The sequence below is a fragment of the Stenotrophomonas lactitubi genome (assembly GCF_002803515.1).
Classification (GTDB): Bacteria; Pseudomonadota; Gammaproteobacteria; order Xanthomonadales; family Xanthomonadaceae; genus Stenotrophomonas; species Stenotrophomonas lactitubi.
In genome coordinates, this window is the sequence record NZ_PHQX01000001.1 from 452,844 (window position 1) to 506,729 (window position 53,886).

Annotated in this window: 62 protein-coding genes (2 of these 62 running past the window's edge); 14 read left to right on the forward strand and 48 right to left on the reverse strand. The window is 66.8% G+C overall.

Annotation, left to right across the window (positions count from 1 at the left end; translation table 11 throughout):
• The 15 genes from CR156_RS02100 to CR156_RS02170 all read right to left on the reverse strand — a co-directional run.
• On the reverse strand, positions 1-150 hold the 5' portion of the coding sequence (locus CR156_RS02100; RefSeq protein ID WP_100551730.1) for a hypothetical protein. It extends 117 nt beyond the left edge of the window; the window shows 150 of its 267 coding nt (coding positions 1-150); its start codon is at positions 148-150; the stop codon falls past the left edge of the window.
• Between the two features lie 11 nt (positions 151-161).
• Positions 162-1,523 (reverse strand): magnesium transporter, encoded by a 1,362-nt coding sequence (gene mgtE / locus CR156_RS02105; protein ID WP_025874026.1) that lies wholly within the window; start codon positions 1,521-1,523, stop codon positions 162-164.
• Positions 1,524-1,694: 171 nt separating this feature from the next.
• Entirely contained in the window at positions 1,695-3,464 is a 1,770-nt protein-coding gene (gene ptsP / locus CR156_RS02110; protein WP_100551731.1) for a phosphoenolpyruvate--protein phosphotransferase, read from the reverse strand.
• A gap of 2 nt (positions 3,465-3,466) precedes the next feature.
• Positions 3,467-3,736: an HPr family phosphocarrier protein gene (locus CR156_RS02115; protein WP_025874024.1), complete on the reverse strand. Its 270-nt coding sequence runs from the start codon at positions 3,734-3,736 to the stop codon at positions 3,467-3,469.
• Positions 3,729-4,121, reverse strand: a complete 393-nt coding sequence (locus CR156_RS02120; protein WP_099819261.1) for a PTS sugar transporter subunit IIA — start codon at positions 4,119-4,121, stop codon at positions 3,729-3,731. Before CR156_RS02120 ends, CR156_RS02115 begins: the two co-directional genes overlap by 8 nt.
• A gap of 403 nt (positions 4,122-4,524) precedes the next feature.
• Positions 4,525-5,409, reverse strand: a complete 885-nt coding sequence (rapZ, locus tag CR156_RS02125) for an RNase adapter RapZ (RefSeq protein ID WP_165780963.1) — start codon at positions 5,407-5,409, stop codon at positions 4,525-4,527.
• A gap of 27 nt (positions 5,410-5,436) precedes the next feature.
• A complete protein-coding gene (hprK, locus tag CR156_RS02130; protein ID WP_004147299.1) occupies positions 5,437-6,387 on the reverse strand; it encodes an HPr(Ser) kinase/phosphatase in 951 nt (316 codons plus the stop codon).
• Positions 6,384-6,836, reverse strand: a complete 453-nt coding sequence (locus tag CR156_RS02135) for a PTS sugar transporter subunit IIA (RefSeq protein WP_032977285.1) — start codon at positions 6,834-6,836, stop codon at positions 6,384-6,386. The genes hprK and CR156_RS02135 overlap by 4 nt, the downstream gene beginning before the upstream one ends.
• Positions 6,837-6,857: 21 nt before the next feature.
• Positions 6,858-7,175, reverse strand: a complete 318-nt coding sequence (gene hpf, locus CR156_RS02140) for a ribosome hibernation-promoting factor, HPF/YfiA family (protein WP_004147311.1) — start codon at positions 7,173-7,175, stop codon at positions 6,858-6,860.
• A gap of 58 nt (positions 7,176-7,233) precedes the next feature.
• Complete coding sequence (locus tag CR156_RS02145; RefSeq protein WP_100551732.1) at positions 7,234-8,673, reverse strand: RNA polymerase factor sigma-54; 1,440 nt, start codon at positions 8,671-8,673, stop codon at positions 7,234-7,236.
• A 40-nt stretch (positions 8,674-8,713) separates the two neighbouring features.
• The gene (gene lptB / locus CR156_RS02150) at positions 8,714-9,433 is read right to left on the reverse strand and encodes an LPS export ABC transporter ATP-binding protein (RefSeq protein ID WP_025874019.1); all 720 of its coding nucleotides are present in this window, start codon (positions 9,431-9,433) and stop codon (positions 8,714-8,716) included.
• On the reverse strand, positions 9,433-9,963 hold the full coding sequence (gene lptA, locus CR156_RS02155; RefSeq protein ID WP_099819263.1) for a lipopolysaccharide transport periplasmic protein LptA: 531 nt from the start codon (positions 9,961-9,963) through the stop codon (positions 9,433-9,435). Before lptA ends, lptB begins: the two co-directional genes overlap by 1 nt.
• A gap of 105 nt (positions 9,964-10,068) precedes the next feature.
• Positions 10,069-10,644: an LPS export ABC transporter periplasmic protein LptC gene (gene lptC, locus CR156_RS02160; RefSeq protein ID WP_089239303.1), complete on the reverse strand. Its 576-nt coding sequence runs from the start codon at positions 10,642-10,644 to the stop codon at positions 10,069-10,071.
• A complete protein-coding gene (locus CR156_RS02165) occupies positions 10,641-11,189 on the reverse strand; it encodes a KdsC family phosphatase (protein ID WP_089239305.1) in 549 nt (182 codons plus the stop codon). Before CR156_RS02165 ends, lptC begins: the two co-directional genes overlap by 4 nt.
• A 66-nt stretch (positions 11,190-11,255) precedes the next feature.
• Positions 11,256-12,257, reverse strand: coding sequence for a KpsF/GutQ family sugar-phosphate isomerase (locus tag CR156_RS02170; RefSeq protein ID WP_100551733.1), 1,002 nt, complete (start codon positions 12,255-12,257; stop codon positions 11,256-11,258).
• Positions 12,258-12,311: 54 nt separating this feature from the next.
• On the opposite strand from CR156_RS02170, the gene CR156_RS02175 reads away from it, so the two are divergent.
• Genes CR156_RS02175 through CR156_RS02185 form a run of 3 tightly spaced genes read left to right on the forward strand, consistent with a single transcriptional unit; the run spans position 12,312 to position 14,149 of the window.
• On the forward strand, positions 12,312-12,542 hold the full coding sequence (locus tag CR156_RS02175; protein ID WP_089239309.1) for a BolA family protein: 231 nt from the start codon (positions 12,312-12,314) through the stop codon (positions 12,540-12,542).
• A gap of 21 nt (positions 12,543-12,563) precedes the next feature.
• Complete coding sequence (murA, locus tag CR156_RS02180; protein WP_100551734.1) at positions 12,564-13,838, forward strand: UDP-N-acetylglucosamine 1-carboxyvinyltransferase; 1,275 nt, start codon at positions 12,564-12,566, stop codon at positions 13,836-13,838.
• Positions 13,835-14,149 carry a hypothetical protein gene (locus tag CR156_RS02185; protein ID WP_100551735.1) on the forward strand — a complete coding sequence of 105 codons (315 nt, stop codon included), beginning with the start codon at positions 13,835-13,837 and terminating at the stop codon, positions 14,147-14,149. The genes murA and CR156_RS02185 overlap by 4 nt, the downstream gene beginning before the upstream one ends.
• A gap of 108 nt (positions 14,150-14,257) precedes the next feature.
• Here the strand turns inward: CR156_RS02185 and CR156_RS02190 are convergent, their stop codons facing one another.
• The 7 genes from CR156_RS02190 to purM form a co-directional block, all read right to left on the reverse strand.
• The gene (locus CR156_RS02190; protein WP_100551736.1) at positions 14,258-14,941 is read right to left on the reverse strand and encodes a DUF3108 domain-containing protein; all 684 of its coding nucleotides are present in this window, start codon (positions 14,939-14,941) and stop codon (positions 14,258-14,260) included.
• A 2-nt stretch (positions 14,942-14,943) separates the two neighbouring features.
• Positions 14,944-15,741, reverse strand: a complete 798-nt coding sequence (locus tag CR156_RS02195) for a DUF3108 domain-containing protein (protein WP_100551737.1) — start codon at positions 15,739-15,741, stop codon at positions 14,944-14,946.
• A 68-nt stretch (positions 15,742-15,809) separates the two neighbouring features.
• Positions 15,810-16,466: a phosphoribosylglycinamide formyltransferase gene (purN, locus tag CR156_RS02200; RefSeq protein WP_100551738.1), complete on the reverse strand. Its 657-nt coding sequence runs from the start codon at positions 16,464-16,466 to the stop codon at positions 15,810-15,812.
• Positions 16,463-17,074 carry a DUF2238 domain-containing protein gene (locus CR156_RS02205; protein WP_409349563.1) on the reverse strand — a complete coding sequence of 204 codons (612 nt, stop codon included), beginning with the start codon at positions 17,072-17,074 and terminating at the stop codon, positions 16,463-16,465. The genes purN and CR156_RS02205 overlap by 4 nt, the downstream gene beginning before the upstream one ends.
• A 94-nt stretch (positions 17,075-17,168) precedes the next feature.
• Positions 17,169-17,591, reverse strand: coding sequence for a hypothetical protein (locus CR156_RS02210; protein ID WP_100551740.1), 423 nt, complete (start codon positions 17,589-17,591; stop codon positions 17,169-17,171).
• Positions 17,588-18,085, reverse strand: coding sequence for a hypothetical protein (locus CR156_RS02215; protein WP_100551741.1), 498 nt, complete (start codon positions 18,083-18,085; stop codon positions 17,588-17,590). Before CR156_RS02215 ends, CR156_RS02210 begins: the two co-directional genes overlap by 4 nt.
• Positions 18,086-18,107: 22 nt before the next feature.
• Entirely contained in the window at positions 18,108-19,166 is a 1,059-nt protein-coding gene (purM, locus tag CR156_RS02220) for a phosphoribosylformylglycinamidine cyclo-ligase (protein ID WP_100551742.1), read from the reverse strand.
• Between the two features lie 112 nt (positions 19,167-19,278).
• Between purM and CR156_RS02225 the strand changes: the two genes are divergently transcribed.
• Genes CR156_RS02225 through hda form a run of 3 tightly spaced genes read left to right on the forward strand, consistent with a single transcriptional unit; the run spans position 19,279 to position 22,282 of the window.
• Positions 19,279-20,406, forward strand: a complete 1,128-nt coding sequence (locus tag CR156_RS02225; RefSeq protein ID WP_223482051.1) for a DUF2066 domain-containing protein — start codon at positions 19,279-19,281, stop codon at positions 20,404-20,406.
• Positions 20,403-21,575: an AI-2E family transporter gene (locus CR156_RS02230; protein WP_100551743.1), complete on the forward strand. Its 1,173-nt coding sequence runs from the start codon at positions 20,403-20,405 to the stop codon at positions 21,573-21,575. Before CR156_RS02225 ends, CR156_RS02230 begins: the two co-directional genes overlap by 4 nt.
• Positions 21,575-22,282: a DnaA regulatory inactivator Hda gene (hda, locus tag CR156_RS02235; RefSeq protein ID WP_089241202.1), complete on the forward strand. Its 708-nt coding sequence runs from the start codon at positions 21,575-21,577 to the stop codon at positions 22,280-22,282. Before CR156_RS02230 ends, hda begins: the two co-directional genes overlap by 1 nt.
• A 527-nt stretch (positions 22,283-22,809) precedes the next feature.
• On the opposite strand, the gene murU is transcribed toward hda, so the two are convergent.
• The 4 genes from murU to CR156_RS02260 all read right to left on the reverse strand — a co-directional run bounded on the left by murU (position 22,810) and on the right by CR156_RS02260 (position 26,454).
• Entirely contained in the window at positions 22,810-23,520 is a 711-nt protein-coding gene (gene murU, locus CR156_RS02245; RefSeq protein WP_100551744.1) for an N-acetylmuramate alpha-1-phosphate uridylyltransferase MurU, read from the reverse strand.
• Between the two features lie 11 nt (positions 23,521-23,531).
• The gene (locus CR156_RS02250; protein ID WP_100551745.1) at positions 23,532-24,557 is read right to left on the reverse strand and encodes an aminoglycoside phosphotransferase family protein; all 1,026 of its coding nucleotides are present in this window, start codon (positions 24,555-24,557) and stop codon (positions 23,532-23,534) included.
• Positions 24,558-24,621: 64 nt separating this feature from the next.
• Entirely contained in the window at positions 24,622-24,891 is a 270-nt protein-coding gene (locus tag CR156_RS02255) for a GlsB/YeaQ/YmgE family stress response membrane protein (RefSeq protein ID WP_089239335.1), read from the reverse strand.
• A gap of 69 nt (positions 24,892-24,960) precedes the next feature.
• Complete coding sequence (locus tag CR156_RS02260) at positions 24,961-26,454, reverse strand: M20 family metallopeptidase (protein WP_100463586.1); 1,494 nt, start codon at positions 26,452-26,454, stop codon at positions 24,961-24,963.
• Between the two features lie 102 nt (positions 26,455-26,556).
• Between CR156_RS02260 and CR156_RS02265 the strand changes: the two genes are divergently transcribed.
• From CR156_RS02265 to CR156_RS02280, 4 genes are all read left to right on the forward strand, one after another.
• Positions 26,557-26,979 carry a ComEA family DNA-binding protein gene (locus CR156_RS02265; protein ID WP_243381677.1) on the forward strand — a complete coding sequence of 141 codons (423 nt, stop codon included), beginning with the start codon at positions 26,557-26,559 and terminating at the stop codon, positions 26,977-26,979.
• 337 nt (positions 26,980-27,316) lie between these two features.
• Positions 27,317-28,384 carry a L,D-transpeptidase gene (locus tag CR156_RS02270; RefSeq protein WP_100554059.1) on the forward strand — a complete coding sequence of 356 codons (1,068 nt, stop codon included), beginning with the start codon at positions 27,317-27,319 and terminating at the stop codon, positions 28,382-28,384.
• Positions 28,385-28,401: 17 nt separating this feature from the next.
• Positions 28,402-29,127: a murein L,D-transpeptidase catalytic domain family protein gene (locus tag CR156_RS02275; protein ID WP_100551747.1), complete on the forward strand. Its 726-nt coding sequence runs from the start codon at positions 28,402-28,404 to the stop codon at positions 29,125-29,127.
• 34 nt (positions 29,128-29,161) lie between these two features.
• A complete protein-coding gene (locus CR156_RS02280; protein WP_100551748.1) occupies positions 29,162-29,770 on the forward strand; it encodes a HutD/Ves family protein in 609 nt (202 codons plus the stop codon).
• A gap of 283 nt (positions 29,771-30,053) precedes the next feature.
• Here the strand turns inward: CR156_RS02280 and CR156_RS02285 are convergent, their stop codons facing one another.
• The 13 genes from CR156_RS02285 to CR156_RS02345 all read right to left on the reverse strand — a co-directional run bounded on the left by CR156_RS02285 (position 30,054) and on the right by CR156_RS02345 (position 43,573).
• Positions 30,054-31,658: a sulfite reductase subunit alpha gene (locus CR156_RS02285; RefSeq protein WP_100551749.1), complete on the reverse strand. Its 1,605-nt coding sequence runs from the start codon at positions 31,656-31,658 to the stop codon at positions 30,054-30,056.
• Positions 31,655-32,626 (reverse strand): FAD:protein FMN transferase, encoded by a 972-nt coding sequence (locus CR156_RS02290; RefSeq protein WP_100551750.1) that lies wholly within the window; start codon positions 32,624-32,626, stop codon positions 31,655-31,657. The genes CR156_RS02285 and CR156_RS02290 overlap by 4 nt, the downstream gene beginning before the upstream one ends.
• Before the next feature lie 55 nt (positions 32,627-32,681).
• Entirely contained in the window at positions 32,682-33,485 is an 804-nt protein-coding gene (locus CR156_RS02295) for a DUF4198 domain-containing protein (protein WP_089239348.1), read from the reverse strand.
• A gap of 116 nt (positions 33,486-33,601) precedes the next feature.
• Entirely contained in the window at positions 33,602-34,120 is a 519-nt protein-coding gene (locus CR156_RS02300; RefSeq protein ID WP_032975835.1) for a DUF2271 domain-containing protein, read from the reverse strand.
• Positions 34,121-34,161: 41 nt separating this feature from the next.
• On the reverse strand, positions 34,162-34,800 hold the full coding sequence (locus tag CR156_RS02305) for a PepSY-associated TM helix domain-containing protein (protein ID WP_100551751.1): 639 nt from the start codon (positions 34,798-34,800) through the stop codon (positions 34,162-34,164).
• A 286-nt stretch (positions 34,801-35,086) separates the two neighbouring features.
• Positions 35,087-37,507, reverse strand: coding sequence for a TonB-dependent receptor domain-containing protein (locus tag CR156_RS02310; RefSeq protein WP_100551752.1), 2,421 nt, complete (start codon positions 37,505-37,507; stop codon positions 35,087-35,089).
• Positions 37,508-37,655: 148 nt separating this feature from the next.
• Positions 37,656-38,051 (reverse strand): hypothetical protein, encoded by a 396-nt coding sequence (locus CR156_RS02315; RefSeq protein ID WP_100551753.1) that lies wholly within the window; start codon positions 38,049-38,051, stop codon positions 37,656-37,658.
• 172 nt (positions 38,052-38,223) lie between these two features.
• The gene (locus tag CR156_RS02320; RefSeq protein WP_100551754.1) at positions 38,224-38,901 is read right to left on the reverse strand and encodes a Fe2+-dependent dioxygenase; all 678 of its coding nucleotides are present in this window, start codon (positions 38,899-38,901) and stop codon (positions 38,224-38,226) included.
• A 10-nt stretch (positions 38,902-38,911) separates the two neighbouring features.
• Positions 38,912-39,631 carry a tetratricopeptide repeat protein gene (locus tag CR156_RS02325; RefSeq protein ID WP_089239358.1) on the reverse strand — a complete coding sequence of 240 codons (720 nt, stop codon included), beginning with the start codon at positions 39,629-39,631 and terminating at the stop codon, positions 38,912-38,914.
• Positions 39,632-39,701: 70 nt separating this feature from the next.
• Complete coding sequence (locus CR156_RS02330) at positions 39,702-41,984, reverse strand: TonB-dependent receptor (RefSeq protein ID WP_100551755.1); 2,283 nt, start codon at positions 41,982-41,984, stop codon at positions 39,702-39,704.
• Positions 41,985-42,138: 154 nt separating this feature from the next.
• Positions 42,139-42,543, reverse strand: a complete 405-nt coding sequence (locus CR156_RS02335) for a hypothetical protein (protein ID WP_100551756.1) — start codon at positions 42,541-42,543, stop codon at positions 42,139-42,141.
• A gap of 161 nt (positions 42,544-42,704) precedes the next feature.
• Positions 42,705-43,037 carry a non-heme iron oxygenase ferredoxin subunit gene (locus CR156_RS02340; RefSeq protein WP_088101588.1) on the reverse strand — a complete coding sequence of 111 codons (333 nt, stop codon included), beginning with the start codon at positions 43,035-43,037 and terminating at the stop codon, positions 42,705-42,707.
• Complete coding sequence (locus CR156_RS02345; protein WP_100551757.1) at positions 43,034-43,573, reverse strand: GNAT family N-acetyltransferase; 540 nt, start codon at positions 43,571-43,573, stop codon at positions 43,034-43,036. The genes CR156_RS02340 and CR156_RS02345 overlap by 4 nt, the downstream gene beginning before the upstream one ends.
• A gap of 94 nt (positions 43,574-43,667) precedes the next feature.
• On the opposite strand from CR156_RS02345, the gene CR156_RS02350 reads away from it, so the two are divergent.
• Entirely contained in the window at positions 43,668-44,168 is a 501-nt protein-coding gene (locus CR156_RS02350) for a hypothetical protein (protein ID WP_133120037.1), read from the forward strand.
• 171 nt (positions 44,169-44,339) lie between these two features.
• Positions 44,340-44,990, forward strand: coding sequence for a transposase (locus tag CR156_RS02355; protein ID WP_100551759.1), 651 nt, complete (start codon positions 44,340-44,342; stop codon positions 44,988-44,990).
• Between the two features lie 14 nt (positions 44,991-45,004).
• Here the strand turns inward: CR156_RS02355 and CR156_RS02360 are convergent, their stop codons facing one another.
• The 5 genes from CR156_RS02360 to CR156_RS02380 all read right to left on the reverse strand — a co-directional run bounded on the left by CR156_RS02360 (position 45,005) and on the right by CR156_RS02380 (position 50,307).
• Positions 45,005-46,261 carry a cysteine desulfurase gene (locus CR156_RS02360; RefSeq protein ID WP_100551760.1) on the reverse strand — a complete coding sequence of 419 codons (1,257 nt, stop codon included), beginning with the start codon at positions 46,259-46,261 and terminating at the stop codon, positions 45,005-45,007.
• The gene (sufD, locus tag CR156_RS02365; RefSeq protein WP_100551761.1) at positions 46,258-47,520 is read right to left on the reverse strand and encodes a Fe-S cluster assembly protein SufD; all 1,263 of its coding nucleotides are present in this window, start codon (positions 47,518-47,520) and stop codon (positions 46,258-46,260) included. Before sufD ends, CR156_RS02360 begins: the two co-directional genes overlap by 4 nt.
• Positions 47,520-48,284, reverse strand: coding sequence for a Fe-S cluster assembly ATPase SufC (sufC, locus tag CR156_RS02370; protein ID WP_100551762.1), 765 nt, complete (start codon positions 48,282-48,284; stop codon positions 47,520-47,522). The genes sufD and sufC overlap by 1 nt, the downstream gene beginning before the upstream one ends.
• 73 nt (positions 48,285-48,357) lie before the next feature.
• Positions 48,358-49,833, reverse strand: a complete 1,476-nt coding sequence (gene sufB, locus CR156_RS02375; RefSeq protein ID WP_100551763.1) for a Fe-S cluster assembly protein SufB — start codon at positions 49,831-49,833, stop codon at positions 48,358-48,360.
• 18 nt (positions 49,834-49,851) lie between these two features.
• Positions 49,852-50,307 (reverse strand): SUF system Fe-S cluster assembly regulator, encoded by a 456-nt coding sequence (locus CR156_RS02380; RefSeq protein ID WP_025873978.1) that lies wholly within the window; start codon positions 50,305-50,307, stop codon positions 49,852-49,854.
• Positions 50,308-50,517: 210 nt separating this feature from the next.
• Between CR156_RS02380 and CR156_RS02385 the strand changes: the two genes are divergently transcribed.
• Positions 50,518-50,985, forward strand: coding sequence for an SET domain-containing protein (locus CR156_RS02385; RefSeq protein ID WP_100551764.1), 468 nt, complete (start codon positions 50,518-50,520; stop codon positions 50,983-50,985).
• Positions 50,986-51,157: 172 nt separating this feature from the next.
• Entirely contained in the window at positions 51,158-51,700 is a 543-nt protein-coding gene (locus CR156_RS02390; protein WP_100551765.1) for a type 1 glutamine amidotransferase domain-containing protein, read from the forward strand.
• A 101-nt stretch (positions 51,701-51,801) separates the two neighbouring features.
• On the opposite strand, the gene CR156_RS02395 is transcribed toward CR156_RS02390, so the two are convergent.
• From CR156_RS02395 to CR156_RS02410, 4 genes are all read right to left on the reverse strand, one after another.
• Positions 51,802-52,398: a DUF1439 domain-containing protein gene (locus CR156_RS02395; RefSeq protein WP_100551766.1), complete on the reverse strand. Its 597-nt coding sequence runs from the start codon at positions 52,396-52,398 to the stop codon at positions 51,802-51,804.
• Positions 52,399-52,479: 81 nt separating this feature from the next.
• Positions 52,480-53,022, reverse strand: coding sequence for a hypothetical protein (locus tag CR156_RS02400; RefSeq protein ID WP_100551767.1), 543 nt, complete (start codon positions 53,020-53,022; stop codon positions 52,480-52,482).
• A 56-nt stretch (positions 53,023-53,078) separates the two neighbouring features.
• Positions 53,079-53,387: a DUF3861 family protein gene (locus CR156_RS02405; RefSeq protein WP_089239382.1), complete on the reverse strand. Its 309-nt coding sequence runs from the start codon at positions 53,385-53,387 to the stop codon at positions 53,079-53,081.
• Positions 53,388-53,679: 292 nt separating this feature from the next.
• Positions 53,680-53,886, reverse strand: the 3' portion of a protein-coding gene (locus CR156_RS02410; protein ID WP_089239384.1) for an HU family DNA-binding protein. Its footprint extends 195 nt past the window's final position; only the last 207 of its 402 coding nucleotides appear in the window; its start codon lies beyond the right edge, outside the window; it ends in the stop codon at positions 53,680-53,682.

Here is a 53,886-nt window from a genome sequence, read left to right on the forward strand (position 1 = left end):
GTTCTCGCACACCGGGCACACGTACTCGGTGGCGTCCTCGTCCAGCTCCATCACCATTGCCCGTGAACTGCCTTTCCACTCGCAGGCCGCGCAGGTGTGAGGCTGGTCGCGCCAACCCGGCGCAAAGTAGTTTTCGATCGTCGTTGCCATGGCAATTCCAGTCAGTGCAGCAGGACCATGGTGGCCAGGCCGAGGAAGGTGAAGAAGCCCATCGAATCGGTCACTGCGGTCAGGAAGATGCCGCTGGCCAGCGCCGGATCGAAGCCGAAGCGCTTCAGGCCCAAGGGCACCAGCACGCCGGCCAGTGCTGCGAACAACAGGTTGCAGGTCAGCGCGATGGCGATCACCGCCGAGAGTCCGGGCGAGTGGAACCAGGCGAGCACGATCAGGCCCAGCACCGAGCCGAGCACCACACCATTGAGCAGCGCGACCCGTACTTCCTTCCACAGCAGCGTGCGTGCGTTGGAACTGCCGACCTGGCCCAGCGCCAGGCCACGCACCATCAGCGCCAGCACCTGGGTGCCGGCATTTCCGCCGAGCCCGGCGACGATCGGCATCAGCACGGCCAGTGCGACCAGCTTGTCGATGGTGCCTTCGAAGTGGCCGACCACACTGGAGGCCAGGAAGGCGGTGCACAGGTTCACCGACAGCCACATCAGGCGGCGTCGCATTGCGCGCCAGACCGGGCTGAACAGATCCTCGTCCTCATCCAGGCCGGCGGCGCCCAGCGCCTGGTGCTCGGCCTGGCCACGGATGATGTCGACCACGTCATCGATGGTGATGCGGCCGATCAGGATGTTGTTGTCATCCACCACCGGCGCGGAGATCCAGTCATGGTCGGAGAACTGCCGCGCCACTTCCTGGTCGCTCTCGCCGACATCGATGGCAGGCTGTTCATCGTCGATCAGGCGGTTGATCGGCGTGGTGTCTTCGTGGGTCACCAGCGAGGCCAATGACACGCGGCCCAGGTATTGATGGCGGCGGCTGACCACGAACAGGTGATCGGTGTGGTCGGGCAGTTCGCCGCGCAGGCGCAGGTAGCGCAGCACCACATCGACGTTGACGTCGGCGCGCACCGTCACCACGTCCGGGTTCATCAGGCGGCCGGCGCTGTCCTCGGGGTAGGACAGCACCTGCTCCAGGCGCTCGCGGTTCTCCCGGTCCATCGACTTGAGGACTTCGTCGATGACCGTGTCCGGCAGATCTTCGACCAGGTCGGCCAGATCGTCGATGTCCAGGTCTTCGACCGCCGCGATGATCTCGTCCGGGTCCATGTCCGCGAGCAGGCTCTCGCGCACGTCGTCGCCGACGTGGACCAGTACTTCGCCGTCGTCTTCCGGATCGACCAGGCCCCAGACGATCTCGCGCTTGCCCGGAGGCAGCGATTCGAGCAGGTTGCCGATCTCGGCCGGCGCCAGGGTATTGACCAGACGGCGTACCGGGCCCAGCCGACCGCTGTCCAGTGCATCGGACAGCATCCGCAACTGGCGCGCAGTCTTGTCGTGGCGTACAGCCTCAGCCATCGCAGCTCCCGCGGGATAAGAAAAGCCGCGATCCTTGCAAGGATGCGGCAACAGGGGTGTTCAGCGCGTCATTATCGCAAGGGGATGTTTCAGCGCATAGCCGCCGGGCATGGCGGCCTGCGGGTCCACACATTCCGCCGGGCCATGCCCGGCGAGCGCGTAGCGCGGGAATCAGGATGCGTCCGCCACCAACGCCAGCCAGCGCTCGATGCCGCGGCGGTCACGCATGCCCAGCAGCTTCGGTGCGCGGGCGCGCAGGGCACCCAGGTCGGCATCACGGACAGCCCGGCGTACTTCCAGCAGGGTTCCCGGGTGCAGGCTGAACTCGGTCAGGCCCAGCGCAAGCAGCAGCGGGGTCATCCGTGCGTCGCCCGCGATTTCGCCGCAGACCGCTACCGGAATGCGATGGCGCGCGCCGGTTTCGATCACCATCTGCAGCAGGCGCAGCACGGCCGGGTGCAGCGGCGAATACAGTTCGCCCAGTGCTTCGTTGTTGCGGTCGGCGGCCAGCAGGTACTGCACCAGATCGTTGGTGCCGATCGACAGGAAGTCGACCAGGTCGATGAAACTCTCCAGCGCCAGCGCGGCGGCGGGCACTTCGATCATCGCACCCAGCGGTACATGCTCGGCCACCATGTGACCCTCGGCGCGCAGTTGCTCGCCCAGCTTCAGCATGCGCCGGCGTACCGCCAGCAGTTCGTCGCGGGTGCTGACCATGGGCACCAGCACGCGCAGCTTGCCGTAGGCCGAGGCACGCAGGATCGCGCGCATCTGGGTGTCGGCCACCTTGGGCCGGGCCAGCGACAGGCGCACGCCGCGCAGGCCCAACGCCGGGTTTTCCTCGTTGCTCAGGGTCAGGCCGGTGCGGTCGGCCTTGTCTGCACCCAGGTCCAAGGTACGGATGGTCACCGGGCGGCCACTCATGCCCAGCGCCGCATCGCGGTAGGTCTGGAACTGTTCTTCTTCGTCCGGCAGTTCGTTGCGCTGCAGGAACAGGAATTCGGTGCGGTACAGGCCCAGGCCGTGCGCGCCCAGCGCATGCGCCTGGGTCACGTCTTCCAGCGATTCGGCATTGGCCAGCAGGGCGATGTCGACCTGGTCGCGGGTACGGCTGGGCTTGCTGCGCAGGCGGCCGAGCTCGCGCTGCTCGCGTGCGTGCTCCTTCAGGCGTGCACGGTAGTCACGCAGGTTGTCGGCCTGCGGGTTGACGGTGATGCTGCCGTCGGCGCCATCGATGATCAGCACGTCGCCGTCGATCACCTTGCTCAGCAGCTGCGGCACGTTGACGATCAACGGCAGGTGCAGGCTGCGGGCGAGGATCGCACTGTGCGAAAGCGCGCTGCCCGCGCTGGTCACGATGCCGACCACACCGTGCGACTGCAGCTGGGCCAGCTCGGAAGGGGCGATGTTGTCGCAGACCAGGATTTCACCGGCCAGGCCCTTTACCGCTGCCGGCCGCTCGGGCTGCAGGAACGCATGGATGCGCCCGATCACATGGTCGAGGTCGTCCATGCGGCTCTTCAGGTAGGCATCGTCCATGCCATCGAAGACTTTGGCCAAGCGGTCGCGCTGCAGTCGCAACGCATAGCCGGCGCTGTAGGGACCGCTGCGGATCAGTTCGTCCAGGCCGAACAGCAGTTCGGGATCGTCCAGCAACAGTGCATGCAGGTCGAGGAACTCGCCCACTTCCTGGTTCAGCGCACCATGCAGGCGCTGGCGCAGCTCGTGCATTTCCGTGCGCGCCGCGTCCACGGCGCGGTGCAGGCGTGCCAGCTCGGATTCAACCTGGGAAGGGGGGACGCGCTGTTCGGCTACTTCCAGTGCATGCGGCAGGCGCACGCGGGCGCGGCCCATCGCAGTACCGCGGGCGGCGCCGTGTCCGGCCAGCAGCTGTACCGGCCGTTGGCCGGTGGGGGCTTGGCCGGCGCGCGCGCGCGGCACGCTCAGTTGTCCTCGTCGAAGCGACGCTCGAACAGGTCGACCACCGCGTCCATCGCCGCGACTTCGTCTTCGCCGTTGATGCGGATGGTGACCGGCGTGCCTTGCCCTGCCGCCAGCAGCATTACGCCCATGATGCTCTTGGCGTTGATCTCACGGCCCTTGGCGGCCATGGTCACATTGCAGCGGAACGGCGCCAGGGTCTGCACCAGCTTGGCGGTGGCCCGGGCATGCAGGCCCAGGCGGTTGCTCACAGTGAGTTCTCGTTCAAGCATCGTCGACTATCGCTCCATTACGGGTGCCCGCCGCCGCAGTGGCAGGCAGTTGATCCAGTCCCTGTTCCGGATAATTCATCACCCGCAGCAACATCGGCAGACTCAGCGCCGACACCCGGCGAACCGGGGTCCCCAACCGGGCCAGCTGCCCGGCGAGGTTGGCGGGGCTGGCGCCGTACAGGTCGGTCAGGATCAGCACGCCCTCACCCCCATCGACCCGCCGCAGAGCGGCCGAGGCGAGCGGGAGCAGAGCATCCAGGTCTGCGTCGAACGGTACTTCGAAAGCTTCGGTTTTCAACGGCAACTGCCGCAGAAGCCGGGTCGCCACCTCAAGCAGGGCGATCCCGACCCCAGGATGTGTTACGAGGAGAATGCCACAGGTCATTACTGCACGTTAACAGGTCAAGGTGAATTGGCGATAGCAGCAGGAGAGGGGCACTGTGTCCCGTATTCAGCGTTGCTCGGGTCGGAGCCCTTTTTCGTTGAAAAAGCGATCCGACCCCATCCGTTTTTCGATGCCTGACAGAGATTCATCCACGCATGGCGTGGATCTACTGTGTCGACCAAGGTCGACACCCACCAACAGCAGCGGAAATCTGTCAGAGGTGGGGCGGTGTGGGGCTGCAGGACCGTTGGCGCCATGGATGGCGCCATCGAGCCCCCAAGGACGGGTTTACGGCGTGTCCTGCAGCCCCACACCGCCCCCCGCATCCCACGAAATGCAGGCGTTTGACGTTGACGTTGCCGTGGTTTCTGCGGGTGCCGGGCGCAGCCCGGCCGACCACCCCTCAATCCTGTTCTCGGTGATAGGTCGCCACGTCTTCCCAGCCCATCTCACGTGCATGGCGGGCCAGGCGTTCGGCCAGGAACACCGAGCGGTGCTTGCCACCGGTACAACCGAAGGCCACCGTCACATAGCTGCGGGTGCCATCACCCAGCTTGGGCAGCCACATATCCAGGAAATCCATCAGCTGCGCCAGGTAGCGCTGCACATCCGGCTGCGCTTCCAGGTAATCGCGCACGCCGGGTTCGCGACCGCTCAGCGCGCGTAGTTCCGGATCCCAATGCGGATTGGGCAGCACGCGCGCGTCGAACACGAAGTCGGCCTCGGCCGGCACGCCGCGCTTGTAGGCGAACGATTCGAACAGCAGCGACAGGCGGGTGGCATGGCCCATCGCGAATTCGGTGATGATCCGGCGCCGCAGCTGATGCACGTTCAACGCACTGGTATCGATCACCGCATCGGCTTCGCGGCGCAGCGGCGCGATCAGTTCGCGCTCGCGGGCGATCGCTTCCGGCAGCGACAGGCCCAGCTGGCTCAGCGGGTGCCGGCGGCGGGTGTCGGCATAGCGCTTGAGTACCGTTTCATCGTTGGCCTCGAAAAACAGCACCTTGGCATCCACGCCGGCATCGGTGGCCAGCTGCCGCCAGCTGGACAACTGGGTCAGGTCGCTCTGCCCGCGTACATCGATGCCCACCGCCAGCCGGCGCGCTGCTGCACCGTTGTGGTGGCTCAGGACATTGCGCACGAAGTCCGGCAGCAGCTGGATCGGCAGGTTGTCCGAGCAGTAGTAGTCCTGGTCCTCGAAGGTCTTCAGGGCGACGGATTTACCCGAGCCGGACAGGCCGCTGACGATGATCAGGGTCGGGGCGGTGGGACTGACGGTGCTCATGGACGGACTCTTCGAAGGGCAGGGGGGTCAGGGCGTTCGCCGTTCCAGCAGGTTGCTGTGGCGGGCGATGAACATCGCCGCCGGGTCGATACCCTTGGTACGCAGAATGTGCAGGCGGGTGGCCGCCTCGGTCAGCACGGCCAGGTTGCGGCCGGGCATCACCGGCAGGGTGATCAGCGGCACGTCCAGGTCCAGCACGTGGCGCGTGCCTGAGTCGCCGGTCAGGCGCTCGTAACCATGGGGGGTGGGCTCGGTCATCGGCTTGGTCAGGTGGACGATCAGCCGAAGGTACTTGTTCTTCTTTACAGCGGTGTCGCCAAACATCTCGCGCACGTTCAGCACGCCCAGGCCGCGCACTTCCAGCAGGTCCTGCAGCAGTTCCGGGCAGGTGCCATCGAGCACGTCGGGGGCGATCTGGGTGAACTCGGGGGCGTCGTCGGCCACCAGGCGGTGACCGCGGCTGAGCAGTTCCAGGGCCAGCTCGCTCTTGCCGGATCCGGCTTCACCGGTGATCAGCACGCCGATGGAATAGATCTCCATGAACACGCCGTGCAGGATCACCCGCGGCGCCAGCGTACGCGCCAGGTGGTACGACAGGTGGTTGAGCAGTTCGTGGCCGCGCTTGGGCGAGAGCCACAGCGGCGTGCCGGATTCATCGGCGGCCGCGCGCAGGTCTTCCGGGCAGGGCTGGTTGCGGGTCAGCACCAGCGCCAGCGGATGCGACTGCATGATTTTTTCGATGGTCTCCCAGCGCTGGCGTGGTTCCAGAGCGTCCAGCCAGGACAGTTCCTCGGTACCGAGGATCTGCACCTTGTTGGGGTAGATCGCATTGAGATAGCCGGCCAGCGAAGGGCGTCGCGAGACCGTATTGCCGGCCTCCAGCTCGCGCTTCTCGCCGGATTTGCCTGCTGCCCAACGCAGGCCAAGCCGCTCACGCTGCTGTTCGAACAGTTCGCGGGCAGTGATGCTGGTATTCATGCGGCGCTCGCCGGTGGGGTCAGGTCCAGGGCCTGGCGCAGCTCCCGTGCATCACCGGCCTCGCGCAGCGCCTGGCGGATGCAGGGCGCGGAAAACAGCTCGGCCAGCTCGGACAGCAGCATCAGGTGTTGATGGGTGTAGTGGGCGGGAACGGCCATGGCGAACACCAGGTCCACCGGCTCGTCGCCACCGAAATCGACCGGGGTCTGCAGACGCAGCAGCGCGCCACGGGGTCGATCCAGGGTCGGCGCACGACCATGCGGGATGGCGATGCCGTAACCGATCGCGGTACTGCCCAGCGCTTCGCGCTGGCACAGGTTGAGATAGATCTGTTCGGCATTGGCCTGGCGGCAGGCCAGCAATCCGGCCGCGGCCTGCAGGACGCTGTCGCGGTCGGTGGCCGTGCAGAGCTGGGTCTGCACGGCCGCCAGGAGGTCAGTCAGGGGCATGTCTGCGGGGAGCGGTGGCGGTCAGCCACCATTGTCGCCCACCGGCAGCGGTGCGTGCTGCTGTTTTTTCTCCTTGTGCTTGATCACCAGGCGGTCAAGCTTGTCCGCCAGCAGGTCGATCGCGGCATACATGGTCTGCGCATTGGCTTCAGCGTGCAGGGTCTGACCCGGAATATTGAGGCTGGCATCGACGTGGTGTTCAGTCTTCTGCAGCTTGAGCGTCACCCGCGCTTCGCAGTGCTGGTCGAAGTGTTTGCCGATCCGGGCCAGCTTCTCTTCTACATAGGACTGCAGGGCCGGGGTGACTTCGACATCTTTGCCAAACGTTTCGATGCGCATCGGGTTTCTCCTTTGATCGGATGTGCCAATGAACCTCTCCGCCGGGCGCGGCGGCGCGTCAAACGATTCTGACTCTTTCGTGCGAGGCGGAGATGTTCATGGCCTCACGATACTTCGCCACGGTGCGCCGCGCTACTGGGATTCCCGATGTTTTGAGCAGGTCAGCCAGCTTGGCGTCAGAAAGCGGCTTGCGTGGGTTCTCGTCATCGATCAGGCGCCGGATCATGGCCTGGATGGCGGTGCTGGACGCTTCGCCACCGCCGTCGGTGTCGATGCCCGAGGCGAAGAAGGCGCGCAGCGGCAGGGTGCCGCGTGGCGTACGCACATGCTTGCGGGCGATCGCGCGCGACACGGTGGATTCGTGCAGGCCCAGTTCGCCGGCGATCTCGCGCAGGGTCAGCGGGCGCAGTGCCTGTTCGCCGAATTCAAGGAAGCCCGCCTGCTGCTGGATCAGGCTGCGCACCACCCGCAGCAGCGTCTCGCCACGTGCCTGCAGGCCCTTCAGCAGCCAGCGCGCTTCCTGCAGTTGGCCGCGCAGATAACCGGCATCGGCGTCACCGCAGCGACGGATCATCTGCTCGTAACCGCGGTGGATCACCAGCTTGGGGCCGGCATGGGCGGCCAGCGCGGCGCGCCAGATGCCGTTCTGCCGCCACACGACCACGTCCGGCACCACGTAGGTGTCCTGGGCGAGCGGAGCGATCTGGGTACCGGGGCGAGGGTCCAGCGAGCGCAGCAGGGCCACGGCCGTCTCGACCTCGGCCAACGGTTGCTTCAGCTGCTGGGCCAGGCCGGTCACGCCGCTGCGCGGCAGTTGTTCCAGTGGGCCGGCGGCGACCTGCCGGGCCAGGGCCAGGCACGGGGTGTCGACAGGCAGCACGTCCAGCTGCAGTTGCAGGCATTCGCCGAGGCTGCGTGCGGCCACGCCAACGGGGTCGAAGCGTTGGATCTGGTGCAGCACGGTCAGGATTTCGTCTTCACCGGCATGGATCGCCGGCAACAGCGCTTCGGCAATGGCCGAGAGCGGCTCGCGCAGATAGCCATCGTCTTCCAGCGAATCGATCAGCGCGGCGCCGATGCTGCGGTCGCGGTTGGACAGGTGGGTCAGGTGCAGCTGCCACAGCAGGTGGTCGGCAAGGGTTTCGGTTTCGGCGACGCGTTCGGCAGCACTGCCGTTGTCGTCGTCATCATCGAAACTACCGCCGCTGCCGCCACTGCTCCAGTCCAGCTCGGCGGGCGCCCAGTCGTCGCCACTGTTTTCAGCATTGTCGGGCGGGGCGTCATTGTCGCCGCCCGTGTCGTCGCTGCTGGCGTCCTTGTCGACACCGGCGCCTTCGTCGCTGCTGTCGGACCAGTCCAGCAGTGGATTGCTCTCCACCGCCTGGGCGATTTCCAGCTCCAGCTCGGTCGTGGACATCTGCAGCAGCTTGATCGCCTGCTGCAGCTGGGGCGTTAGCACCAGCTGCTGTCCCAACGATGTCTGCAGCCGAGTCTTCATGCCTGTGCCGAACGGAAGGGAGAGGGCCCGGCGGCCGCGGTTACAGCTTGAAGGAATCCCCAAGGTAGACGCGGCGCACGTCGGCGTTGTCCAGGATCGCCTCGGGCGAGCCCTGGGCCAGTACGGTGCCCTCTGCGAGGATATACGCGCGGTCGCAGATTCCCAAGGTCTCGCGCACGTTGTGGTCGGTGATCAGCACACCGATGCCGCGCTGCTTGAGATGGGTGACGATGCGCTGGATTTCGCCGACCGAGATCGGGTCCACACCGGCGAAGGGTTCGTCGAGCAGGATCAGGCGCGGCTTGGCGGCCAGTGCACGCGCGATCTCGCAACGACGGCGTTCACCACCGGACAGGCTGGCACCGAGCTGTTCGGACACGTGCCCCAGCTGCAGTTCGTCGAGCAGGCTGTTCAGTTCGCGCTCGCGGCCAGCCGAATCCAGGTCCTCGCGCAGTTCCAGCACCAGGCGCAGGTTGTCGGCCACGGTCAGCTTCCGGAACACCGACGGTTCCTGCGGCAGGTAACCCACACCCTGCTTGGCGCGGGTGTACATCGGGTCGCCGGTGATGTCCTTGCCGTCCAGCACGATGCTGCCGGCATCGGCACCGACCAGGCCGACGATCATGTAGAAGCAGGTGGTCTTGCCGGCACCGTTGGGACCCAGCAGGCCGACCACTTCGCCGGCGTCCAGGGTCAGCCCGAAGTCCTTGACGACTTCGCGCTGCTTGTAGCGTTTGCGCAGGCCAGTTGCGACGAGCATTACTTCTTGCCTCCCGCCGGCGCCGCAGCCGGGGCGGCCGCGGGCGTCTTGTTCTTCGGCGGAATCACGGTGCGCACGCGGCTGCCATCGCCGCCGGAGTTCATCTCACCGCTGCGGGTGTTGTAGACCATGCGCTGGCCGGCATTGGTGCCGCGCGCGCTGGTGACCTTGTAGTTGCCGGTCAGGGTGATGATCTCGGTGGTGATGTCGTAGTCGATCCGGTCGGCCACCGCATCCATCCAGCTGCCATCGTCGAGCTGCTGCTTCATCTTGGCCTGCTTGCCGGTGAACACCGCACGCACGGCTTCGCCGCCCTTGAGGTAGATCTCGGCCTCGGACGAACGCAGGTCCAGCGTGCCCTGGGTGATGATCACGCCGCCCGACAGCACGGTCTTGCCGTCACCGGTGAGGGTGCCGGACTGCGCGCCGGAATCAATGTTCATCGCTTCATTGCGGTCGGTCGACTTGGCAAAGGCGACAGCGGGGACAAGAAGACTGAGTGCGAGCACGGCTGCAAAGGGAATCTTCATCGGGGTCCGTTCTACCGGTGGTGGGCCTCCGGCGGGACCGGGGGCTGCGGGTGGGGGCTGCCTGCTTCGCGCCTGTCGGGAAGACGTCGCGGGCGGGCGGCGGAATCAGCGCTTGGGCGTGTAACGGCCCTTGGACTGGCTGAGGAAATGATACGTGTTGTTCTTCGAATCCACCTCGAACCCGACGCCGGACTGCTCCATGCCCGGGCGGGTCATGGTCACCAGGGCATCGGTACGGGCTCGGTTGTCCTTCGGGAACACGTCCAGGTGGTCGGTGCGGAAGGTGGTCGGGACCACGCCGGGATCGGCCGGGCTGTCGCCGGCGACGTTGCCCCGCAGCTTCATCTCGTCGCCCTTGGCACTGAGCCAGCCGGTCTCGGCGCGCAGCGTCCAGTGCTTGCCGTCCTTGTCGGGCATTTCGAACAGCGGGGTGGTGATGTTGAGCGTCTGGTCGCCACGCTGGCGTTCCAGCAGGGGCGCGCGCAGGGTGGTCGATTCCTTGCCGTGTTCGTCCAGGGCGACGATCTGGAAGTCGTGCAGGATGTAGTCCACACCGGCGTCCTGGCCTTCGACGACAGGTGCCTTTTCACGGTTGCGCAGCGCGGCCCAGCTGCTCAGCAGGGCCGCCAGCAGCAGGCCCACGCCGAGGATCATCCGCCAGTTCAAGGTGGGGGCATTCATGCGCCGAACCTCGCCAGCACGGCGTCCAGGCGGCCCTGCGCGGCCAGCAGCACGTCGCACAGCTCGCGCGCGGCACCCCGGCCGCCGTCGGCACGGGTGATCCAGTGCACGCGCTCGGCGATCCACGGATGGGCATTGGCCGGGGCCACGGCCAGGCCGACCGCGCCCAGCGGCGCCAGGTCCGGCAGGTCGTCACCCATGAAGGCCACCTGCTCCAGGCCGATGCCGTGCTGCACGCACAGCGCCTGCACGCTGGCCAGCTTGTCGCCGACGGCAATCTGGGTGTCGATGCCCAGGTCGGCGCCGCGCTTGAGCGCGGACTGGCTGTTGCGCGCGGTGATCAGCACGGGGTGGATACCGTGCTGCTGCAGCAGTTTCAGGCCCAGGCCATCCTGCACGAAGTACGCCTTGCTCTCGTTGCCATCCTTGTCGTAGTACAGCCGACCGTCGGTGAGGGTGCCGTCCACGTCGAAGCAGGCCAGGCGGATATTGGCCGCAACGGCATGCAGATGGGCGGGGAAGGCGGGCAGGGGGGACCAGGGCATCAGGGCATCGGACTCGGTGGTTGCGGGCTCGTTGGTACAGACTGAATGGGGTCTACGGACTGTCGGTTAAACCACCCGGGCCCGCAACAGGTCATGAATGTTCAGGGCGCCGACCGCGCGGCCCTCGCTGTCGACCACGATCAGGCCGGTGATCTTGTGGGTTTCCATCAGCCGGGCAGCCTCCACCGCCAGCTTGTCAGCGCTGATGGTGCGAGGTTGCCGGGTCATCACATCGGCGATCCTGGCGGTGCGCACGTCCAGGTCGGTGTCCAGCGCGCGGCGAAGGTCGCCGTCGGTGAACAGGCCGATCAGCACGCCCTGGTCGTCGACCACGGCGGTCATGCCCAGGCGCTTGCGGCTCATCTCCATCAGCGCTTCGCTGAGGCTGGCGCCGACATCGACCTTGGGCAGGTCCTCGCCGGTGTGCATGACGTCGGTGATGTGCAGCAGCAGGCGGCGGCCGAGGCTGCCGGCCGGGTGCGAGCGGGCGAAATCGTCGGCGGTGAAGCCGCGCGCGTCCAGCAGGGCCACCGCCAAGGCGTCGCCCATCGCCAGCGAGGCGGTGGTGCTGGAGGTGGGCGCCAGCGCCAGCGGGCAGGCTTCGGCCGGCACGCTCACATCCAGGTGGAAATCGGCGGCGCTGGCCAGGCTCGACTGCGGGCGGCCGGTCATGGCGATCAGCACATTGCCCTGGCGCTTGAGCACCGGCAGCAACATCAGCAGCTCATCCGATTCACCCGAATAGGACAGGGCCAGCACCACGTCGTCCTCGGTGATCATGCCGAGGTCGCCGTGGCCGGCCTCGCCCGGGTGCACGTAGAACGCCGGGGTGCCGGTGGAGGCCAGGGTGGCGGCGATCTTGCGCGCGACATGGCCGGACTTGCCCATACCGGTGGCGACCACCCGGCCGCGGCTGCCCAGGATCGCCCGGCAGGCCTGCTGGAAGGCGTCGCCGAGGCGGTCGGCCACGGCGTCCAGCGCCTGCCGTTCGATCTCGAACACGCGCCGGCCACTGGCGACCAGGGCGGCTGGGTCGGCGGAACGGGGGGGCAACAGGGATTCGGCCATGCGGACGCCACGCAGCGGAAGTAGAATGGACGCACATTTTATTAGGAAAGCCCGTTGGACGCCGACACCATCCGCAATCTGATCGAAACCGGCCTGCCCGGCGCCCGCGCCGACGTGCAGGGTGACGATGGCGTGCATTTCGAAGCGACCGTGGTCAGCGAGGCCTTTGCCGGCAAGATGCCGCTGGCCCGCCACCGGATGGTGTATGCCACTCTGGGCGACCTGATGGGCGGCGCGATCCACGCGCTCGCATTGAAAACCGTGACCCCGGCCGAAGCCGGCTGAACCGCAGAAGATCCCCAATACATGGCCAAGATCGTTGTGACCGGCGGCGCTGCGCTGCACGGTGAAGTAAGCATCTCCGGCGCCAAGAACGCCGTCCTCCCCATCCTGTGCGCGACCCTGCTGGCCGACGCGCCGGTGGAGATCACCAACGTGCCGCATCTGCATGACGTGGTGACCACGGTGAAGCTGCTGGGCGAACTGGGCGCGAAAGTGACCATCGACCAGGGCACGCTGTCGCGCGGCAGCGCGATCGTGGTCGACCCGCGTCCGGTCAACCAGCATGTGGCGCCGTATGAGCTGGTCAGGACCATGCGCGCCTCGATCCTGGTGCTGGGCCCGCTGCTGGCCCGCTTCGGCGCGGCCGAAGTGTCGCTGCCCGGCGGCTGCGCGATCGGCTCGCGCCCGGTCGACCAGCACATCAAGGGCCTGCAGGCACTGGGTGCCGAGATCGTGGTCGAGAACGGCTTCATCAAGGCCACCGCCAAGCGCCTGAAGGGGGGTCACTTCACCTTCGACATGGTCAGCGTGACCGGTACCGAGAACGTGCTGATGGCTGCCGTACTGGCCGAAGGCACCACCATCCTCGACAACGCGGCGATGGAACCGGAAGTCACCGATCTGGCGCACTGCCTGATCGCACTCGGCGCGAAGATCGAAGGCCTGGGCACCGCGCGCCTGGTCATCGAAGGCGTCGAACGCCTGTCCGGTGGCCGCCATGAAGTGCTGCCCGATCGCATCGAAACCGGCACCTTCCTGGTGGCCGCCGCGATGACCGGTGGCAAGGTCACCGTCAACCGCGCGCGCCCGAACACCATGGACGCGGTGCTGGCCAAGCTGGTGGAAGCCGGCGCGACCATCGAGACCAGCGAAGACAGCATCACCCTGGACATGCACGGCAAGCGGCCGAAGGCGGTCAACCTGACCACCGCGCCGTACCCGGCGTTCCCGACCGACATGCAGGCGCAGTTCATGGCGCTCAACTGCGTGGCCGACGGCGTGGGCGTGATCAACGAAACGATCTTCGAAAACCGTTTCATGCACGTCAACGAACTGCTGCGCCTCGGCGCGGACATCCAGGTGGAAGGCCACACGGCCATCGTGCGCGGTCACGAACGCCTGAGCGGGGCGCCGGTGATGGCGACCGACCTGCGCGCATCGGCATCGCTGATCCTGGCCGGCCTGATGGCCGATGGCGATACCACCATCGATCGCATCTACCACCTTGATCGCGGCTACGAGAACATCGAAGAGAAGCTGTCTTCGCTCGGCGCCACCATCCGGCGCGTGGCCGCATGATCCTGCGCGGCAAATTCAGCCGTCGCCGCAAGGCGCTGTTGGTGCTGGTGTTGATCGTACTGGCGTGGCTGGGCTACGCCTGGTACGCCAACATCGCCATCACCAAGGGCATCGAGCAGAAGGACATGGACTGGAATGGCGATGGCACGGTGACCCGTGACGAGATCATCCAGTCGTTCTACGCGGTGGCGGTGAACGACAGCCAGGACGGCAACCGCCATTGCCGCACCTTTGTGCGTCGATCCACGGGCGAGCAGATCCGGGTGGACTGCCGCACCGAGTTCGCGCCGGCGGAAGCGCCGAAGAAATAAAAAAACGCCCGCGAAAGCGGGCGTTTTTTTGGGACATCCATCCACGCATGGCGTGGATCTACTGGGACGTGAAGTAGATCCACGCCCGTGGATGGCGCGGATCGCCGGTCAGTTCATCGCCTTGATGGTCAGGTCCAGCGCATCGCGACCGCTTTCACGCTGCAGCATGCGCGCCGGCACCGGGAACTCCGGCACGATCCAGGCGATCAGCTCCTTGTTGCCGTCGACGCGCGAGACCTTGGTGGCCTCGTAGCTCTTGCCGCCCACGGTGACCGATTCCTTGCCCACCACGCGGTAGGTCATGTTCTTGACCCGGCCTTCGTCGACCATGCGATAGGTCAGCGGCTTGCCGGCAGCCAGGTCGCGGGCAATGGCCAGGTTGATCAGCAGCGCGTCCATGTCGCCGGCCTTCAGGGCGATCGGTCCGGCGCGATCCGGCTTGATGTCGCCGGTCCAGGTGGCCTGGTTGCTGGTCCAGTTGTAGTTGGCCTGCACATTGCGCTTCTTCACCAGCAACGCCGAGCGATCCTGGCTGCTGAGCGGGCGCAGCTGCCCGCGCACCTCCTCGAACACGGTGGTCTGGCTCAGGTCGGCCAGCTGGTTCTTGACCTGCAGGCTGTAGCGCCACTTGTTGCTGCCTTCGCTGGCCAGGGTCATGCTGCCGTTGGCCTGCATGCCCATGTAGCTGGCCAGGTAGTCGGCCTTGAACGGCTGCAGGGCCATGGCCGGCAGGCTGGCCACCGACAAGGCGGCAGCGGCGATCCAGGTCAGGGGGCGGGTCACGGTGTTCATGCTCAGACTCCTTGGTATTCGATCAGGCGCAGATCGACGCGATCTTCGCCGTCTTCGCGTTGCAGGATGCGCACCGGGGTGGGGACACCGTTGGCGATCCAGAGAATGGTTTCGTTGTTGCCGCCGTTGGTCCGATAGACCCGCAGCGCGTTGTAGGACAGGTCGCCGACCTCGACGTTCTCGGTCTGCGGCGCGGCCTGGTAATCGTGCTGGCGCACCTTGCCCATGTCGACGTAGCGATAGTGCATGGCCGCACCAGGGCGGGCATCGCGCATGATCGCCAGGTTCATCAGCAGGGCGCTCTGGTCGCCGGCCTGCAGCGGAATCGGCTGTGCGCGCTTCTTTTCCACGTCGCCACTCCACTGCGCGGTGCCGGCCTGCCAGTTGTAGGTGCCGACGGCCTTCTTGCCGAGGAACAGGCCCTTGCGCACCGTGCTCTGGCTGAGTGGCGCATAGACACCGTTGCGCTCCTCGAACACGGTGCTCTGTTCGATGTTCAGGCCGAGCACGCTGGCAAAGCCGCGGCGGCCGACTACCTGCATGTCCACCCGCCACTGGTTGCCACCGGTGTGGGTGACCTGCATGGTCGCATCGCCCGCTTCCTTGCTCTTGTAGAAGGCCTGGTAGGTTGCGCTGAACGGCTGCAGCGGCGGCGGCTCCCAGGCCAGTGCAGGCAGCACCGGCGGCGCCACCTCGGCAGGTGCCGGCGCAGCAGGCGCTGTTGCCTGGCCCCAGCCCGCACAGGCGAGGACGGCAAGCGGCAGCAGCAGGGTTGTACGCAGCAGGGACGTGGTCTTCATGGCCGACAGGAACCGCAGGAGGGGAGCAGGATGCCAGCCCCGCAGTCAGCGGGGCGTGTGCACGGGGGTTACCGGTTCAGGTTCCCGGCGGAATCTAGAGCCAAGGGGCTAAACAGGGGGTGACCGTCGAATGTCGGCTGGCCTTCCCGTTCAGCCAGGCGGCCTGCACACAGCAGTTCCAGGGTGGCGATCAGCAGCGGATGCTCCACCGCGAGCACGCGTTCGGCCAGGGTCTGCGCATCATCGCCGGCAAGCACCGGAACCCGCGCCTGCGCCAGCACCGCGCCGGCATCCAGTTCCGGCACCACCAGGTGCACGCTGGCGCCGTGCTCGCTATCGCCGGCCTCAAGCGCCCGTGCATGGGTGTGCAGGCCCTTGTGCAGCGGCAGCAGCGAGGGATGGATGTTGACCAGGCGGCCATTGAACCGCTGTACGAAATCGGCACCGAGGATACGCATGTAGCCGGCGCAGACGATCCAGTCCGGAGCACATGCTGCCAGCGCATCACCCAGCGCCTGCTCGTAGGCGGCGCGGTCGCTGAACTCCTTCGGCGCATGCCCCCAGCGTCGATCCGCTGCCACCCGCTCCAGTGCGGTCGCATCGGGGCGGTCGGAGAACACGCCGACAATCTCGGCCTGCAGTCGCCCTGCCGCGATGGCGTCGACAATGGCCTGCAGGTTGCTGCCGCGACCGGAGGCCAGCACGGCGATTCGGCAGATGCTCATCGCCCCGCGCTCCGGCGCACCAACGGCCACAGCAACAGGCTGCCCAGGGTCGCCAGCAGCATGTCCGCATGCGCGTCCCACATGTCGCCCTGCTGGCCGTTGTAGGCCTCGGCCGCTTCCGGCGACAGGGCAAGGGCGATGCCCCATTCCAGCCACTCATACGCCAGGCTGGAACACATCACTGCCATCACCGCCAAGGTGAAGGCCTGGCCGATGCGCAGTGCAGGCCAGAAGCGTCGCGCCAGCTGCAGCAACGCCGGCGTGAAGCAGACGCCATAGAGGAAGTGGATCAGGCGATCGAAGTGGTTGCGCTGCCAGCCAAAGGCGGCATCCGGCGACCATCCGAGCAGCGACTGCAGCCAGGCATCATAGGGAACGTTGGAATACAGCCAGCGCGCGGCCACGCAGTGGATGGCGATGAAGCCGCAGATGGCGATGAACGCGCCGTTGTCCAGCTGCCAGCGCCGGTCCACCCACCACAGGGCGAGCAGGCCGATCACGGTCAGCGAGCTGTGCAGGGCCTGCTCGAGCGGCCACAGCGGATGGATCCAGGTTGCTGCGAATATGCACAACACCGCAGCCAGCGCGACCTTCTTCGGTCCCGACAGTGAGTGGGTGGCGCGGTTGCTGGCGAGCGTGGAGGCGGCGGGCGTGGACATGTCGGAGCGATCAGCAGAAGGGACGGAACATGCGCCTGCCAGCTCAGACGCTGACGTGGTCGCCGCGGTCGAACAGTGCGGCGATCTCCGGCTTGCGCAGGAAATACACCGCGTAGGCGGTCAGCGCCATGCCCAGCGGGCCGGCCATCACCGCGGCCCAGGCCGCGCCGCGACACCAGGCCAGATTACTGCGCTGGCCAAGCAGCCGCGCGGTGCGCAACTGCAGGAAGCCCAGCCCGATGGCCAGCAGCGACACCGCGCCGTACACCGTCGCCAGCACCGCGCCGTCATCCATGCCGCGTTCGAAGGCGACGATGCCGACAAAACCGAGGAACACCAGCGCTGCCAGCCAATGGAAGCCTGCCAGTGCATAGAACAGGATCTTCAGGTTGTGCAGGTGGCTGGCGGTCTGCAGATCGGCCAGGGTCTGTCGTGGCAGCGGCGGTGGGTTCATTCCATCGCTCATGCCACACCCGCCTGGCCAGCGAAGGCGGCCTTCACCTGCGGGCGCAGCAGCACGACCAGGGTGAACACGCCGAGGATGGTGCCGATGGGGGTGAACAGGCACGACAGCCCGGCCACGATCATGCACAACAGGTAGCGGCGCTGCTGCGACAGGCAGCGGCCGGCATAGGCGACAAAGCCGGCCAGGGTCAGCCCGCCGAGCACGATGCAGAAACCCATCACGGTGAACAGCCAGCCGACGAACTGCTGTTCTTCCGGCGAAGACGGTTCACCGCCGGACTTCATCGGCAGCGAGCCGGACAGCATGGCGATACCCAGCACGATGTGCAGGATGAAGATCAGCGAGAACACCGCCATCAGACCGGCGACCACGTAGTGGCCGATTGCCAGCTGGCGCAGCTGGGTGGCGTCCTGCGGGCCGAACACCGGCACGGCCGGGTTCGGCGGCAGCACCGGCGGAGCCGGCGTCGTCGACAAGGGAGTGGGTGCGTCCATGCGGGTTCCTTTGTCCAGTGGATCAGGCGATGTGGACGCGTTCGCCGCCCTGGGCGGTGACCACCTGGCCGATCGTCCAGTGCTCCAGGCCCTGCGCCTTGACCGCGGCGGACACGGCCTCCAGCTGGTCCGGGGCGACGATCAGCACGAAGCCGATGCCGCAGTTGAAGGTGCGCCACATCTCGCTGTCGGCCACCGCGCCTTCCTTCTGCAGCCACTGGAACACCGGCGGCAGGGTCCACGACGAGGCCTGGATGTCCAGGCCGAGGCCCTCGGGCACCACGCGGATGATGTTCTCGGTCAGGCCGCCACCGGTGATGTGGGCCATGCCGTGGATGGCATCGCCGTGTGACTTCAGCAGCGACAGGATCGGCTTGACGTACAGGCGGGTGGGGGCCATCAGCGCATCGACCAGCTTGACCCCGCCTTCCAGTTCCAGCTCGGCCGGGCGGCCGGCGCGGTCGTAGATGCGACGGACCAGCGAATAGCCATTGGAGTGCGGGCCGGAGGAGGCGATGCCGATCAGCACGTCGCCTTCGGCGACATGGGCGCCGTCCTTCAGCTCGCTCTTTTCGACGGCAGCGACGGTGAAGCCGGCCAGGTCGTACTCGCCCGGCGCGTACATGTCGGGCATCTCGGCGGTTTCGCCGCCGATCAGGGCGCAGCCGGCCTCGGTGCAGCCATTGGCGATGCCGCCCACGACCGCGGCGGCGGTATCGATGTCCAGCTTGCCGGTGGCGAAGTAGTCCAGGAAGAACAGCGGCTCGGCGCCCTGCACCAGCACGTCGTTCACGCACATGGCGACCAGGTCGATGCCGATCGTATCGTGGCGGTTCAGCTGGTGGGCCAGCTTCAGCTTGGTGCCGACGCCGTCGGTACCCGACACCAGCACCGGCTCGCGGTACTTGTTGGACAGGTCGAACAGGGCGCCGAAGCCACCCAGGCCGCCCATCACCTCCGGACGGAAGCTGCGCTTGACCAGGGGCTTGATCCGCTCGACCAGCTCGTTGCCGGCGTCGATGTCGACACCCGCGTCACGGTAGGTGAGGGGGGAAGGGGCGGAAGACGGGCTGTTGGTCACGGGCGTCGGCGCTGGCAGGGGTTGAATCGCCGATTTTAACAGGCCGCATTGGCGCAAAGGCCGTATTCGGGCAACAATTCCCCCCGGATACGTCGAGCCAATGGATGTCCTGATGCGCCGCAGCCTGTTTTTGACCCTGCTCCTTGCGCTGTGCCTGCCGGTGGCCACGATGGCCCAGAGCGGCATGCGAACCGAGGGGGATGTTGCCACTGCCAGTGGTGCGTACGAGGCCGAAGTGCCCGTCAACAGCCAAGCCGAGGCTGACCGCAACGGTGCACTTGCCCGCGCGTTGAGCGTTGTACTGGGCAAATTGTCCGGCGATCGCAGCGTCATGTCGCGCCCCGGCGTGGCGCAGGCGTTGCGCAATGCCAAGGACTATGTGGCCAGCTACGACTACAAGCAGGACCAGAGCGTGGGCGCCAGCGGTGCGCCGAGCTTCCGTACCCTGCTGGTCGCGCGCTTCCGCGAGGATGACGTGGACGGGCTGGTGTCGGCGCTGGGCCTGCCGCTGTGGCCGCAGCCACGACCGAAGCCGGTGCTGTGGCTGGCCGTTGATGACGGCAGCGGTCCGCGTCTGGTCAGCGTGCAGCAGGCCAATGCCGCGCGGCCGTTGCTGAGCCGGGCCATCGAGCGCGGCTACAAGCTCGGCCTGCCCAGTGGTGGCGCCGCCGAGCAGGCCCTGGCCGGTGCCATCTGGCGCCAGGACAGCGCTGCCGTTGCCCGCGCCTCGTCGCGCTATTCGCCGCCGATGCAGTTGATCGGCAAGCTCTACCGCGCCAATGGCGGCTGGCAGGCGGACTGGGTGTTCGTCGACAACGGCCGTGAACTGAACAAGTGGACCAGCAAGGATGCCAACGCGATGCGCGCGATGGCTGCCGGTGCCGATGGCGCTGCCGACGCGCTGGTCAAGCGTTATGCCAAGGCCGGTGCGGCCACCGGCCAGGCGGGCACCTACCGCGTGGTGGTGACCGGCATCAACAGCGCGGACGAATACCTGCGCCTGGCTGCCGGCCTGCGTGAAGTGGCCGTGGTGCGCAACGTTACCCCGCTGCGTGCGACCGCCGATCATCTGGAACTGAATCTGGAAATGACCACCGGCCTGGCCGGCTTCAACCGCATGCTCGGCGACAACGGCGTGCTGGTGCCGTCGGCGACCCTGCCGGCCCTGCCGACGCCGATCGACGATACGACCGGTGCACCGGCACCGGCGCCGGTCAGCAACGAGTACCGCCTGCGATGATCCTGTCCCCGGAAGCGGAAATCGCGCAGTTCCTGCGTCGGCTGAAGTACATCCTGCTGGCGGGCCTGATCGGCTGGATCGTCTGGCTGCTGGCACCGATCCTGACCCCGTTCGTGCTGGCGCTGGCGCTGGCCTGGCTGGGCGATCCGCTGGTGGACCGCATCGAGGCCACCGGCCGCTCGCGCATGACCGGCGTGGTGCTGGTGTTCGTGGCGATGGTGCTGGTGATCGTCGCGCTGCTGCTGGTGCTGGTGCCGATGATCGAGCGCCAGATCACGACCTTGATCGCAGCGGCGCCGCAGGCGCAGGCCTGGTTGATGGAGAAGGGCATTCCCTGGTTCGAGCAGAAGACCGGGCTGGAAGTGATGCAGTGGATGGACCCGGACCGACTGATCGAGTGGGTGCGCAGCCATTGGCAGCAGGCCGGCGGGTTCGCAACGACCTTCATGGGCTACGTATCGCGCTCGGGCTTCACGGTGGTCACCTGGGTGGTCAACCTGTTGCTGCTGCCGATCCTGGCGTTCTACTTTCTGCGCGATTGGGACAAGCTGGTCGAGCGCGTGGCATCGGTGATTCCGCGCAACCAGATCGGCACGATCACCGCGCTGGCGCGTGAATCCAATGAAGTGCTCGGTGCGTTCATCCGCGGGCAGTTCCTGGTGATGCTGGCGCTGGGCGTGATCTACGCCGGTGGCCTGTCGCTGGTCGGGCTCAAGCTGGGCCTGTTGATCGGCCTGATCGCCGGCCTGATCAGCTTCATTCCCTACCTGGGCGCGACTACCGGCATCCTGATGGCGATCGTGGCTGCGCTGGTGCAGGCGCAGGGGTTCGACCTGAAGCTGCTGATCCTGGTCGGCGTGGTGTTCACCGTCGGCCAGCTGCTGGAGAGCTACGTGCTGACCCCGCGCATCGTCGGCGACAAGATCGGCCTGCACCCGGTGGCGGTGATCTTCGCGGTGATGGCCGGTGGCCAGCTGTTCGGCTTCCTCGGCATGCTGCTGGCACTGCCGGTGGCGGCGGTGAGCAACGTTCTGTTGCGCTATGCGCACCAGCGCTACCGGCAGAGTGAGCTGTATGCCGGCGAGAAGCCCGCGATCGTGCTTGATGGCGTGATCGACCAGCCCCATATCATCGTGCCTGGCAATGACAAGGGTCCGGAACTGAAGTGATTGGTGTGCCGCAACTTCCGCTGGCCCTGCATTACCCGCGGGATCAGCGCCTGGAGAGCTTCATCGGTGCGCCGGACGGCGCGCTGGCGCAGCTGCGTGCCATCGCGGTAGGGGCCAGCCACGATTGGATCTACCTGGAAGGCGCGGCCGGCACCGGCAAGACCCATCAGGCGCTGGCGATGTGTTCCAGCGCCGAGCAGGCCGGGCGCCTGCCGACCTACGTGCCGCTGGCCAGTGTGGTTGGCCGGGTGCGGGTGGCGCTGGAAGGACTGGAGCAGCGCGAGCTGGTGGCGCTGGATGGCCTGGATGCGGTGGCGGGCAACCGCGAGGACGAAATCGCGCTGTTCGATTTCCATAACCGCGCGCGCGCTGCCGACGTGACGGTGCTGTACACCGCGCAGAAGTCGCCCGGCGAACTGGGTCTGGTGTTGCCGGACCTGCGTTCGCGCCTGGGCCAATGCGTGCGCGTGCTGCTGCAGCCGCTGGACGAGGAAGGCCGAGCAGCGGTGCTGCGCGAGCGCGCGCTGCGCCGTGGGCTGGCGATCGACGAGGCCGCCATCGAGTGGCTGCTGTCGCACACCGGCCGCGAGCTGGGTGGGCTGATCACGCTGCTGGATTGGCTGGATCGCGAATCGCTGGCGGCGAAGCGGCGGATCACCGTGCCGTTCCTGCGCCAGGTACTGGAAGAAGGCCGTCCTCGTTACTGAGGGATGTTGTTCGGCAGGGCTGCGCCCTGCACCCGCCGAAGCCAGGGCAACGTCAACGTCAACGTCAAAAGCGGGCTATCCGTGGGATGGCGGGGTGGCTCAGGTTGCGGGGGACGGCGCAAGTACGTCCATGTAGCCTCGGTCGCGCCATCCATGGCGCTCACGCCCCCGCAACCTGAGCCACCCCGCCTTCGACAGGTTCCCGCGATCTGTCGGGACCGCGTACTGCACTGCTGTTGGTGGGTGTCGACCTTGGTCGACACGTGTCTTGCTTGTGGTGGGTGACGACCGTTGGTCGTCACCAGAGCAAGCGTAGCGAAGTGACCCGCTTCTGCTTTTCTTTCTTTTTCCGTGGCTGGACGCACACGGAAACTGTCAGAGGCCGGGCGGGGTGGGCTGCGCAGGGGCGTGAGCCGCATGGATGCGGCGACCGAGCTTGCAGGGACGTACTTGCAGCGCCCCCTGCGCAGCCCATCCCGCCCGGCCAAGCAAGGCTTCTGCTCTGAAGACGTCCAACCACGAGGGGCTCAGCCGTTCGCGGCCAACTCAACGTCCAGCGCACGCAGGCGATCAACGGTCCCGACATCCGTCCAGCGACCGCGATGATGCTGACCGCTGATCCGCCCCTGTGCCATGAAATGCTTCTGCAACGGCACCACCGAAAACTTCGGTGGCACGCGCTCGCTGCCAGGTGCCTCGCCGATCACCGCGCGCCAATCGGCCACGATCGACGGACGATAGACGCCGATGCCGGCATAGGTCAGGCACGGACCTTCGCGGTCGTGGTGCAGCACGCCGTGCGCGTCCAGCCGGTAGTCACCGGCGGGGTGCTGTGCCGGGTTGTCGACCAGCACCAGATGCGCTTCGCCGGCCGGTTCACGCGGCAGCGTGGCGAAATCGAAATCGGTCCAGATATCGCCGTTCACCACCAGGAACGGATCGTCCCCCAGCGCCGGTAGCGCATTGAGGATGCCGCCACCGGTTTCCAGCGGGGTATCGCCTTCGTGCATGAAATGCAGCTGCAGGCCCCATTGGCGACCATCGCCCAATGTCGCCGGAAACTGCTCGGCGAGCCAAGCGGTGTTGATCACCACGTCGCGGATGCCGAATGCAGCCAATCGCTCCAGGTGCCACACGATCAGTGGTTTGCCGGCCACTGCCAGCAGCGGCTTGGGCGTGTGCAGGGTCAATGGACGCATGCGCTCGCCCAGGCCGGCGGCGAAAATCAGTGCCTTCATCGACGCGACCTTCAGCGCAGCACGCGCATCGGCGCGGCCAGCTCGGCCAGTGCCGGCTTGATCCGCATTTCCAGCAACTGCTGCAACGGTGCCAGTTCGCGGTAGCGCGGCAGCACTTCATCCAGGTAGGCGATGAAGCGCGGTGCGTCGTCCAGGTAGTGGCCCTTGTTGTCGCGGTAGCGCAGGCGGCAGAACAGGCCGAGGATCTTCACGTGGCGCTGGATGCCCATCCAGTCGGCATCGCGCAGGAAGGTGGCACGGTCGGGTACCGGCAGGCCGGCATCACGCGCGCGCTGGTGATACTGCGACAGCCATTCGTCCACGCGCTGCAGCGGCCAGCTCAGGAAGGCATCCTTGAACAGACTCACCGCGTCGTAGGCGATCGGGCCACGCACCAGATCCTGGAAATCCAGCACGGCCGGGCCGCCGTCCACCGGCATCAGGTTGCGCGGCATGTAGTCGCGGTGGGTCATCAGCTGGGCCTGGCCCAGCGCGTTGTCCATCAGCCGGCGGTGGACCAGCTGCAGGCCTTCGATCTCGCCGCAGTCCAGTTCAAGGCCAAGATGGCGCTGCAGGAACCACTCATCGAACAGGCCGGCATCACGCTGCAGCAGCGCTTCGCCGAACTGGCCGAAATCGGCCGGCACCGGGATGGCCTGCAGGCGCAGCAGCTGCTCGATGGAGCGGCTGAACCACGCGTCGGCATTGCGTTCGTCGAGGATCTTCGCCAGCGTCGGGCCGCCCAGGTCTTCCAGCAGCAGGAAGCCGGCGTCGAGGTCCTGGGCAAGCAGCGCGGGTACGCGCAGGCCGTGATCGTGCAGCAGGCCACGCATGCGCAGCCACGGGGTGGGGTCTTCCAGCCCCGGCGGGGCGTCCATCACGATGTGGCTGCCGCGCTGGCTGGTGGTGCGCCAGTAGCTGCGCATGCCGGCGTCGACCGAGGCGCGTTCGACCACGGCGTTGCCGTCGTCGAGCTGGGTACGGGCCCACTGCAGGCGCTGTGCGCTGCGCTGGGGATCAGAGGCGGGTTCGGTCATGCAGGCATATCCGGGCGCGCCGGGCGCGCCAACGTCGGGGCAGAATGAAAAAGGAGGTGGCGGCTCAGCGGCGCCCGCTGAACAGGCGCAGGATCGCCAGCACGACGACCGCGCCCACGACCGCGCCGAGGAAGCCGGCCGGTTCACCGGGTGCGTACCAGCCCATGTACTGGCCGAACCAGCCGGCCAGCAGCGCGCCGATGATGCCCAGCACGATGGTCAACAGGCAGCCCATGCGGTTGTTGCCGGGCATGAAGAAGCGTCCCAGCAGGCCGACGAAGAAGCCGACCAGGATGATGTAGAGCCAGCTGGTGCTGCCAAACAGACCGTTCATGCCATCAGTGCTCTCGAAGGATGGACGCAGCCTAGCAAGGCCGGGCTGCGTCCGTCACTGCGTGCTGGATCAGCAGCAGCCGTGGTCGCCGTTGCGGGTGCCACTGTCGGCGGCCACCGGCGAACCGCTGGTCTCGCCACGCAGGCTTGCCGCGTAGTGCTCGCTGATCACCTTGGACACGCATGAGGTGACCTTCTTGCCCATCGGAATGTGCAGGAACTCGTTCGGGCCGTGGGCGTTGGAGTGCGGGCCGAGCACGCCGGTGATCATGAACTGGGCGCCCGGGAACTTCTCGCCCAGCATGCCCATGAACGGGATCGAGCCGCCTTCGCCCATGTACATCGCCGGCTTGCCGAAGAAGGTCTGGCTGGCATCGTCGATGGCCTTGGTCAGCCACGGTGCCATCGCCGGCGCGTTCCAGCCGGTGGAGGCCTTTTCCAGGTCCAGGGTGACCTGCGCGCCGTTCGGCGGATCGCGCAGCAGTGCTTCCTTCAGCAGCTCGCCGCAGGTCTTGCCATCGGCAGTCGGCGGCAGGCGCAGCGACAGCTTCACCGCGGTATGCGGGCGCAGCACGTTGCCGGCCGATTCCAGCGGCGGCATGCCGCCGATGCCGGTCACCGACAGGGCAGGGCGCCAGGTACGGTTGAGCACCAGCTCGGTCAGGTCGTCGTTCATCGGCTTGAGGCCGTCGACCAGCGGGAATTTCTCGAAGATCGCGGTATCAACCACGTCGGCGGCACGCTTGGCCTGTTCCAGGCGCTCGGCCGGAATCTCCACGTTCATGCCCTCGATCAGGATGCGGCCGGTGTCCTGGTCCTCGATGCGCGACAGCAGCTGGCGCAGCAGGCGGAAGCTGGACGGCACCACGCCGGAGGCATCACCGGAGTGCACGCCCTCGTTGAGCACCTTCACCGAGAAGTTGCCGCCGGTCAGGCCGCGCAGCGAGGTGGTGCACCACAGCTGGTCGTAGTTGGCGCAACCCGAATCCAGGCAGACCACCAGCGACGGCTTGCCGATGCGGTCAGCCAGGTGGTCGACGTAGGCCGGCAGGTCGTAGCTGCCCGACTCTTCACAGGCTTCGATCAGCACCACGCAGCGGGCGTGCGGCAGGCCCTGGGCCTGCAGCGCCAGCACGGCGGCCAGCGAGCCGAAGATGGCGTAACCGTCATCGGCACCGCCACGGCCATACAGCTTGTCGCCGCGCAGGACCGGGGTCCACGGGCCCAGGTCGTCGTCCCAGCCGGTCATCTCCGGCTGCTTGTCCAGGTGGCCGTAGAGCAAGATGGTGTCGTCGCCGGTTTCGGCGCCGGTAGCCGGAATTTCCAGCAGAATCAGCGGGGTACGGCCTTCCAGACGCACCACCTCGACCTTCAGGCCGGGCAGCTCCTGCGCCTTGGCCCAGGTTTCCATCAGGGTGACCGCCTGCTCCATGTAGCCGTTCTGCACCCAATTGGCGTCGAACATCGGCGACTTGTTGGGGATGCGGATGTAGTCGACCAACTGCGGGACGATTTCGCTGTCCCACTTGTCATTGACGAATTGGCCGAGCTTGGCGCTGTCCATCTGAAACTCCGGTTGCATGGCTGATCCGCCCATTCTACGCCTCGGTCAAGGGTAGGGTTTTCCCTACATCACGTCGGGTATTTGGCTGGCTTTTAGAAATCCGTGAACCCGATACGCTGTGTGCATGTGGTGACGGACACTGTTTCGACCGACGGGATTGCCGGTCGGGACGGTCAGAACCACAAGGAGATACACGTCGTGCCTTGGTTTGTCGTGTTGAGGGCGCTGGTGCTGGGAATGTGGATCACGGGAGCGCAAGCTGCCGAGCCGATCGACATCAACCGGGCCGATGCCCAAGCGCTGCAGCAGGGATTGACGATGGTCGGGGCCACCAAGGCAGCGGCGATCGTCGAGCACCGGCGCAGACACGGCCCGTTTCACCGCGTCGAGGACCTGACGCAGGTGAAGGGGATAGGGACATCGATCGTCGAACGGAATCGACGGCGGATCACCGTTGGCAGCAGGATGTTGCCCGCGGATCCGGTACCCGGATCGGTACCGGTGCGAACCGTACCCAGGCGCTGACAACAGGAAACGTCGGGACCGGCAGGATGCAGGTTCATTGGCTACGGACAGGATGCCCGTAACCACCGACCGTCGCAGGGATGCGACACCAATCACCAGGATGGTGGCATCACAGACCTGTGGAAGGGGCTGAGATACAAACAGGACAGACGCGGCCGCGTGCAGGATGCAACGCCGCCCCCGCTTCGCAGGATGCGAGGGGGTGGCAGCAGGCCGACAGGGACGTGACGATTGCCCGGTACGACACATGGCTGTGTCGCCGGGCAATTTCTTTTGGCGCAGCCACCACGCGCCCATGGTGTACGGTGAGGCCTTCGCATGGAATGGAACCTGCTGGATGCACCTCCACCGTTTGACCCTGATGCTCGCCGTTGCCCTGGCACTGCCCTGCGCTGCACACGCGGCCGCCCCCTCCAAGCCGGTCGCGGCGACGGCTTCCGACGTACGCGGTCCGACCGACCTCAAGCCTGGCGAGTACCTGTGGCACCCGGAGGTTTCGCCGGCCGGGCCGATCGTGCTGGTGGTGAGCCTGGATGAGCAGCGAGCCTATGTGTACCGCAACGGCATCGCCATCGGCCTGACCACGATCAGCTCGGGCAAGAGCGGCCATGAGACGCCGACCGGTGTGTTCACCATCCTGCAGAAGGACAAGGACCACCGTTCCAACCTCTACAACAGCGCACCCATGCCGTACATGCAGCGGCTGACCTGGGACGGCATCGCGCTGCACGGCGGCAGCCTGCCCGGGCACCCGGCCTCGCATGGCTGCGTGCGCCTGCCGCAGGCCTTCGCCCAGAAGCTGTTCAGCGAAACCAAGCGCGGCGATACGGTGGTCGTGGCCGATGCCAAGAGCGCGCCGATGACGCTGGCCTATCCGGCGGTGCTGGCGCCGGTGAATGCACGCGGACAGGCCCTGCCGGAAGGCGAGGCCGGCGCCCCGGACAAGGCGTGGTGGGATGATGCGGCCGCCCCCAGCGGGCAGGTCGGCATCCTGGTCAGCCTGCACGACCAGCGGCTGTACGTGCTGCGCGATGGCGTGATGATCGGTGAGTCGCCGTTGAAGGCCGACGCGCTGCCGGCGTTCCAGGGCACCACTCTGTTCGTGATGGGCCAGGGCTACAGCGATACGCCCAGCCCGCTTGACGCACAGCAGCGCCTGCACCAGTGGACGGCCTATCCGCTGCTGGGCCAGGACCGCGCCCAGGCCACGCCGGACCTGCTGGCCACCCCATCGCTGCCGATGGCGCTGCCGGCCGATTTCGCCCGCCAGCTGTACCAGGTGCTGGTGCCGGGCACGACCCTGCTGGTCACCTCGCTGCCGGCGGTGCGCCCAAGCGCGGCTGAATCGGGTATGCAGCCGGTCTTGGAATCGGAGCCGCCAGCGTCCACCCTCAAAGGATCCTGAGACCTCCCTGCGTGCCCATGTCCACTTCCCGCTCGTGCCGGCTGGCCGCTGTTGGCCTGCTGGCGACTGTCACCAGTGCGTCGGCATGGGCACAGACGCCTGTTGCCGCGATCAGTGCAGACGACCTCGCTGCACAGCTGGCACGCAGCGCGCCCAAGGCGGACCGCCGGGTGCTGCAGTTGGCCGCCCACGCCATGCGCTGCGCGCTGCAGCGGCCGGAACTGGGTGTCAGCGGCGAACGCCTGAGCGTGATCGATTACTCGCGGCCGTCCACCGAGCCGCGGATGTGGGTCTTCGACCTGGCCCGCCAGCGGCTGTTGTTCGAGGAGTGGGTGGCGCACGGCCGCAACAGTGGCGAGAACCGCACCGAGCACTTCTCCAACCGCGATGGCAGCTTCATGTCCAGCCTCGGCGCGTTCACCGCGCAGGAAACCTACATGGGCGGCAACGGCTACTCGCTGCGCTTGGCGGGGTTGGAGCCGGGTTTCAATGACCGCGCACGCGAGCGCGCCATCGTCATCCACGGGGCGCCGTATGTGAATCCCTCCACCGCACAGTTGCAGGGACGGTTGGGGCGCAGTCTCGGCTGTCCTGCGGTGCGGTTGTCGGTGGCCAAGCCGCTGATTGACGCGCTGCGAGGCGGCACGATGGTGTTCGCGTACTACCCCGACCAGGATTGGCTCAAGCACTCGCAGCTGCTGGGTGGCGATTGCGGTACGGCCGCGGGTCTTGCAACGCGTTGATGCGTTGTGGCGCGCGGCGTGATGCAATGCGCGCATGAACATCGACTCCCTGCTGCAGACTCCGAGCCAGGTGATTTCCAGCCTGGATTACCGCCGCGAACGCTGGCGCAACGGCCTCGGCTGGACCCGCGAGATCCTGCGGTTGCCGGCGCAGGGCGATGACTGGGCATTGCGCATGTCAGTAGCCGAAATCGAACAGGACGCCGCGTTTTCCGCGTTCCCGGGCGTCGAGCGCGAACTGGTGCTGCTGCAGGGCAATGGCGTGCGCCTGCGTTTCGAGGACGGCCGTGTAGCCGAAGTGCTGCCACCGCATGGGCGCGTGCGTTTTGCCGGCGAGGCCGCGTTGCATGGTGAACTGGTCGACGGCACCACTCACGATTTCAACCTGATGTGGAAGCGCGAGCTGCTGCAGGCCGAACTGCTGCATCGGCCACTGGTCGGCCCGATGTTCTTCTTCTGCGAGCCGGGTGTGGCGTGGGCCCTGCACCTGCTGGGTGGACAGGCCACGTTCGGCGCGGACAGTGGATTGCCTGCGATGCAGAGCGGCGATACCGCATGGTTGGCCGCCGGTGAGCGTCAGCGGCATGCGCTGCAGGGTGGTGGAGAGCTGCTTGCGATACGGGTAAGCGCCGCGGGCGGCTGAGCCATCGTCGGCGCCCGGAGGCAATCATCCACGCATGGCGTGGATCTACTGAAAATGCGGTCGCTGTGCTCCAGTAGATCCACGCCATGCGTGGATGCGGTAGCCGAAACCGCGGCATGGTGCGAACCAAGGTTCGCACCCACCAGAAGCCGATTCACACCGACCGAAGCTGTTCAGTAGATCCACGCCATGCGTGGATGCAGTGGCCGATACCGCAGCATGGTGCGAACCAAGGTGCGCACCCACCAGAAGTCGGTGCGCACCCACCTGGAGACGGTTCGCCTCAATACACATCGCGCCGGTAGCGACAGGCCAGCAGCAGCGCTTCCTTGCCGTCGGCACCGAGCACCTGCTCGATCACCGCATCCACTGCCGGGGCCATGCCCTGCAGGCTGCCGCAGACCAGGATCGTTGCGCCTTCATCGACCCACTGCCGCAGCGTGGATGCTTCGGCCAGCAGGCGATCCTGCACGTAGCGGTGCGCGCCGCCATCACGGCTGAACACCGTATCCAGGCGGGTCAGCGTGCCGTTGGCGAGCATCGCCTGCAGCTCATCGCCGAAGTGGAAATCATGCGCAGCCGAGCGTTCGCCGAACAACAGCCAGGTACGGCCGCTGCCAACATGTGCGCGTTCGTGCAGGTGTGCGCGCAGGCCAGCGATCCCGGTACCGTTACCGACCAGCAGCAGCGGAACGTCGGCGGCGACGCCGTGGAAATTCTCGTTGCGGCGCAGGCGCATCTGCACCGGCTCGCCAATGGCGGCGTGGTCGCACAGCCAGCCACTGCCGACGCCCGGTGTGCCATCGGCACGCAGCTGACGGCGCAGCAGCAGCTCCACCGCGCCGTCGTCCATCACCGAGGCGATGGAGTACTCGCGATGCGGCAGTGGCTGCAGTGCCGCCAACAAGCCAGGCAGGTCGCCCGCAGCAACCAAGGACGGCAGATGCGAGCGGGCGACGCGGGCGAGCAGCGTGTTGCCGTCGTCCAACACGGTGTTGGCATCGAAGCTCTGCGCCTGCAGCCAGTCACGCGTGCTCTGTTCGGCGTGCTGCGGACCGACCTCGGCGATGTCGCCCGCCTGCCAGTGCGCGCTGCTGTCGGTCGGTGGCTGCAGGCGCAGCCAGTAGACAGGACCACCGACGCTGCCGGGATTGAGGTGCATGCGCTGCAGCAGTGTCCACGGCTGGTACTCGGCCGGTGTCCAATCGGGCAGTTCGCTGGCGCCGCCGCCGAGCTGGCCGAGCAGCTGCTGCCAGTGGCGCAGGGCGGCCGGATCGGCATTGTCGACTTCAATGGCATCGAACAGTGGATGCGCGCCATGCTGGCGCAGCCAGTCGTGCAGCTGGTGGCCGAACGCGCAGAAGTGGCCGTAGCTGCGATCACCCAGCGCGAGCACGCCGTACTGCAGGTGGTCCAGAGGCGGCGGCGTGGTCATCACCCGGCGCAGGAAGGGCAGGGCGTGGTCGGGTGCATCGCCTTCGCCGGTGGTGCTGACGATGAACAGTGCACGCGCGCTGCCCGCAAGCAGGGGCGCATCCACGTCGTGCAGGCCACGCAGGCGCACCGGCACGCCGGCCGAGCGCAGGGCCTGCGCACTGCGCTCGGCCAGTTCGCGGGCGAAGCCGGTCTGGCTGGACCAGACCAGCAGCATCGGTTGGTCGCTGCCTTCGGCCGTGTCATCGCGTGGACGGCTGCGCCACCACACCACGGCGCACGCCAGTGAATACAGCGCGGTGGCGGCCAGTGCGATGCCCCACTGCCGCGACGGCGGCGCACCCTGCCACCAGGCTTCGCCCAGGTGCAGGCGCAGCAGGGCCCCACCGATCACTGCCAGCAGGACCAGCACTACGACGTTGCCAAGGGTTGCGCGCGAGAAACGAGTGCTCATGCGGCCTGCTCATCCAGCAGCCGCTGGAATGCGCTGCTGAGGATTTCGCGTGGGCCATCGGCGGCGCGTTCGAGGTAGCGCGCCGCCAGCCCTTCGCGCTCTGCCAGCGCGATGCCCGCGTCGCGACCGAGCACGGTCAGTGCGGTGGCCCAGGCGTCAGCGTGCATCGCATCGTCGGCGACCACGGTGACGGCGGCTGCGACCTGTCGCACTGGCGTGCCGCTGCGTGGGTCGAGGCTGTGACTGTAGGCAACGCCATCGTCCTGATACTGGTGCCAGCGATCGCCGGAGGTGGCCACGGCTTTTCCCTCCAGCGCGAGTACACGCGCTGGCATATCGGTGTGGGCATCTTCTTCCGGCGCCGACTCCACCAGCACGCGCCACGGCTGGCCGTCGGGCTTGCGGCCGTAGCCCGCCAGCTCGCCACCGACTTCAATCAGTGCGGCATCGATACCCTGGCCGCGCAGCCAGGCGGCGACGTGGTCGACACCGAAGCCCTTGGCGATCGCCGAGAGGTCCAGTTCCAGGCCGCCGGGTTGCAGCAGCGCATCGTCCTGCCAGTGCAGGTGTTGCCAGCCGCAGCGTGCACGGGTTGCCTGCAACGTGGTGGCATCGGGGGCACGCCGTGCGCCGGCATGCGCGCCGAAGCCCCACAGCGCCACCAGTGGGCCGATGGTGGGGTCGAAGGCACCACCGCTGGCGGCGGCGATGGCCTGCGCGCAGGCCAGTACATGGCGGGTTTCGGCCGGCAGCACGCAGTAGCGACCCGCGTCGGCGCGGTTGTAGCGGCTCAGGTCAGAGCCCGCTTCCCACGTGCTCATCTGAGCGACCACTTCATCCAGGCGGGCCTGGATGCCCGCATGCAGCGGATGCAGGTCGCGCTGACGCGGTGCCACCAGCGACACGCTCCAGGTGGTGCCCATGGTGGTGCCGCCCAGCCGGGCGATATCGAGTGCGGTAGAGGTCATGGGCATGCGTGGCAGGCTGCGATACCCGGGCGCGCCGGGTATCGCAGCGATGCGTTTACTGCGGCAGTACTTCCAGCGTGGCGACGTAGCTGAGGCGACGCTTGGCGGCTTGCTTGACCGACGTCTTCTTGTCCTCGGTGCCGGTTTCCAGCCAGTACATGCCGGCTTCCGGCCAGGTCACCTTGATCTCGCCCTTGGCGTCGCTGGTCAGTTTCTGCTCGTCCTGAGCATTGCGGTAGCGGGTGCCACCGCGCACGATCTCGAACTCCAGGCCCGCAGTCGGTTTGCCGTCGACCAGTACGCGGAAGGTGGCTTCTTCGCCGGCAAACAGGTCGTTAGGGTGGCCGACGGCCACCAGTTCGATGCCGCGGTTGGTCGGCTTCAGCGCGGTGTCGTTCGGCGCGCCGTTGGTGACGAAGGTCTCCACGCGGCCGACCGACTGGCTCACTTCCAGCTTCTTCGCATCCTTGGGCAGTTCGCCGAAGGTGGCGGCGGTGCCGCGCCAGCGCTTGCGCTCGCCATTCAGTTCATAGGTGGCCGACAGGCCGTCGTTGACCGAGGCGATGCGGTAGGTGCCCTGCTGTTTCAGTTCGACGTCGAACACGCTGCGGTACTTGCCGGTGGACGCGTTCTGCGCCTGCACGGTGCTGCCGTCCGGGGCGGTGATCACCACCGATTCCAGGCGCAGCGGCACGTGGTTGAAATAGAACAGGTCATTGGAGACCGCACCATCGACGGTGATCCACGGTGCGTTGCCGGCGATCACGGTCTGCGAGGGCAGCAGCCAGGCCTTGTGGGCCAGGGCAGAGAAGGGAAGGGCAGCGGCCAGAGCGGCGGCGAGGACGAGCGTGCGCTTCATGCGGAAGACTCCAGTTGGAAGGGGTCGGATCCCTTTCCAAAGGAAAGGGCTCTGACCCCGAGGATATGGCGATGGGGTCAGAGCCCTTCCTGCGGAAGGGATCCGACCCCGCTTGATCAAGGCTTGACGGCGAGGGTGACCTGGCCCAGTTCGGTGGCGCCCTGCGCGCGGCCGTTCTGTGCGGCGGTGGCCGGCCAGGTGAAGGGAATCTTCAGCAGTTCACGGCCGCCGACTTCGCGCACCGCTTCCACCACCAGGGTGTAGTTGCCCGGGGCCAGCTGCTTCAGCGCCGGCTGCTTGTCGTTGAACGACAGTGCGTGCTTGCCGGCGGGACGGGTCGGGCCGGTCACGCCGTCCACCGGCACCTGCAGGGTGCGGCCGCTCTTGCGCCACCACTGGCGCAGGTCGGGCAGCCACTTGGTGCCATGGCCTTCGCTGTTGCTGGTCTGCTGGTACCAGACCGACAGGTTGGCGGCGACCTTCTGGTCGGCGCCTTCCAGCCACACTGCCACATACGGGCGGTGGTACTCGGCCACGTTGAGCTTGGGTACTTCGACGTTGATGTCGAGGGTGGTGGCGTAGGCCGGGGAGGTGGCCAGCAGGCCGCTGAGGGCGATGGTCAGGGTGACGCGCATGGGGCGGCTCCGGAGAAACGGATGGAAATCACGGTGGAAGTTCAATGGATCAGCAGCAGGGCGATCAGCAGCGGAATCATCAGGCCCAGGCCGACCAGCGGCCAGGTCATGCGTCGCTGCCGCGCATGCAGGTGCAGCAGGAACAGACCGGTGATGCAGAACACCAGGCAGGCCACGGCGAACACGTCCAGGAACCAGCCCCACGCGGGGCCGGCATTGCGGCCCTTGTGCAGGTCGTTGAGGTAGGACACCGCGCCGCGCGAGGTCGATTCGTACTCGACTGCGCCGGTTTCGCGGTCGATGCTCAGCCAGGCGTCGCCGCCGGGGCGTGGCAGCGACAGGTAGATTTCCTCGGCCGACCATTCGGCGGGTCGGCCGCCGATGGAAATGCCCAGCTGCTCGTCCAGCCATTGCCGGGCCGGGCGCGGGATCGGCGCGTTGCCGTCCTCGCGTGTGCCGAGCTGGCCGCGCACGTCGGCCGGCAGTTCCAGATGCTGGTTCTGCACCTGTGGCTTGGCTTCGATCTTCGCCGCGTGATTCAGCGTGAGCCCGGTCACCGCGAACAGCAGCATGCCGATCAGGCAGACCGCCGAGCTGATCCAGTGCCACTGGTGCAGGGTACGCAGCCAGAAGCCGCGGCTCTGTTGCTGCTGCACGGTGGAAGATGCGGGACGGCTCACGGCACGGTTCGGGACGGATGAATACTGGGCATTACATCATTGATGAGAATTGCTCGCAATTAGATGTCGTTGTGTATCTCTGACGGGGAGTGCCGGCCGCTGGCCGGCAATCCCATGACACCTGAAAACATCGTGCGGTTGCCGGCCAGCGGCCGGCACTACCACTGGGCAGTAGATCCACGCCATGCGTGGATGGAGCGCCGTCCAGGTTCGGTATGGGCAGTAGATCCACGCCATGCGTGGATGAAGTGGTGCCGACCAAGGTCGGCACCCACCAGAGCGACGATCAGAACTTCGCGTTGAGCGAGATCCAGTAGCTGCGGCGCTGGTCCTTGGTGGCGTAGTCGTCCACGCAGTTGTATTCGCTGGGGCTGGTCAGCAGGCACGACTGCGAGACGAAGTTCTTGTCGAACAGGTTGTTGACCCGCGCGTTGACCGTCAGCCACTGCGTGGCCTTCCAGCTGCCACCGAGGTGGAAGATCGTGTAGTCCTCGTAGTAGCGGGTGTGGCTGGCACCGGCGGCATCGAGGATCGTGTCGCGGTAGCGGTCGTAGCGGCCTTCGCCGATCAACGACAGGCTGATCGCATCGTTGAGCTGCCAGTTGAGGCTGGCGTTGGCCATGTGCTTGGCCGGCATGGTACCGGTGATCGGCAGGCCCTTGCCGGAACCGGCGGTCTGCTCGCTTTTGGTCCAGGTGTAGTTGCCGCGCAGCTGCAGGTTGTCCAGCAGGTCGACGTGGCCGGCCAGTTCCGCGCCACGTGTTTCGGCCTTGTCGATGTTCACGCTCTGGGTGAAGGTGCTGTAGCCCAGCGACGCCCAGCCCGGGCCGATATCCACGCAGTAACCACTGCCGGCTGGTGCGACCTCACAGTTGGGGAACGTGCCGCCGCTGGCGATCTTGTCTTCGAACTTGTTGATGAAACCGGTGACGTTGAAGCCCCAGCGCTGGCCCTCGTAGTACGCAGCCAGCTCGTAGTTGGTGCTGGTTTCCGGCTTCAGGTTGGGCGAACCCACCAGCGGCAGCACGCCCTGGCCACCGAAGCCGGTGATGCCGGGGAACAGCTGGTCCGGCCGCGGGGTCTTGTAGCCGGTGCTGACGCCGCCCTTGAAGGTCCATGCATCGGTGGCATTCCAGACCAGGTAGCCGCGCGGGCTGAGGTGGCTGCCGAAGATGTTGTGGTCGTCGTAGCGCAGGCCGAAGGTGGCGGTCAGGGTGTCAGTCAGCGACCAGTTGTCCTCGGCGAACAGCGCCCACATGCGGTGCTTCTGCTTGGTGTTGCTGCGGTAGCCGGCACCGTCCATGCCGAACACGCCGTCCACCATGTCGGTGTCGTTGTACTGGCCGCCCACGGTCAGCTTGTGCGCGCCGAAGTCCAGGTCGAGCATCGTGTCCAGCACGTAGCCTTCCAGCTCCATGGTGCGCAGCGGACGCGGCAGGAACGCCTGCAGGCGTGCCTGTTCGCTGGCGTTGAGTGCGCCCAGCGCGTTGTTGCGGCCGGCGGCACAGTTGTTGGCGGCACCGGTGCGGCGGCAGACGTCGTTCCACAGGGTCTGCAGGCCGGCGCGCTCGTCCAGGGTCAACGGCAGCGAGCGGCCGAGGTTGCTGCTCTTGCTGTGGGTCAGTGAGGTCTGCCAGGTGCCGAAGCTGTAGCGACCCTGATGGGTCAGCGAGAGCTGGTCGCGCTCATAGCGCTGGTAGGCGGTGTAGCCCACGCGCGGCTGCACCACGCGGCGGGTGACGGTGCCGTTGCCATTCGGGTTCGGGACCACCGCGTTGCCCACGCGCCACAGGCTGGCCAGGCTGTCGAGCGTGCCGGTCTGGCCCTCGCTGTTGTCGTACTTCTGGCGAGAGACGTCATAGTCCAGCCACAGCTCGTGGTCGTCGTTGACGTGGAAGTTCAGGCGCACGCCGGTGTTCCAGTTGGTGTTGGCCACCGACTTGCCGCCGCCACCAAAACCGATGCTGCGCTCCCACAGCGTGCCGTCGGGCAGGGGCAGTGCATCCCATTCGGGATTGGATGCCTTGGCGTCGTAGTAGCTGCCGCGCACGGCCAGGCCGAGGCGATCCTTGACCAGTGGCCCGCTCAGGTACAGGTCAGTGCTGCGCGCATCGCCGAACTGATCGTCCTGCTGCACGGTGAAGCCCTGGGTGACCGCGCCGTGCCAGCTGTCCTGGTTGCGGCGGGTGATGATGTTGATGACGCCGCCCATCGCATCCGAGCCGTACAGCGTGGACATCGGGCCACGCACCACTTCAATGCGCTCGATCGCATCCAGCGGCGGCAGGTAGGCGAACTGGCCACCACCGAAGTTGTTCGGATACAGCTGGCCGGCGTTGCTCTGGCGACGGCCGTCGATCAGCACCAGGGTGTACTCGGACGGCAGGCCGCGCATGGAGATGGTGGCGCGGCCGTTCTTGTCGGTGGCTTCCAAGCCGACGTCGATACCCTCGACGTCGCGCAGGGCGTCGACCAGGCTGGTGTAGGGGCGCTTGCTCAGCTCTTCGCGGCTGACCACGCTGATGCTGGCCGGTGCATCGACCACCTTCTGCTCGAAGCCAGCGGCGGTGACCACCACCTTGTCTAGGGTCTGGGGTGCGCCGGAAGCGTCGCCATGGGCGTAGGCGGGAGCCGCGACGGCGGCCAGCACGGCGCTGGTCAACAGATGGCGGGACAGGGACGAACGGACACGATGGCGCTGGGCCATGGCAGATACCTCGAAGGATGTAAGGCAGTGCGATGCCGGGCGCGGAGCGCGCGCGGCAGGGCAGGGACGGCCCGATCAGGGGCGGCTGAGGTGAAGCAGGCAGCGGCGAGCCGATGCAACCGCTCAGGCGGTCACAGCGTGCCGTGGATCAGGCGAGCGGCGGCGCCTGGCCGCGTTGCTGGCGACGCCCGGGCGCATCGGTCCAGGGCATGTCTGGTGCGGCCAACGGCCAGTGCGAACGCGCGCCGGACGGAGCCGACGCGGAGGGAACCAGATCAAGTTCGGTACGCAGCCAGTGGCTGGCCAGCAGCAGTGGCGGCGCCGGCTTGTCGGTGGACTTGGCCGGTGCCGAGGCGCAGCGCCGCAGCTTGGCCGGCGCTTCTTCCTGCAGGGGGGCTTCGCCGCCGCGCTCTTCCAGCGGCTGCTGCAGCGCCTGGGTTGCAGCAGCATGAGCCACGGGTAGCAGCGGCAGGGTGCCCAGCAACAGCGTCAGCATCGCCACCCACGCCAGCAGGCTGGCCAGCGCAGGCCGACGGCCGCGCATGGCGGTGCCGAGCTGTACAAGCCGAAGCGGGCGAGGGCGGAACGGGCGACGCAAGCGGAAATCCCTGGCTGGCCGGAACATCCGGCGTCAACGGGGCGTGATTGTAATGAGACCCGTTAGCCGTTGCAAATGAGAATGATTGCCAAGTTGTCGCAGGGGTGGCCTGATCGGCTCAGACCTCGCTCCAGCGTCGCAGCAGGTTGTGGTACACGCCGGTCAGCTGCAGCACCGCGTCGGCATCGCCATCGGTCTGTCGCAGGCGCTCGATGGAAGTATCCATCTCCCACAGCAGGCGCCGCTGCACGTCGTCGCGGATCATGCTCTGCACCCAGAAGAACGAGGCCACGCGCGCACCGCGGGTGACCGGGTTGACCTTGTGCAGGCTGCTGGAGGGATACACGATCAGATCACCGGCAGGCAGTTTCACTTCATGTTCGCCGTAGGTGTCGCTGATGATCAGTTCACCGCCGTCGTACTCGTCCGGGTCGGACAGGAACAGCGTGCAGGAGATGTCCGAGCGCAGCTGCTCGCCGTTGGCCAGGTTCATCACCGCGCCATCGACGTGGAAGCCGTAGGTGCCGCCGCCGCTGTAGCGGTTGAAGCGCGGTGGCAGGTACTTCAACGGCAGCGCGGCGCTGAAGAACAGCGGATGTCGTGCCAGCGCGACCAGAATGGTCTCGCCCAGTTCGCGGCGCAGCGGCGAAGCTTCCGGCAGCTGCTGGTTGTGCTTGGCCTGAGCGCCGAGGTGGCCGACAGTCTCGCGGCCATCGGTCCAGTCTGCCGCATCGAGCCTGCGGCGGATATCAGCCACCTGTCCGGCGCTGAGGATGTCGGGGATGTGCAGCAGCATGCGGAAGTCCTCAGCAAGCGGACGGTGCGACCAGGGCGCGCACCTGCGGATGGGGGGAGGCGGCGAGCTCGGGCACGATATGCGCCATGAAAGCGGGACTGCCGTGCTGCAGTGCCAACCGCAGCCAGTGCACCGCCTGTTCGATTTCACCGGCCTGCAGCAGGATCGAGGCGTAGTTGGCCTGGCCGCGGAAATCGCCGGCCTCGGCTGCGCGTCGATACCAGGCCAGCGCGGCCTGCGGATCGCGTCCGGTGTCCAGTCCATCTTCCAGGTGTCGGGCCAGCAGGTTCATCGACTTGGCGTGGCCCAGATGCGCCGCGCGGGTATACAGCGCCAGCGCCTGTGCACGGTCCTGCGGCACGCCACGGCCGGTGGCCAGCAGGTTGGCCAGGTTGTACAGGCCCCAGTCCAGACCGGTGTCGGCCGCGCGCCTGTACCAGACCGCGGCAAGCGAAGGATTGGCGGTGGTGCCCTGGCCCAGTTCATGGCAGCGGCCGAGCATGTTCATCGCCATCGGCGCGCCGTTGTTGGCTGCGGTCTCGTACCAGAGCAGGGCCGCAGCAGCGTCTTCCGGCGTGCCTTTGCCTTCCATGTGCATCTGCGCGAGCAGCAGCTGCGCCTCGACCTGCCCGGCCTGTGCCGCATCGCGCACGCGCGCGAAGGCGGCCTGCGGGTCGTGCAGCAGCAGGTCTGCCAGGGCGTCGGAATCAAACGGGGTGTTGGAAGCCATGCGCGGAGTATCGCCGGAAACAAAAACGGCGGCAGGAGATCCTGCCGCCGTGTGGGTGCTGCGGGTTACATCAGAACTTCACGTTCAGTGCCAGGGTGGCCGAACGACCCGGGGCGATGCTCGCGTAGTGCGACGCATAGGCCTTGGTGAAGTAGGTCTTGTCGGTCAGGTTCTGCACGTTCAACTGCAGGCTGATGTTGTCCTGGATCGCGTAGCTGGCCATCGCATCGAAGCGGGTGTAGCTGGGGATCCACTTGGTGTTGGCCACATCACCGTACTGCTTGTCGGAGTAGTTGGCGCCGGCGCCGACGGTCAGGCCGAACGGGAAGCGGTAGGTGGTCCACAGGGTGGCGCTGTGCTTGGCGGTGTTCGGGAACACGTTGCCGTTGTACGGCGAGGGCACGTAGACGTTGGACGGGCACGTGCGGCCGGACACGGCGCAGACGAAGCCGTTGTCCTTCAGTTCCGAATCCAGGTAGGTGTAGCCGCCGTACAGGCTCCAGGCGTCGGTCAGCTGGCCGGTGAAGCCCAGTTCCACGCCGTTGATTTCCTTCTTGCCGGCGTTCTGGCTGGTGCCGTTGTCCACGGTCACGCGCGCGTTGTCCATCACGGTGTGGAAGATCGCCGCGGTCAGGTTCAGGCGGTTGTCGAACAGGTCCCACTTGGTGCCCAGTTCGAGGTTCTTGGTGTCCTGCGGCTTGAGGTCGGCTACGGTGGCGCTGAGGCCATCGGAACCATCGCCACCGTCCATGCCCGGCGGGGTGGAAGAGGTGCCGTAGGACAGGTAGATGCTGCCGTTGGCAGCCGGCTTGAAGACGATGCCGGCCTGGTAGTTCAGGAAGTCATTGTCGTTGCGCACGCGGGTCGGCGCCTTGCCGGCCACCGGGGTGGTCAGGGTGGTGGAGAAGTCGTCGTAACGCAGGCCGACGTTGATCATCCACTGCGCGTTCAGTTCGATGGTGTCGAACAGGTAGGCCGACTTGGTCTTGGTGCGCTGCTCGACGTCCAGCGCCTTGTCGCTGCGGTACACCGCATGGGTGGCCGCCCACGGATCGTTCGGGTTCGGGTTGTCGAAGCTGGTGCAGTTGTAGCCGGTGGCGGCACCGGTGGTCGGGCACTTGCTGCTGTTGGTCAGCGGGTTGTTGGTGCCCGGGGTCATCAGGTAGCTGCCGCGGGTCATCTTTTCATCGCTGTATTCCAGGCCGGCGCTGTAGCTGTGCTTCAGCGCACCGGTCTGGAACGCACCGGTCAGGCTCAGCTGGTCGGCAAAGCTCTTGACGTCGACGGCGCGGCTGTTGGTACGGCGCCACAAAGTGCCGTAGTTGTTCGGGTTGCCCTGGCTGTCGTCCGGCTGGGTCCACAGGTAATCGTTGCTGGTGTTGCCCAGGCGCGCGATGTTGCGCAGCTTGTGGCCACCGAAGTCGTAGCTGCCGTCCAGAGTGCTGATGTCGGCGCGGGTGCGCTGGAAATCGCGATCCACCAGGCCGTAGTAGTTGTTGCGGTCGGGCACCATCGGGCGGCCGTCGACCCACTTCGACACCGGTGCGCCGTTCGGGTTGCCGTACGGGAAGCCGCCTGCGTCGGGCAGGTCGTCGCTCTGCATGTGGTAGTGGCTGGCGATCAGCTGCGCCGGACCGTTCAGGCCGAACGCGATCGACGGCGCGATGCCCCAGCGGCTGACGTTGGCCGCGTCACGACCTGCGATGTCCGACTCGTGCTTCATCAGGTTCAGGCGCGCAGCGATGCCATCGCCCAGCACGTAGTTGGCATCCACGGTGCCACGTGCGTAGCTGTCGGTACCGATGCCCATGCTGGCAGTGGTCTCGTTCTTCAGCTTCGGGGTCTTGCTGACCAGGTTGAGGCTGCCACCACCGGAATCACGGCCGCCGTAGGCCGAGCTCGGGCCCTTGACCACTTCCACCTGCTCCAGGTCGAACACTTCGCGGGTCTGCGAACCGACGTCGCGCAGGCCATCGACGAACATGTTGCTCTGCGAGTCGAAGCCGCGGATGAAGGGGCGGTCGCCGGTCGGGTTGCCGCCTTCGCCGGCACCGAAGGTGATGCCCGGCACCATGCGCAGCGCATCCTGCAGGTTGGTCGCACCGGTTTCGGCGATCAGCTTCTCCGAGACGATCGAGACCGACTTCGGGGTGTCCAGCAGGGCGGCGGTGAACTTCGGCGAGGACGGGTTGAACCAGCTGCCACGCACGTGGACCTTGTCCAGTTCGGTGGCCTTGCTGGCGCCGGCGTCGTCGGCCGCCTGTGCCGCCAGCGGCGCGAAGCCGGCGGCGAGCGTGGCGGTGGCCAGTACCGAAACGCGGGGTGCGTACTTGCGGGTCTTGATGTGGGTCATGGGTAGGTTGGCGGTGGCTTGGAGAGGGAATGAGCGAGGGCCGGCCAGCACGGTTGGCCGCGCGGCGACAGGCAGGAGGTGGGTTCTGTAGAGCCGAGCCATGCTCGGCTGGCCGGAAACGCAATCAGGCGCACGGCAACGGCCGCAGGGCGCCTCAGATGGCGCGCGGTGCCGGAGGTGCGTGGCCGGGATTCAGGCGCAGCGAGGGGTCGTGCAGCTGCCAGCGCAGGGCATCGGAGTGCCACAGCGGGATATGCGCCACCAGCGCGGCACGCGGCAGGGCAGTGCCGGCGCAGGGCGTGCCACCTTCACCATCCACCGGAGGTTCCGGGGCGGGGGCGGCGTGGTGCGGGCATTCATCGCCGGAAGGCGCCGGTAGCGGAGCGACCTGCTCGATATCGTGCAGAAGCGCTTGCCAGCCTGCGTTGGCGGCGCGGCCACCGCGTCCTTCATGCAACGCCGACCAGCCCAACAGCAGCGTCAGCAGCGCGGCCACGAGCAGCGGCCACCCCTGACGGGCGAGCTGGCACAGCGTGGCAATGGGCGCGGACGAAGCCATGGCGCGGGCAGGGGCGTTACGAAGATGTTACGTAGGATAACATCAACGATAATGATTCGCATGTGCGGGCCCGGCATCCGGTTCCGGGTGGCCCGCAGGGCCCCTGAAAGGCCCTCCAGGTGCCCGCCAGTAGATCCACCCCATGGTGGATGCCCTGGACTTCAATCGCGGTCGTCGCGGGTCCACACCGCGTCGTGCTCGCGCTTCACCGGAAACTTCGGCACCGCCGTATAGGCCGGCGCACACAGGGCGCGGCCGTCTCGCACGTCGAAGCGCGCGCCGTGCAGCACGCACTCCACGCTGCCTTCGGTGGTGTTGAACTCGCCCGAGGACAGCTCGAACTCTTCATGCGTGCACTGGTCTTCCAGGGCATACAGTTCGCCGTCGAGGTTGAACACCACGATCGGCGTGCCGGTGACCTCGTCGAAAACGCTCTTCATTTCGCCGGGCAGCAGTTCGGCGCCGGCGCAGACAAAGGTCCAGGCCTCGCTCACGCGGTGGCTCCGGCCAACGGCTTTTCCAGGATCTCGAAGCGCAGGTCGTCGCGCTTGGGAATGCCGAAGCGTTCGTCGCCGTACGGGAACGGCTTCTTGATGCCGGTGCGCTGGTAACCGCGGCGTTCGTAAAAGGCGATCAGTTCGTCGCGCACGTCGATCACCGTCATCTGCATCACCGGCACGTTCCATTCCTGCGCGGCATGGGCTTCGGCGGCGTCCATCAACTGCTTGCCGACGCCACCGCCCTGCTGGCTGGGATCGACCGAGAACATGCCGAAGTAGCCCTTGCCGTCGACATCGGCGACGTGGGCACAGGCCACCAGCTGGCCGTCGCGTTCGGCCAGCAGGATGGTCGAGCGCGGGCGGTCCAGGTCGCCCTGGATGCCTTCGGCGTCGATGCGGGCGCCGTCCAGCAGGTCGGCTTCGGTGGTCCAGCCAACGCGGCTGGCGTCGCCGCGGTAGGCCGAGGTGACCAGGGTGATCAGGGCGGGGATGTCGGCCGACGTGGCGGCGCGGAAGGTCAGGGTGCTCATGCGGCTATTCTAGGTGGGGCTTGGGCGCTCGCAAATGGGTCAGGGTCAGATCCCTTCTGTCGCGCAGAAGGGCTCTGACCCCCGGGCACCGGCTATGCTGCAGCTCACCGCTTTCCCGCAGGAGGCACGAGTGGACAGGCAAGGTGGCGTGGCTGTGAGGGTCGTAACGCTCGGTGTGGTCGTGGTGATGTCCATCCTGCTTGTGCGCCAGGATGTCTCCGTCGCGGGCCGGGACGTTTCCTTCAACAGTTTTGCTTGCCCCAGGTTCAATCCGGCACGTGCACTGCCGGTCGCGCTGGAGGAACTGCGTGCGCACCCGGTCCGCTACCAGGGCCGCGCGGTGAAGGTGCGTGGCGCCTACGTCGATGGCTGGGAAATGTCGGCGCTGCATCCGGGGCCTCCGGTACGTGACCCGTGGGCGGCGGACGGCATCTGGGTGGAGGGCATCGCGCCGATGACGCTGCCGACGGAGCAGGCCGTTGAAATGACCGGGATCGTGTCGGCGGCACGACCGGATGCGCAGAGCGGCAAGGGGCATCTAGGCAAGTGGCCGGCCGAGCTGTGCGTGTCGTCGGTGCGGCGGTTGCAGGAGTGATTGGGTGGTAGGGGTCAGAGCCCTTTGGCGATGCGAAAGGGATCTGACCCCAATCCCCGACGCCGGAAAGGGCGACAGCCCGACTGTCAGGCGCGCCGCGTTGGCAGATGCTCGGGGTCAGATCCTCTTGCGCAGCAAAGGGCTCTGACCCCTTGGCTTCCGGAGACGCTCATGCCCAGGCCGCGTCGCATCGATGCACCGGGCTACCCACAACATGTCGTCCAGCGCGGTAACAATCGCCAAGGGGTGTTCCTCGCTGATGGCGACCGCGTCGCCTATCTGCGCCTGCTGTGTCATCACGCAGACCTGCAGCAATGCCGGGTCCACGCCTACGTGCTGATGGGCAACCACGTGCACCTGCTGGTGACGCCCGAGGCAGCCGGCGGGCTGTCGCGGATGATGCAGGCGGTAAATCGTGCCTACGTGCGCCGTGTGAATGATCGGCACGGCCGCACGGGAACTCTGTGGGAGGGGCGTTTTCACTCGACCCTGGTGGACACGGATCGCTACCTGCTTGCCTGCCAGCGGTACATCGAGCTCAATCCGGTGCGTGCGGGGATGGTGGCGCATCCCGGGGACTATCGCTGGTCGAGCTATCGGGCAAACGCGGAGGGCAGGGCGAATGCACTTCTCGTGCCGCATTCGGCGTTCGAGTTGATTGCGGCTGATGTGGATGAGCGGCGCAGGCGCTACGCCGAGTTCATCGAGCAGGGTGTTCCTGCGGGTGATCTGGCGGAGATACGTGGAGCGCTGCAGTCGCAGCGGCGATTGGTTGGGGTGCTGATGGGGTCAGAGCCCATTCGCGGTGCGAAAGGGATCTGACCCCGGCTGAGGTCTCAGCCCAGCAACTTCCGCACCTTCGTCAACGCCACCATGAACCGCTCGATCTCTTCATGCGTGTTGTAGAACGCCAACGACGCACGGCAGGTCGCGGCCACGCCGTAGTACTGCAGCAGCGGATGCGCGCAGTGCTGGCCCGAACGCACGGCCACGCCTTCCAGATCCAGCAGCGTGGCCAGGTCGTGCGCGTGCGCACCGTCGATCAGGAACGACACCACTGCTGCCTTTTCCGGTGCCTCGCCGATGATGCGCAGGCCATCGACCCGGCGCAGCTCTTCGGTGAAGTGCGCCAGCAGCTCGGCTTCGCGCGCTTCCACGTGGTCCAGACCGACGTTCTGCAGATAGTCCGCCGCCACGCCCAGGCCGATGAAGCCGGCGATGTTGGGGGTGCCGGCTTCGAACTTGTGCGGGGCATCGTTGAACACGGTGCCGTCGAAGCTGACTTCCTTGATCATCTCGCCGCCACCCAGGAACGGTGGCATCGCGTCCAGGTGCTCGCGACGCGCCCACAGCGCGCCGGTACCGGTCGGGCCGCACATCTTGTGGCCGGTGATGGCGTAGAAGTCGCAGCCGATCGCGGTGACATCGACCTTGCGGTGCGGTGCGGCCTGCGAGCCGTCGACCACGGTGACGATGCCGCGCTTGCGCGCTTCGCGACAGATCTCGCGCACCGGGTTGATGGTGCCGAGCACGTTGGAGACATGGGCCACGGCCAGCAGCTTGACCTCGGGGGTCATCGCCGCGCGCAGCGCGTCCAGGTCCAGCGCGCCGTCGGGAGTGATCTCGGCCACGCGGATGGTCGCGCCGGTGCGCTGGGCGACCAGCTGCCACGGCACGATGTTGGCGTGGTGTTCCATGCGCGAAACCAGGATCACGTCACCGGCCTTCAGTCGCGGCAGGGCCCAGGAGTAGGCAACGAGATTGATGGCAAAGGTGGTGCCGCTGCACAGCACCAGATCATTGCTGCGCACGTTGAGGAAACGGGCCAGCTTGTTGCGTGCGCCTTCGTAGGCGTCGGTGGCCTCGGTACCCAGCGCGTGCACCGCACGGCTGACGTTGGCGTTGTAGCGACGGTAGAACTCGTCCACTGCGCCGATCACCTGCACCGGCTTCTGGCCGGTGTTGGCGTTGTCGAAATAGACCAGCGGCTTGCCGTGCACTTCGCGCATCAGCAGCGGGAAGTCCAGGCGCACGCGCGCCCAGTCGGGGGCGTCGGCGGGTGCTTCGATCGGTCGCGGGGTGGACAGGTTCATGCCACGCCCGCCTCGGCCAGTGCCTTGTCCAGCCGACGTGCCAGCTGCTCGCGCAGCGCTTCCGGCAGCACCTTCAGCGGCTCGTGGCAGAACGCGGCGCTCAGCAGCGCCTGCGCCTGGGCCTGCGGCAGGCCGCGCGAGCGCAGGTAGAACAGCGCGTTGGCGTCGAGCTGGCCGACGGTGGCACCGTGTGCGGCCTTCACTTCGTCGGCGTCGATCACCAGCGTCGGCTGGGTATCGATTTCGGCGTCGGCCGACAGCAGCAGATTCTTGTTGGACAGGTTGGCGTCGGTGCCATCGGCGCCGGCACGGATCTGGATGCCGCCATGGAACACCACGCGGCTGCGATTGGCCGCCACGCCACGCCACTGCAGCTCGGCGCTGGTGTCGCGGGCAATGTGGTCGATGCCCAGGCGGGTATCGACGTGGCGACGGCCGTTGCCGAGCAGCACGCCATTGGCGGTCAACTGGGCGTTGTCGCCTTCCAGACGCACGTTCAGTTCGTGGCGGCTGAGTGCGGCGCCCAGCTCCAGGTCCACGCGGTGGTACTGCGCGTCCTTGGCCAGTACCGCGTCGGTGCGCAGGAAGCTGGTCTGGCGCGCGCTGCCAGCCTGCACGCGGGCGTGCTTGAGCACGGCGTCGTGGGCGACGTGGGCGTGCAGCACGGTGTTGTCCAGATGCGCCGAGTCACCCACGCTGAAGCGATGCTCGACCACGCCCAGGCTGGCGCCCGCACGCAGTTCGATCAGGTGCCGGTGATGCCAGGCCAGGTCGGTGTCGCCGGCGACGCTGGCGAACACCAGCTGCAGCGGCACCTCGACCTGCACGCCGTCGTCCACGCGCAGCACCACGCCTTCATCGGCGAGGGCAGCGTTGAGGCGGGCGAATACTTCGTCACTGCGCTCATAGCGGCGGCCGAGGAAGCGTACGGCATCCTCGCCAGCGGCCAGTGCGGAAGACAGCGTTTCCAGCTGCACGCCGGCCGGCAGGCCCTGCACGTCGCTCAGCGCGTCGTTGAGGCGGCCATTGACGAACACCAGGCGCGGCGCCGGGATGTCCTCCAGCACGGCGGCATCCAGCAGCGCCGGGGTCAACGGTGCGGCCGCAAAGCTGCGGCGCTCCAGCTGGCGCAGCGAGGTGTACTTCCAGCTTTCGCTGCGTGCGCCGGGCAGGCCGTCGCGCAGCACGCTGTCGAGCACTTCGCGGCGCGCATCGCTGCCGCAGAAGGCCTGGGCCATGGAGTCGAGCAGGGCGCTCATCAGACCGCCGCCTCGGGCACGACCCGGTCCTTCAGGAAGTCATAGCCGTGCGCTTCCAGTTCCAGCGCCAGTTCCGGGCCACCGCTCTTGACGATGCGGCCATCGGCCAGCACGTGCACCACGTCCGGCTTGATGTAGTCCAGCAGACGCTGGTAGTGGGTGATGACCAGGAACGAGCGGTCCGCGCTGCGCAGCGCGTTGACGCCGTCGGCCACGCTCTTCAGCGCATCGATGTCCAGGCCCGAATCGGTTTCGTCCAGGATCGCCAGCTTCGGCTCAAGCACGGCCAGCTGGAAGATCTCGTTGCGCTTCTTCTCGCCACCGGAGAAGCCTTCGTTGACGCCACGGTGCAGCAGTTCGTCCTTCAGGTGCAGCACGGCCAGCTTCTGCCGAACCAGCTTGAGGAACTGCATGGAATCGAGCTCTTCCTCGCCGCGTGCCTTGCGCTGGGCGTTGAGCGCGGCGCGCAGGAAGTAGGTGTTGTTCACGCCGGGGATTTCCACCGGGTACTGGAACGCCAGGAACAGGCCGGCAGCGGCGCGCGCTTCCGGGTCCTGGTCGAGCAGGTCGACGCCTTCGAACTGCACGCTGCCTTCGGTGACCTCATAGCCGTCACGGCCGGCCAGGACATTGCCCAGGGTGGACTTGCCGGCGCCGTTGGGGCCCATGATGGCGTGCACCTGGCCGGGCTTCACGTCCAGGGACAGGCCCTTGAGGATTTCCTTGTCGCCGATGCGGGCGTGGAGGTTTTCGATCTTCAGCATGGTGGGGGTTTCCGTGGTGCGGGCCGGGGCCCGCCGGTAAAAAGAATGCGTTGTGCGAGGGCAGGGCGGGCGATCAGCCCACCGAACCTTCCAGCGAGACTTCCAGCAGCTTCTTGGCTTCCACTGCAAATTCCATCGGCAGTTCGCGGAACACCTGCTTGCAGAAGCCGTCGACGATCATCGACACCGCGTCTTCCTGGCTGATGCCACGGGCGCGGCAGTAGAACAGCTGGTCGTCGGATATCTTCGAGGTGGTGGCCTCGTGCTCGACGGTGGCACCCGGGTTCTTCACCTCGATGTAGGGGAAGGTGTGGGCGCCGCACTGCTTGCCGATCAGCAGCGAATCGCACTGGGTGTAGTTGCGCGCGCCGTCGGCATTGCGGTCGACCTTCACCAGGCCGCGGTAGGTGTTCTGGCCGCGGCCGGCGCTGATGCCCTTGCTGATGATCTTGCTCTTGGTGCGCTTGCCGACGTGGATCATCTTGGTGCCGGTGTCGGCCTGCTGGCGATGGTGGGTCAGTGCCACCGAGTGGAACTCGCCCACCGAGTCGTCGCCCAGCAGCACGCAGGACGGGTATTTCCAGGTGATCGCCGAGCCGGTCTCGACCTGGGTCCAGGTGACCTTGCTGCGCGCGCCACGGCATTCGGCACGCTTGGTGACGAAGTTGTAGATGCCGCCGACGCCGTTCTCGTCGCCGGGGTACCAGTTCTGCACGGTGGAGTACTTGATCTCGGCATCGTCCAGCGCCACCAGCTCGACCACCGCGGCGTGCAGCTGGTTCTCATCGCGCATCGGCGCGGTGCAGCCTTCCAGGTAGGACACGTACGCCTTGTCCTCGCAGATGATCAGCGTGCGCTCGAACTGGCCGGTGTGGCCGGCGTTGATGCGGAAGTAAGTGCTCAGTTCCATCGGGCAACGCACGCCCTTGGGGATGAACACGAAGCTGCCATCGGAGAACACCGCCGAATTGAGCGCGGCGAAATAGTTGTCGCCCACCGGCACCACGGTGCCCAGGTACTGGCGCACCAGTTCCGGGTGTTCCTTGATGGCTTCGGACATCGAGCAGAAGATCACGCCCTTCTCGGCCAGCTCCTTGCGGAAGGTGGTACCGACGGAGACCGAATCGAACACCGCATCCACGGCCACGCCGGCCAGCTTGGCGCGTTCGTGCAGCGGCACGCCCAGCTTGTCGTAGGTGTCCAGCAGTTCCTTCGGCACGTCATCCAGCGAGGCGTACTTCGGGCCCTTCGGCGCGGAGTAGTAGCTGAGCGCCTGCAGGTCGATCGGGGCGATCTGCAGCTTGGCCCAGTTCGGCATCGGCATGGTCAGGAAGTGGCGGTAGGCGTCCAGGCGCCACTGCGTCATCCATTCCGGCTCTTCCTTCTTCGCCGACAGGGCGCGGATGGTGTCCTCGTCCAGGCCGGCGGGAAGGGAGTCCGACTCGATGTCCGTGATGAAGCCGGCCGAATACTTGCGGCCGAGCTGCTCATGGATCTCGCGGTTGGGGGTGTCGTCGCTGGCGACGGTTTCGATGGTTTCGGTGGCCATGGGGGGGCTGCCTACGGATCAGGAGACGACGTCGACAGCGATGGTGCGGCGCTGTTCTTCGTCGACAAGGGGAAGAGGGGGCAGGATCTGCGCCAGGCTGACATCGCGCAGGGCCTCGGAGACCACGTCGTTGATCAGCCGCCAGCTGCTGCGTGCGCCGCACTTGGGCGCCATGCCGCACTGGTGGTGGTCGTGGCTGCACTCGGTCAGGGCCAACGGCCCTTCCATGGCTTCAACCACTTCAAACAGCGAGATCTCGATCGATGGGCGGGTCAGCCGGTAGCCGCCGCGGACGCCGCGCAGGCCTTCGACCAGGCCGGCCTGGGCCAGTGGCTTGAGCACCTTGCTGACGGTGGGCGGCTCCAGACCGGTGAATTCGGCCAGCTCGGTGGCACTGAGCACCTCGCCCGGACGGGCGGCGAGCACGGTCAGTACGACGGTGGCGTAATCGGTGAGCTTGGTGACGCGCAACATGGGATGCGAGTGGTTCTTAAAGCGGACTGAAATTGTACGCTTTTATTCGCCGGCATCCAACCCGGCCATTCAGCGGGCGCTTGGGGCCGGCTGCAGGTCGGCGGCCGAGGGCGGCCGACGGGGCGACATGCTGGGGCATGGGGGTGATTTTCGCAATCACCCGGAATGGGCGAGAATCAACGTTCCTTTCGCTGCAAACGTCTCTTGCCGATGCCCAAGAAGATCCAAGCCCGCAAGTCCGCCATCCACGGCAACGGTGTGTTTTCCGTGGCCCCGATCAAGCAGGGCGAGCGCGTGATCCAGTACAAGGGCCTGCTGCGCAGCCACGGCGATGTCGATGCCGATGACAGTGGCGATGTGGAAAGCGGCCATACCTTCCTGTTCACCCTCAACGACGACTGGGTGATCGATGCCAACTACAAGGGCAACGACGCGCGCTGGATCAACCACAGCTGCGACCCGAACTGCGAGGCGGTGATCGAGGAAAACGAGGACGGTGACACCCGCGGCGACAAGGTGTTCATCGAGGCGCTGCGCGATATCAAGGCGGGCGAAGAACTGACCTACAACTACGGCATCACCCTGGCCGAGCGGCATACGGCCAAGCTGAAGAAGATCTGGGAGTGCCGCTGCGGTTCGCCCAAGTGCACCGGCACGATGCTGCAGCCCAAGCGCTGATCCGGTAGCGCCGGGCCATGTCCGGCGAGCGTGAAGCGCGGGCGGAATGAGAAGCCGCCGGGCATGGCCCGGCGCTACCCGGGCGTTTCTGCACCTGCCGTGCACGGCCGGGTCACCGTGGTTCAATGCGCTTTCGCCCACCCTGTCCGCTCCCCCCTATCTGGAGCACGACATGGCACAGCGTCTTCGCGGCAAGCAGATCGCCATTCTCGCCACGCATGGTTTCGAGCAGTCTGAACTGATCGAGCCCAAGCACCTGCTGGAAGCGGAGGGCGCGCGCGTCAGCGTGGTGTCGCCGGCCAAAGAGGCCAGCATCAAGGGCTGGAAGGACAAGGACTGGGGTGATTCGGTCGCCGTGGATCAGCCGCTGGATGGCGCTGATGCCGGCCGCTTCGATGCGCTGGTACTGCCCGGTGGCGTGATCAATCCGGATACCCTGCGCACCAACGAAGCAGTACTGGATTTCATCCGCAGCATGGCCGAGGCCGGCAAGCCGGTGGCGGCGATCTGCCACGGCCCCTGGCTGCTGATCAACAGCGGGCTGGCGAAGGGGCACGAGGTAACCTCGTGGCCGTCGCTGCAGCAGGATCTGGCCAATGCCGGCGCGCGCTGGCGCGACGCGGAAGTGGTGGTGGACGGCAACCTGATCACCAGCCGCAAGCCCGCAGACATTCCGGCCTTCAGCGAGGCGGTGGTGAAGGCGCTGGCGGCGTGATGTTTTGATGCGGTAGCGCCGGGCCATGCCCGGCGAGCGCGAAGCGCGGAAATGGCAGAAGCCGCCGGGCATGGCCCGGCGCTACCGTATCTGGCGGGGGCCTATTGGCCGAGCACGCCGGCCGGCACCAGGTTGCCCAGGTTCTGGTTGAAGGTCACCACCAGCTTGCCGTTCTTCACCTGCGCCGACTGCACCTGCAGAGCGCCGAGCAGGCCGGCCACGGCCGGGTCCAGCTTGTAGATCGGTTCGCGCTGGGCATAGTCGCTCAGCCATGCGTTCAGCAGGCCGCGGGTACGCGAGTCGAGACGGCCGCCCTGGTTGGCCGGGGTGAAATCATCTACGGTCGGCTGCTGCAGGTGGAAGCCCTGGGTCTGCGCGTCATAGCGCAGGCCGCTGCTGAGCTTCACCGTGCCCAGCTTGGCCGGGTTGCCGCCCGCGGTGGCCAGCGCCACGTCCATGCCAAGGTTCAATCGCTCGCCTGCCGGCAGGCTCAGCTGCGGGTGGCTCATGGTCAGCGCGATCAGGCCGCCCAGTGCGTCCTGGGTGCGCGGGAAGCTGCCGTCCAGATACTGCTGCACGTCGCTGGCGCCAACCGCCAGTTCACGACCGGAGATCGAAGGGGCGGCCTGCGCGCCGATCGCGGCAGCAATCAGCACGGTCGAGGCGGCAAGGCGGGTCATCAGGGAACGCAGGCGCATGGCGGTGACCGGAAGAAGGATCGAAGAGGCCTACAGAGTAGCTTTGCCCGCTGAATCGCGGGTACACACCGCTGCAACGGTTCAGTCCAGCGTTGGCTGCAGGCTGGCCGACTGGATCTGCCAGGCGCGGCCGTCGGCACTGGGCTGCACGCGGTACCAGCCGTGATAGCGGAAGGTGCCGTTGGCGGTCACCGCGCGGATCTTCACCGGCACTTCCAGCAGGCGCGGTGGCTGCGCATCGTCGCGTGGCAGCGCCACATCACTGTCCAGGCGCAGGTTGCGCACGTCGGGCAGCAGGCGCAGTACGGCGTCGTCAGCGTGACGCGGGTCGGCCGGGGCATAGGCCCAGGCCGCATCGCTGCGCGCCTTGTTCTGGTTGAGCAGGTCGAGCATGTAGCGGTTGAGCATCGCTGCGGGCGATTCGCTGCCGATGGCAACGGCGCCATACAGCGGGTCGATGGCGATCGCGTCGACGGCAGCTGCCTCCGATGCCGCCTTCGTCGTTGGCACGGCAGGGGGGGGTGCAGCGGGGGCCGAGTCCGACGTGGTGGAGTCGGCTGGAGGGGTCGGGTTGGAACACCCCACCGCAAGCAACGGGATCAGCAGGTAAAGAGAACCGCGCATGTCTGCCTCCTCCCCGAGGCGACCTGGAAGGCGGCAGTGTAGCGGCCGGGGCCGACTCAGCGCGAAGAGGGAAGCTGCTCCAGCGCATCCAATGCCGGCAGCACCTGTGCGGAAATCGCTGCCAGTGCATGGCCGTCGGTGTCTGCATGGCGCTGCACGATGTCACGCAGCAGCTGGGTGGCCACCACCAGCGTGGCACGTTCGTCGCCGCTCAGGCCTGCCGTGCGCGGGGCTGATTCCAGCAGGCGCATCAGGTCGCGGCTGGCACGGTGTTCCAGTTCGATGGTGCAGCGCCCGGTGCACTGGTGCCCGTCCTTTTCGATCGGGGTCACCGAGATCCGGTAGCGGGTGGAGGGGCTGGCCATGGGGGTGCTCGCGCTGGTGGGGAGGAATGTGTCCACCATAGGCAAGGCATTGGCCGTCGGCGATGGCCGGGGCTGCACGCAGTGTTCCACCCGGTTCGTTCCTGCACTGGAAAAACAGCGGCGCGGCCATGGGCGGCGGGCCTGTGCGGGTGATTGCGTGGGCGCGGGAAACGCTGTGTTGCGGGGTCGCAGAGTAGAGCATCCACGCGTGGCGTGGATCTACTGGAGAGCAGAGCAAAAAAAACGGGACGGCCAAGGCCGTCCCGTCAGGTATCCGCTGCAGGGCGCGCGCTTAGAGCGCAGCGTCCTTGAGCTTCTTCAGCGGGCGAACCTTGAGCTTGGTGGTGGCCGGCTTGGCGGCGAACCACTGCTCTTCCTTGGTGAACGGGTTGATGCCCTTGCGCTTCGGCTTGGCTGCCACATTGACGGTGCTGATCTTCAGCAGGCCCGGCAGGGTGAACGAGCCTGCGCCCTTCTTGTGCACCGAAGCGGCGACAGC

Coding starts and splice junctions, on each gene's coding strand:
- mgtE (WP_025874026.1), bottom strand. CDS start 1,523: ATGGCTGAGGCTGTACGCCACGACAAGACTGCGCGCCAGTTGCGGATG.
- CR156_RS02115 (WP_025874024.1), bottom strand. CDS start 3,736: ATGCTTGAACGAGAACTCACTGTGAGCAACCGCCTGGGCCTGCATGCC.
- CR156_RS02120 (WP_099819261.1), bottom strand. CDS start 4,121: ATGACCTGTGGCATTCTCCTCGTAACACATCCTGGGGTCGGGATCGCC.
- rapZ (WP_165780963.1), bottom strand. CDS start 5,409: ATGAGCACCGTCAGTCCCACCGCCCCGACCCTGATCATCGTCAGCGGC.
- hprK (WP_004147299.1), bottom strand. CDS start 6,387: ATGAATACCAGCATCACTGCCCGCGAACTGTTCGAACAGCAGCGTGAG.
- CR156_RS02135 (WP_032977285.1), bottom strand. CDS start 6,836: ATGCCCCTGACTGACCTCCTGGCGGCCGTGCAGACCCAGCTCTGCACG.
- hpf (WP_004147311.1), bottom strand. CDS start 7,175: ATGCGCATCGAAACGTTTGGCAAAGATGTCGAAGTCACCCCGGCCCTG.
- CR156_RS02145 (WP_100551732.1), bottom strand. CDS start 8,673: ATGAAGACTCGGCTGCAGACATCGTTGGGACAGCAGCTGGTGCTAACG.
- lptB (WP_025874019.1), bottom strand. CDS start 9,433: ATGCTCGTCGCAACTGGCCTGCGCAAACGCTACAAGCAGCGCGAAGTC.
- lptA (WP_099819263.1), bottom strand. CDS start 9,963: ATGAAGATTCCCTTTGCAGCCGTGCTCGCACTCAGTCTTCTTGTCCCC.
- lptC (WP_089239303.1), bottom strand. CDS start 10,644: ATGAATGCCCCCACCTTGAACTGGCGGATGATCCTCGGCGTGGGCCTG.
- CR156_RS02165 (WP_089239305.1), bottom strand. CDS start 11,189: ATGCCCTGGTCCCCCCTGCCCGCCTTCCCCGCCCATCTGCATGCCGTT.
- CR156_RS02170 (WP_100551733.1), bottom strand. CDS start 12,257: ATGGCCGAATCCCTGTTGCCCCCCCGTTCCGCCGACCCAGCCGCCCTG.
- murA (WP_100551734.1), top strand. CDS start 12,564: ATGGCCAAGATCGTTGTGACCGGCGGCGCTGCGCTGCACGGTGAAGTA.
- CR156_RS02185 (WP_100551735.1), top strand. CDS start 13,835: ATGATCCTGCGCGGCAAATTCAGCCGTCGCCGCAAGGCGCTGTTGGTG.
- CR156_RS02190 (WP_100551736.1), bottom strand. CDS start 14,941: ATGAACACCGTGACCCGCCCCCTGACCTGGATCGCCGCTGCCGCCTTG.
- CR156_RS02195 (WP_100551737.1), bottom strand. CDS start 15,741: ATGAAGACCACGTCCCTGCTGCGTACAACCCTGCTGCTGCCGCTTGCC.
- purN (WP_100551738.1), bottom strand. CDS start 16,466: ATGAGCATCTGCCGAATCGCCGTGCTGGCCTCCGGTCGCGGCAGCAAC.
- CR156_RS02210 (WP_100551740.1), bottom strand. CDS start 17,591: ATGAGCGATGGAATGAACCCACCGCCGCTGCCACGACAGACCCTGGCC.
- CR156_RS02215 (WP_100551741.1), bottom strand. CDS start 18,085: ATGGACGCACCCACTCCCTTGTCGACGACGCCGGCTCCGCCGGTGCTG.
- CR156_RS02225 (WP_223482051.1), top strand. CDS start 19,279: ATGCGCCGCAGCCTGTTTTTGACCCTGCTCCTTGCGCTGTGCCTGCCG.
- CR156_RS02230 (WP_100551743.1), top strand. CDS start 20,403: ATGATCCTGTCCCCGGAAGCGGAAATCGCGCAGTTCCTGCGTCGGCTG.
- murU (WP_100551744.1), bottom strand. CDS start 23,520: ATGAAGGCACTGATTTTCGCCGCCGGCCTGGGCGAGCGCATGCGTCCA.
- CR156_RS02250 (WP_100551745.1), bottom strand. CDS start 24,557: ATGACCGAACCCGCCTCTGATCCCCAGCGCAGCGCACAGCGCCTGCAG.
- CR156_RS02255 (WP_089239335.1), bottom strand. CDS start 24,891: ATGAACGGTCTGTTTGGCAGCACCAGCTGGCTCTACATCATCCTGGTC.
- CR156_RS02260 (WP_100463586.1), bottom strand. CDS start 26,454: ATGGACAGCGCCAAGCTCGGCCAATTCGTCAATGACAAGTGGGACAGC.
- CR156_RS02270 (WP_100554059.1), top strand. CDS start 27,317: ATGCACCTCCACCGTTTGACCCTGATGCTCGCCGTTGCCCTGGCACTG.
- CR156_RS02275 (WP_100551747.1), top strand. CDS start 28,402: ATGTCCACTTCCCGCTCGTGCCGGCTGGCCGCTGTTGGCCTGCTGGCG.
- CR156_RS02280 (WP_100551748.1), top strand. CDS start 29,162: ATGAACATCGACTCCCTGCTGCAGACTCCGAGCCAGGTGATTTCCAGC.
- CR156_RS02285 (WP_100551749.1), bottom strand. CDS start 31,658: ATGAGCACTCGTTTCTCGCGCGCAACCCTTGGCAACGTCGTAGTGCTG.
- CR156_RS02290 (WP_100551750.1), bottom strand. CDS start 32,626: ATGACCTCTACCGCACTCGATATCGCCCGGCTGGGCGGCACCACCATG.
- CR156_RS02295 (WP_089239348.1), bottom strand. CDS start 33,485: ATGAAGCGCACGCTCGTCCTCGCCGCCGCTCTGGCCGCTGCCCTTCCC.
- CR156_RS02300 (WP_032975835.1), bottom strand. CDS start 34,120: ATGCGCGTCACCCTGACCATCGCCCTCAGCGGCCTGCTGGCCACCTCC.
- CR156_RS02310 (WP_100551752.1), bottom strand. CDS start 37,507: ATGGCCCAGCGCCATCGTGTCCGTTCGTCCCTGTCCCGCCATCTGTTG.
- CR156_RS02315 (WP_100551753.1), bottom strand. CDS start 38,051: ATGCGCGGCCGTCGGCCTGCGCTGGCCAGCCTGCTGGCGTGGGTGGCG.
- CR156_RS02320 (WP_100551754.1), bottom strand. CDS start 38,901: ATGCTGCTGCACATCCCCGACATCCTCAGCGCCGGACAGGTGGCTGAT.
- CR156_RS02325 (WP_089239358.1), bottom strand. CDS start 39,631: ATGGCTTCCAACACCCCGTTTGATTCCGACGCCCTGGCAGACCTGCTG.
- CR156_RS02330 (WP_100551755.1), bottom strand. CDS start 41,984: ATGACCCACATCAAGACCCGCAAGTACGCACCCCGCGTTTCGGTACTG.
- CR156_RS02335 (WP_100551756.1), bottom strand. CDS start 42,543: ATGGCTTCGTCCGCGCCCATTGCCACGCTGTGCCAGCTCGCCCGTCAG.
- CR156_RS02345 (WP_100551757.1), bottom strand. CDS start 43,573: ATGAGCACCCTGACCTTCCGCGCCGCCACGTCGGCCGACATCCCCGCC.
- CR156_RS02350 (WP_133120037.1), top strand. CDS start 43,668: ATGCTGCAGCTCACCGCTTTCCCGCAGGAGGCACGAGTGGACAGGCAA.
- CR156_RS02355 (WP_100551759.1), top strand. CDS start 44,340: ATGCCCAGGCCGCGTCGCATCGATGCACCGGGCTACCCACAACATGTC.
- CR156_RS02360 (WP_100551760.1), bottom strand. CDS start 46,261: ATGAACCTGTCCACCCCGCGACCGATCGAAGCACCCGCCGACGCCCCC.
- sufD (WP_100551761.1), bottom strand. CDS start 47,520: ATGAGCGCCCTGCTCGACTCCATGGCCCAGGCCTTCTGCGGCAGCGAT.
- sufC (WP_100551762.1), bottom strand. CDS start 48,284: ATGCTGAAGATCGAAAACCTCCACGCCCGCATCGGCGACAAGGAAATC.
- sufB (WP_100551763.1), bottom strand. CDS start 49,833: ATGGCCACCGAAACCATCGAAACCGTCGCCAGCGACGACACCCCCAAC.
- CR156_RS02380 (WP_025873978.1), bottom strand. CDS start 50,307: ATGTTGCGCGTCACCAAGCTCACCGATTACGCCACCGTCGTACTGACC.
- CR156_RS02385 (WP_100551764.1), top strand. CDS start 50,518: ATGCCCAAGAAGATCCAAGCCCGCAAGTCCGCCATCCACGGCAACGGT.
- CR156_RS02390 (WP_100551765.1), top strand. CDS start 51,158: ATGGCACAGCGTCTTCGCGGCAAGCAGATCGCCATTCTCGCCACGCAT.
- CR156_RS02395 (WP_100551766.1), bottom strand. CDS start 52,398: ATGCGCCTGCGTTCCCTGATGACCCGCCTTGCCGCCTCGACCGTGCTG.
- CR156_RS02400 (WP_100551767.1), bottom strand. CDS start 53,022: ATGCGCGGTTCTCTTTACCTGCTGATCCCGTTGCTTGCGGTGGGGTGT.
- CR156_RS02405 (WP_089239382.1), bottom strand. CDS start 53,387: ATGGCCAGCCCCTCCACCCGCTACCGGATCTCGGTGACCCCGATCGAA.